This is a genomic window from Psychrobacter sp. JCM 18903, from assembly GCF_000586475.1.
GTDB lineage: Bacteria > Pseudomonadota > Gammaproteobacteria > Pseudomonadales > Moraxellaceae > Psychrobacter.
Window position 1 is genome coordinate 1 of the sequence record NZ_BAWJ01000014.1, and the last position, 57,671, is coordinate 57,671.

Here is a 57,671-nt window from a genome sequence, read left to right on the forward strand (position 1 = left end):
CCACCAATATTGGTACCAATACTGACAATATTGCTAAAGGCATCAAGTTTAACGTGAATGATGCAAGTAGCGGCGGCACTCTCAAAAAAACCTTCGCCTTGGGTGAAGAAATTAAGTTTGATACAGACAGCAATTTAACCACCACTGGCTTATCAACAGGCGATGGAATTGCTCTCGGTCTGTCTCCAACTTTAACGGGCCTCACTAGTGCAGATTTTGGTGGTGTTAGTATCTCTACTACTGGTATCAATGCCAACGACACCCAGATCAAGGGAGTAAAAAGCGGTGGTAATACAGTAAGCAATGCGGCGAATATTGGTGATGTACAAATGGCAGCCGCAGGAGCGAGAACCAAAGTAGTTAAAGGTACGAATGTTGCCAGTGTTGACTTTTCAACCGATAGCGATACTGGACAGGATGTCTATACTGTCAATGCCAATGGCGCCAGTGTTTCTACTGCAGATGCTAATGCACTAACAGTTAGCACTAGTGTCAAAGATCCTGATACCAATATCACCGACTATCAAGTTGATCTAAGCGAAGGTAGTAAGGCAAGCTTGGTAAAAGCCGATAGTGCGATGCAAACGGTAGTGACACAAATCAATGGTGCTGATGTCAAGACTTTGGATAAAGACAATAATACAGCCAACTTTATTACTGGTGACAATATTGTCTTGACCGCTGACAATGGCGGTATCAAAGTTGCTACTGCTGCCGACTTAGTCTCAACCAGCTTGACCACAGGAACTACAGTCGTCAACGCTGATGGTGTCACATTTATGGGTGGGACTAATCAAACGGTCAGACTCAGTAATAGTGGGCTGGACAATGGTGGCAATCAAATTACCAATGTCGCTAACGGTACAATAGCCAGCGATGCCGTAAACTTTGGTCAACTACAAGCCACGACCACGACCATCGATAAAGGTTTTGATTTCGATGGTGACACGGGTACTACCGTTAATCGTCAGCTTGGTGACAAGCTGACAATCAAAGGTGGCGCGACCGTGGCAAGTGACTTGTCAAATGGCAACAACATTGGCGTCGTTGCTGACGGTACCAGCACATTGACCGTGAAACTTGCGAAAGATTTAACTGGTCTTAACAGCGCAAACTTTGGTAGCGGTGTCAGCATCTCAGCCAATGGTCTGAACAATGGTGGCAATAAAATTACTAACGTTGCAGAAGCGACCACAGGTAAGGATGCGGTAAACTTCGACCAATTGTCAGCAACCAATAGTCTCGTGGCTAAAGGCATCAAAATCGGTGATGGCAATAGTGCCAACGACCAGCAGTTTGCTTTAGGTGATACCATCAACGTCACTGGTGATAGCAACATTACGACGATGGCCTCGGCAACGGGTGTTCAGGTGAAACTGAATAACCAGTTGAATTTAGGCAATGAGGGTAGCATGCAGATTGGTAATAGCATTATGAATAGTAATGGCTTTACCTTTACCGATAATGGTCCCGGTAGAACGGTTAGACTGAGCAGTAGTGGTCTTGACAATGGTTTTAACAGAATCACCAATGTAGCTGCTGGTATTGCAGATACAGATGCGGCGACTGTCGGACAGTTGAACGCCACGACGTTTGCCCTTGATCAAGGTTGGGGACTAACGGCTCAGGGTGATGTTGCCACTATGATCAAACAAGGCAGCGCCATCGATTTGAACAGTACAGATGGTAATATTAAAGTATCTAGATCAGCGGACAATAATGTTAGCCCTGGCCTACTTGCTACTGCACCATTGGCAGGCGTCAATGACATTAGCTTCGATTTAAATCCAGACCTGAATTTAGATAGCGTAACGACGGGTGATACCATTATGAATAATAATGGGCTGACTATTACAGGTGGACCTAGTGTCACCAAAGCGGGTATCAATGCTGCTGACACTAAGATTACAAACGTTGTGAATGGCGATGTCTCTGAAGGCAGCAAAGATGCTATCAATGGTGGTCAGCTCTATGCACAAGGTAGTGGCATCAGTAGTATCATTGGCGGTGAGACAGTCTACAATCCTGTAGATGGTACCTTTACCAATAGTAATATTGGTGGTACTGGTCAAAATAGTATCGACGGTGCGATTGCTTCTATTAAGCAAGGAGAAGTCGTTATCAATAAAAACATCCAAGCCAACACTACCAATATCCAAACCAATACCACGAATATTGCCACGAATAAAACAAACATCGACACTAATACGACCAATATCAAAGTGAACAAGGATAAAATAGATGCGGGTCTCAATTTTGGTGCTGATAGCGGTGCTACCATCAACAAACCAGTAGGCGATGGCAGTGTCCTCACCTTCACAGGTGGTAATAACATCACCACAACAGCAGCAGGCAGTAGTATTAAGTTTGATCTAAACGGTGATATTAATATCGATAGCGTCAAAACTGGCAATACGACAATTAATAATAATGGCGTCAGCATTGTCGGTGGTCCTAGTATGACTGCAAGCGGTATCAACGCCGCTGGCAACAAGATCACTGATGTGGCTGATGGCATGGCACCCAGAGACGCTGTAAATATGGGTCAATTAGATGCTGTTAGTCAAAGACTTGGCAACAACATGAATGAGCTAGGTTATAAAATTGGTGAAGTCGAAGAGATGCAAATGCTGGTATCTCAGCCGCCATGGCAATGTCTTCACTACCGCAAGCTTACATCGCTGGTAAATCCTTAATCGGTGGCGGTATAGGAACGTACAATGGGGAAAGTGCAGTTGCTATTGGCTTCTCGAAGTTATCCAATGATGGTCGTTGGGTCATGAAGGTAAACGGCACCGCTGATACCCAAGGTAACGCTGGCGGCTCGATTGGTGCAGGCTTCCATTTTGATTAAAGCAATCAAGCTACTATCAAGTAAAGTGATTTGTTAGTTATAAAAATTAGTCATAAAAAAGCAAGGCATCTGATGCCTTGCTTTTTTGCGACATGAGCATGAAGACGTTTTCAGCGTGATGATTTGGTAGTCACTATTTGGTAGTCACTATTTGGTAGTCACTATTTGGTAGTCACTATTTGGTAGTCACTATTTGGTAGTCACTATTTGGTAGTCACTATTTGGTAGTCACTATTTGATAATCACTATTTGGTAGTCACTATATGATTTTTAACAATGATTTGTTTTTCTTTAGCTCAATAGCCAAGCGATAATAAGCCTCATTCTATGAGCTTATTTATTTTTATAAAAGCAATTCTATACTCTGAACATGGCTGCATTTGGGGTCAATCCGACATAAGCCATGCCAGCTTGCTCCATCCAATGTGGCTGCACGATACCATGTTGTAAAATAGCATGAATGTCTCGATGCGCTCTTTCTATTCTATGTTTTTTATATAGCGAGACCGTACCAGCGACCGCATAAATCTCCGATACCATGGCTCTGGCTTCTCTCGCTGCCTCACAGGCTGCTGCCCACACATCAGCCAGCTGTATATCGGTAAAGGCATACTGTTGCTGTGCTTCGTTCCATAATACCTCGACACTATTGTGTAGTTGTGCGCGCCTAGACGCTAATAGTGTTTTGCTTTTAGCAATAGTCGCTTGTACTGCTGCACGATCACGCAAATCTGGGCTTTTACCGGGCGTTACTTTCTCAAGGCAAATTTGGATTAACTCATCTGTCGCTGCTTTTAAGACACCCAGTGCCATCGCTGCACAGCCAGCGGCATTAATACAGCCGATTGGTAGGCGGCTATACGCATTATCGATGGCGACAGGGCTATCAAAATCGACCGCATAACGTTCCTGCACAAACGCGTCTTTGATGACGATGTCATGACTGCCTGTACCATTTAGTCCACCAACATGCCAAGTATCAATCACTTCCACATCTTCTTTTGGAATAAAGAACAACTTTAGATTTGCACCCGGTCCAAGGGTCGTAGGCGAGCCTTCAGATATTACCAAGCAGCGCAGCACAAACCAGTCTGCCAATTCACAACCTGATACTAATGTCCATTGACCTGAGACCGTATATCCTTCAGCGGTTTGTTTAGCAATCCCTTCAGGGCGTGCAGAGTTCGCATAGACATGAGAGGGGTCACTGTATATTTCCTTCATGCTAGGCTCGTCTAAAAACCGTCCAAATGTGCAGGCCAAATGATTGTTCCAAACGATCCAAGCAACTGAGGCTTCAGCACTGGCTAGCGTCTCATAAACTTTTAATGTTTCCACAGGATTGCCTTGCCATCCTCCCAACGATTTTGGCAGTCCCATCCTAAATAGCGACAACTCTGACAGTTTTTTGACCACTGTCGGTGCAATTTTTCTACAGGTTTCTGTTTCTTCTCTACCGATAGGGCTAAATCATAAATATCTTGAGCGGCATGGGATGGTAGAGCGTCTTTGTTATTTGATAAAGGTGTATAACTCATAATATCCAACCTTATTTTAATGTATAAAACAGTATGTTTATCTAAAATCAATTCTAAATTTGAGATATAACAACGCCTATACCAAGAATAGCCAACAGTTGACTGCTATACAACCAATAATTTGAATATATGGAATATTATATTGAGATGAAAAGTAGAGGTGATGATTCGATGAAATATTGAATACTATGTTTGGCTTAAGAGTATCAATGCTTTGCCTGTTTTCAGGCAGTCATTCGCTTTGATTGCTTTGTCTGAGCTCTGAGTCCAGAAATTATAAGGGCGTTTTGTTATTAAATTCTCTAGTCATTTAATAGCAAAACACCCTTACTGAAAGCACCCTGTTTGATTATTTATTGAGACTTGGGCGCATCAGGCTGCATGCTAGGATCAGCGTCGGCAAATGCTTTGAGCGTACGGCAATGCGTGTCAATTTCGACGATATTGGGATAGGTACTTAAATCCACGTTAAAACGTCGCGCCGAAGAGACCTGAGGAATCAAATAGCAATCTGCAAAAGTAGGGCTGTCACCGTAGCAAAATTTTCCACGGCTTTTGTCTTTTGCTAGTATTTTTTCTAACGCCGCAAAGCCCTCACTCATCCAACGGTTGCACCACGCCATGACTTTTTCTTCGTCTACCGCCAGCTCATTGCGTAGATATTGTAAGATACGGCGATTATTAATAGGATGAATATCACAACCAATCATAGCGCTAATGGCACGTACTTGCATACGTCCAGCCGCGTCTTTAGGCAATAGCGGGTTTTCAGAATGAACCTCTTCTAACCATTCTAAAATGGCTGGGCTTTGATATAGTAATAAATCATCGGTCTGTAAAACAGGCACCAATCCTTGTGGGTTGAGTGATTTAAACGCATCTGCTAACTGCTCATCTTTTGCTAAATTGACCGAAATATAGTCATAGTCTAAGCCTTTGAGATTCATCGCTATGCGAGTACGATACGAGGTGCTGCTGCGAAAGTAGCCATAAAGTGTCATCATTGTGAATTCCTTTTATTATGGTAGGTTGTGAATGAGATAAGCAGTTATAATTAATAATACGAAATGTATGTTATACAATTAAATAACTCTTATGACGTTACCTCTTCATTTCAGTTTTTCATGAATATATTAGATTAATATGCCAAGTAAATTACTCATTGAGCAAAACATGCCAGCAGCTGAAAACCCTTTAGAAAATCCCGTGACAACCAATAAAAGTCAAAGTGGCGTCCAGTCACTGGAGATTGGATTGTCGGTGTTAGACGTTCTTATCGATCATAATGAGCCGATGATGCTAAAAGATATTGCGCAAGTGATGCAAATGCATCCAGCAAAGTGTCACCGTTATTTGGTCAGCCTCATACGTAAAAACTATGCGCGTAAGCTTGATGATGGTCGCTACGGGCTAGGCGATAGGGTTAACACATTGGCAGCATTGTGGCACTCTGGATTTAGTCAAAACAATATTTTAGAGCGGCTGACGCACATCGCTAATGAAATCAAAGACACCCTGAATTGCGGTGTGCAGATTGCCAAATGGTTTAGCGAAGGTCCTATTATTATTCAGTCCGTTGAACCAGATAGCCCGATTAGTATTATCACTCGTATCGGTTCACGTATGCCGCTGACGACATCGGCGACGGGGCAATTATTTGCCAGTTATCAGCCAGATGCCGTCATTCAGCCATTGGTAACAGCTGAATGGCAGACAGACAATGAAGCAATAATCACAGAAAAATGGCAGAATTTCAGTCATTTGCAAGCCAAGATTCGTACCCAAGGCTATGCGACGGTCACGGGTGATATGCTCATGGGGATTAATGCCATCACCATTCCTGTCATAGTGCCGTCGTTTGCTAATGGCGCTGTTAATTTATCTGCTGTTAGTGACAAAACTGCTAGCAAAGGACTACCACTAGAATACGCCATCACTATCATTGGAACGACAGAGCAATTGCCCATGAGTGAGCAACACAACGTGGTTGAGCAAATTCTAGCGATAGCGCAGCGTTATCAAATTGCGTAGCTGGTGCTTTTGCTACATAATTTTCACCATATAAACCGACTGTTTTTTGGTAGAAAACCACTGCGTAATTATTTTACTTCTTTAAACGAGACAGGCGCTACTTGCTGCTTTAGCTTTTTCGTATACATTATTAGCATCTAGACCAGTGGCATTCACTTCGTCAAGGTAATGCTGCGAGCCTTCCATTAATGGACCTTTCCAGTCTGGGTCATTGAGTGGATCAGGGATATCGATCATGATATCGCCTTTTTCTTTAGCGGCAGCCATTGCTTTGGCGTTACTGACGTCAAATACTTTGGAGACACGTGCTGCCATCTCGGCACCTGAATTGTCATCAATTACTTTCTTGAGATCATCGGGCAAATTATCATATTTATCTTTGTTCATACTGATAACAAAAGTAGAATTATAAAAAGGTATGTTGGTATGTGTATTGATGAGCTCATCAAGACGAAAAGCTTGAATGGGCTGCCAAGTAAAGCTGAGTCCGTCAATGACACCGCGCTGAAGCGAGGTATAAGTATCACTGGCAGGCATGCCAACGGGTGCGGCACCAGTCGCCTCGATAATGTGGCTAGCAACGGCCGAAGGTTGGCGAATACGCAAACCTTTCATATCGGCTGGCGTGCGAATGGGTTTATCAACCGTATGAAGAGCGCCTTGTCCAGTGCCTATCAGCGCTAGCAGGTGAGTATCTTCGTACTCATTTTTAATGACACCATCATCATACAGTTTATGAAGTATGCAGCTCTGCTGCTGTGCAGTATTGGTGATACCTGGCAGCTCTACAATTTGAGTCAAAGGAAATCGCCCTGCTGTATATCCTTGCGCTTGCATACCAATATCAACGATACCTTTTACGGTAGCATCATAAGTAGCCCCCGGTTTGCTAAGAGTAGCAGAAGGGTAGATCTCAATCTTTAAGCGGCCTTTTGATTCTTCTTCAATTTTCTTTGCCCATGGCTGCAATGCTTCGGTGTTTATGTTGTCATTGGCAGTCATAAAGTGTGAGAATCTTAGAGTAGTCACATCGCCTGTATCTACATCAGCGTTTATTGCTGGGTCGTTATTAGAACAACCAGTCATCGCGAGCGAGGTCGCTAAGAGTATTCCTAAAGGGGGTCTTATTTTCATCATTGAATCCTTTCATGATGGTTAGATATTGTTCGCTACCTAGGGCGTGTCATCAATTAGTATATTGATGCATTTAGTGGTCTTAAAATGATGGCACGCCCTAATTAGTCATATAAAAAGAGATAACGAACACAATAACAGGTCAATCACTCACCGACAGGCGCGCCTTCTCTTGCTTCAGCCAGTTCCTCTGCATGTAAAAACTGGGTATGAGCTGGTGCGCGTTTGGTAAGTGACCATTCTTCTAACATCTCATACTTCATGGCTTCAGTAATCATCGAGACTTTTTCTTCTGAGGTAATATCATCGTAGGTGAGTTCCATACGATGGCCGTTAGGATCAAAGAAATAGATAGAATGGAAGATACCGTGATTGGTCACGCCGACCACATCAATACCATTTTCTTCTAAATGCTTTTTTGCTGCCATTAAGGCATCACGGTCTTTTACCTTCATGGCTAAGTGTTGCACCCAATTTGGGGTATTCGGATCAAAACCCATTTCAGGCTGATTGGGCACTTCAAAAAACGCCAATACGTTGCCATTACCAGCATCTAAAAACACATGCATATAAGGATCAAAGGCTTTGGTCGAAGGCACGTGGTCTTCAGCAAATGCAAGGATGAAATCCATGTTTAGGTATTTTTGATACCATTCAACGGTTTCTTTGGCGTCTTTGCAGCGATAAGCCACATGATGGATTTTTTCAATTTTTAAAGCTCATATCAAACTCCTTTTGATAGGGAATGCAGTGAGTAATAGGCTGCCAGTACCGATTGACTATAGGTCGATGGTTGCTTGGCAGCTCAAAACAATAGTGCTCACATTTTTTCTAGACTATTTGTCAAAATCAAAGTTAAGCGCGGGCAGTACTTTGCCGCGTACTTCACCAAAGCCGACACGAATGCCGTCTTTTTCGCTATAGCCTTTCATGATTACTGTGTCGCCATCTTCAATAAAACTGCGGGTCTCGCCGCCTTTTAAAGTGACAGGTTTGGTCGCATTCCAAGCAATCTCTAACATTGAGCCATAAGAATCTGGCGTTGGTCCTGAAATCGTACCTGAGCCATCATATCGCCAACTTCCACTTTACAGCCAGTGATGGTGTGGTGGGTTAGCTGCTGCGCCATTGACCAATACATATGTTTGAAGTTGGTCTCACAAACCACAGTGGCGCTATCTGAGTTTTCAGGCAATAACTCAACTGATAGATGAATGTCATAGCTATTATTGCTGTCTTTTTCGTTTAGATATGCCAATGGTTTTGGCTCTTGAATCGGGCATGCCGTTTTAAAAGGTGCCAACGCATCCATAGTCACAATCCAAGGCGAGACTTCAGAAGCAAAGGTCTTAGCATTAAATGGACCTAAAGGCACATATTCCCATTTTTGAATGTCACGGGCTGACCAGTCGTTGAGCAAAACCATGCCAAAAATATGCTCAGAGGCATTGTCTACTGCAATTGGTTGACCAATGCTATTACCTTTACCAACTACAAAAGCAGTCTCAAGCTCAAAATCTAAACGCTTGCAGGCTGAGAAAATAGGGCGGTCGTCAGCGTTTGGCTTTAATTGACCAGAGGGGCGTATCACATCAGTGCCACTGACGATGACGGTGCTGGCGCGTCCGTTATAGCGACTGGCATTTCAGTCCAGTTAGGTAGTAGGGCGTTGTTTGGATCACGGAACATAGTGCCGACGTTGGTAGCGTGCTCTTTAGACGAATAGAAATCGGTAAAACCTGGGACGTGAACAGGCAGATGCATGGTGACGTCTGCTTGATTAAATAGCGCTTTTTTCTGCAAGTCTTGATTATCACACAAGGCGTCGCTAGCACTAGATAGGAGGGTTTGGATGGTTGAGCGTGCTTGAGTCCAATTGTCTCGACCTGAGTCAATAAAAGCATTTAGCGTTGGTTGATCAAAATATGGACCGCCCTCTAAGCTCAGTAAACCTTCTGCTTCGAGCACAGCCAAATCCAATACGTACTTACCGATAGCCACACCAGCGCGGCGCTTGTTATTACCAGCAGCGTCTTTGGCATTACTAAAAATACCATAAGGCAGGTTATGAATGGAGAAGTCAGAATCAGCGGCGATATCGATAAAGGATGTGAGGGTGTTGTCAATCTTTGACATAGGTTGCTCCTTGCTAAAGCATATAATGAATTACGTTATAATTAACTACTTACGCATAATGTAATTTATCAAAGTGGAGATTGCAAGGGTTTTTGTGCAGTGTTTTCTTAAAAGAGACGTGATACTAGGGACATTGATGTTCTTTGGTAAAATAAATAGGAAAACGCAGGACATAAAAAAGGCTGAGCACTCGCTCAACCTTCTTATGAATCGCTATTACTGACTACCGCACCGCTTTAATGCGTGCTCACTCAGTCTTTCAAGACGTCTGCCATGGCATTGGCCACATAGTCGATGTTGCTGGTGTTCAGTCCAGCCACACACATACGTGAGTTGGAAACCATGTAAATGCCAAACTCGCTTTGTAAGCGTTCGACTTGCTCAGGCGTCAGACCAGTAAAGCTAAACATGCCGTTTTGACGGGTAATATAGTCAAAGTTGCGGTTCGGGATTTTGGCCTCTAACACTGATCTTAGCTGTAAACGCATGGCTTTGATACGGTCACGCATCGCATAAACTTCGCCAACCCATTGCTTATGTAGTGCTTCGTCGTTCATAACGATATCGACCACACGACCACCATGTGATGGCGGGCTTGAGTAAATACGGCGTACGGTAGCATTCAGCTGACCGAAGACGCGCTCTGTCTCGTCAACCGTTGGACAAACAACTGATAGACCGCCGACACGCTCACCATATAGCGATAAGTTTTTAGAGAATGAGTTGCTGACAAACAATGGCAAGCCCATATCGACAGCTTTACGAATCGCATAAGCATCGCTGTCCATGTTTTCGCCAAAGCCTTGGTAGGCAATATCCATAAATGGAATCAGTTCGCGCGCTTGAACGACGTTCAGCACGGTATCCCATTGCTCACGGTCAAATCTAGACCTGTTGGATTGTGGCAACAAGGATGCAGCAAGATCACATCATTTTTGTTCAACGTCTCAAAAAACGCAATCATTTCATCGAACTTGATGCTGCTGTTGGCTTTGTCGTAGTACGGGTATTTACCCACTTCGACATCAGAGCCTTCAAAAATAGCAATGTGGTTGCCCCATGTTGGATCACTCACATAGCATTTAGATTGTGGGAACCATTCATGGATGAACTCAGCGCCGACTTTTAACGCGCCAGAACCGCCAATCGTAGCGATAGTGGCGACCAAACCATCTTTTAAAATCTGTGCGTCTTTACCGAACAGTAATTCCTGACAGCCTTTACGATGTCCTGGTAAGCCTGCCATCGGTAGATATGGACGCGGCGCAATAGGATCGGCAATGCGTTCTTCGGCTGTTTTTACACAGTCAAGTACAGGCAATACACCATTTTCATCATAATAAATACCAATGCCTAAATTGACCTTTTTAGGATTGTTATCTGCTGTATATTTTTCCATCAGCCCTAGAATTGGATCACCAGCGTAATAGTCGATACGTTCAAACATGTTGTTTCCTTATGAAATATAAATCAAGCCGCCAAAAATCATAGAGCAAATTGACGGTTAACTCAATATGAGATTCAATTATCTTGCATAATTAATAAAATAGTTGATTGCGACCATTGTGTTTCAAGGCTCTTTAAGCACCGATCATGTCTGTATCAGCGATACTTAAGTATGCTGTAAGTCATTAAAATGACTGGAAAAATAGCTCTGCAAGAAGCCTTTAAAAGCAATGGTAGCAGGCGATAACGCACGAGAAGAACGCTGATAGATAAAAAACTGCCGCATTTTAACGGGTTGTGCCAGCGGCTCATTTGTAAACCATTGGCGCTAACCCAGTCAATGACTTCGGGCATATAGGGCAAACATAAGGTAATGCCGAAGCCTTGACGGGTCATCTCAAGCGCGGTGGACATAAAATTGACCTTGTAACGCGCCTGTTGAATATGACTGGCGATACGGTCGTCCAATTCGGCTGTCACTTGTTCAATGAAAGGACCTTGCAGCGTGATGAGCGGAATGTCTAATAAATCCTGCCACATTATTTCATATTTTTGTGCCAGCGCATGGTTGTCAGGCATCACCACACAAAATGGCAGCTGATATAACAAATCAGCATTGATGTCGTCCTCAGCCTCCATAAAACCAAGCTCAGTACCGACACCCAAATCTACTTCAATGTCCTGAATATGTCTGAGTAAGTTTTCTGCCGAACAATCTAATAACGACACGCCAATCTCGGGATGTTGTTTGGAAAACTGGGCGATGACCGCTGGCATAGAGGAGGCGGCAAACTGCGAAACAGCAAGCCGTACTTGACCCTGCGCCAAGCTTGTTAAGCTGCTCGCCTCATTTTCAAACAGCTGCATCTCATTCAAGATACGCCGTGCTTGCGGCAATAAATGACGTCCTACTACCGACAAAGACAGCTGGCGGGTAGTACGGTCGAACAGCACAATGCCAAGGCTGGACTCTAGCTCCTTAATCAAGCCGCTAACGGCAGATTGGGTCAAATGCATCTGATCGCTGGCACGGGTAAAACTGCCATTGTCAGCGACTTGAATGAAAGCGGTTAATTGGCGAATGCTGATATTCATAAGTAAACCTGATAAATAAATCATAAAAAACAATTAGTCTTATAAATAAACCTAATCTAATATAAATACATCGTCAATAAGAATTATTGATTGAAGACATTTTTTATCGCATTTTTACCACCAATTGAAATTAAGGATGATTACAATGGCAGATTTATTTGACAACCCAATGAGCCTGAATGGGTTTGATTTTGTTGAATTCGCCTCACCTCAACCGGATGCGGTCGACGCATTGTTCAAACAGCTTGGCTTTGCCCATGTCGCCAACCATCGCTCAAAAGATGTGGCGCTATACCGTCAAGGTGACATCAATCTTATTCTAAATCGTGAACCAAAAAGCGAAGCCAGCTATTTCGTTGAAGAGCATGGTGCTGGCGCTTGTAGCATGGGCTTTCGTGTGCAGAATTCCAAAAAAGCTTATGAGCGTGCCATCGAAATGGGCGCGCAGCCAGTAGACGTACCCACTGGTGTGATGGAGCTGCGCCTGCCTGCTATCAAGGGTATCGGTGGCTCACTGATTTATCTCATCGATCGTTATAAAGATGGTGAGTCTATTTATGACGTCGATTTTGAATTTTTTGCTGATGTAGACCGTCGTCCTGTTGGGCATGGTTTTAAAGTTATCGACCATTTAACCCATAACGTCTACCGTGGTCGTATGGCCTATTGGGCAAACTTTTATGAGCGCATCTTTAATTTCCGCGAAATCCGCTTTTTTGACATCAAAGGTGAATATACGGGTTTGACCAGTAAAGCCATGACAGCGCCTGATGGCAAAATCCGTATTCCATTGAACGAAGAGTCAAAGCAGGGCGGCGGTCAAATTGAAGAATACTTGATGCACTTCAACGGTGAAGGTATTCAGCACATTGCTTTAGCCAGCGATGATTTGTTTGCCAGCATTGATAAATTAAAAGCAGCGGGTATCCCGCTTATGACCGCTCCAACCGCGACTTACTATGAAATGCTGAGTGAGCGTCTACCAAATCATGGCGAAAATGTCTCTGAGCTACAGATGCGCGGTATCTTGTTAGATGGCACCACTGAAGGCGGAACACCGCGTCTGCTGCTACAAATTTTCTCTGAAACTATCTTAGGTAGCCCTGTTTTCTTCGAGTTTATCCAGCGTAAAGGTGATTACGAAGATGGCTTTGGCGAAGGTAATTTCAAAGCCCTATTTGAATCCATCGAGCGCGATCAAGTCCGTCGTGGCACGGTTGGTCAGCCAGAAACTGAAACACCGTAAGCGCCTCTACATTTAGGGAAAAATCCATAAAATAAACGGGCAGGGCAAAAGGAGTTTGTCTTGTCCCTAATAACCACTGCGCTCTGTAATACCATGTGTTCAATGCGATGACTGAGCTATGATTCAGTCATGATTGAAAACGACTAGCAAAAATTCAGAGCGCTAATGGCAATAAAAGGAATACAGGCATGGAACGCCTACCACATACGAATTCTGTTAATAAAGCTATCGGTGCCAACAGCGTTGCTTGCAAAACGCTAGGCACTGATGCCAGTCACGATGATTCTGCTCATAAAAAGCAGGATTCTATGCCTAAAAAACAACCTTACGTGTCGCATCAGCCAGATAGCCATGGTCATATTCATTATAGTGATGATGAAAATGGTATGTGGCAGGCATTACTTGAGCGTCAAGCCGAGCAAATACCCAATCGCGCCTGCCCAGCCTATCTAGACGGTTTAAAAAAACTGAATTTGCCCGCTACGCGTATTCCGCAGCTGCAAGATATTGATGCAGTATTGCAAGCCACGACTGGCTGGCAAACTGCCGCTGTCCCTGCATTAATCAGTTTTGGTAAGTTTTTTAAATTGCTTGCCAATAAATCCTTTCCGGTGGCAACTTTTATCCGTCGATTTGATGATATGGACTATATCGAAGAGCCTGATATTTTTCATGAAATCGTTGGACATTGTCCGCTTTTGACCCATCCTGCCTTTGCGACGTTCAATGAAACTTATGGCAAGCTGGGTCTTAATGCCACTAAAGAAGAACGGTGGTTTTTGGCACGGCTCTATTGGTTTACCATCGAGTTTGGCTTGGTGGGACAAAATCAGAGCAGTCGCCGAATCTATGGCGGTGGCATTTTAAGCTCACCGTCTGAGACGGTTTATGCACTCAATGCTGGTTCTGAGCAGCAATCAGAACCTCAGCATCAACCGCAAAATCAACCAGAGCACCGAGCGTTTGACTTGCTTGATGTGTTACGTACCCCTTATCGTATCGATCATATCCAGCCGATTTATTATGTCATTGATGATTTGGATACATTATTTGATATCGTCAATAGCGATATCATGGGAATGGTCAAACAAGCCATGTCGCTAGGATTGTTTGAGCCTAGTTATGCATTAAAAAACGCCTAATGCATGGTTAAGAAACACGGCATCATTTGAATGATGTAGCCGTAAATGACAGCGTCAACATGGACGTAACTGTATTAAACGTAACAGTATTAAAAAAATGAATAGTTAACATAAAAGGACATTATAATGACGATATTATCACAAGCCAGCTGTGAGGCCTGCCGCATTGGCGCGCCAACGGTCAGCGACATCGAAGCACAAGAGCTATTACAGCAAATTCCAGATTGGTCATTGATCGAGGTTGATGGCATTAAGCAATTACAACGTCAATATAAATTCAAAAACTTCGTCAAGGCGATGGAGTTTGCCAATCAATTAGCAGACATCGCCGAAGCAGAAGGGCATCATCCTGGCATATTGGTAGAGTGGGGCAAGGTGACGGTTACGTGGTGGTCACACAGCATTAAAGGTCTGCATCGCAATGATTTTGTCATGGCAGCTAAGACCGATAGTCTGCTGGATCAATAATGAGGGTAGCAATCGCTATTGCAACTCATTAAACTTGTCCGACTCAAAGCCAACCCTAACGCCAGATTTGACTGGCAAGCTAAGGATGTGTGATGCCTCCAAAAATATTAACCCAAATTTCACCTCAACTGGCATTTATGATTTCTGCCATTGTCATCGCTATTATGGGCGTTACCATGATAGGTTTTGGCTGGGTACCGCATTTATCATTGATACTCGCTATTTGTGTCTTGCTAGGCATTGGTTTGTTTAAAGGCTTGACCTTTGATGACATGCAAGCGCAAATGGCATCGGGTGTCATGCGTGGTATCGGTGCGATCTATCTATTCTTCTTTATTGGTTTGATGGTCGCCGCTTTAATGATGTCTGGTGCTATTCCAACGCTGATGTATTTTGGTTTTCAGTTGATTTCACCAGAGTATTATTACATTTCAGCCTTTGTATTGACCTCTATTATTGGTATTGCCTTGGGCAGTAGTTTGACCACCGCGGCGACATTGGGTGTGGCTTTTATTGGTATGAGTAATGCCTTTGATGCCAACGTGGCGATTGCGGCTGGTGCGGTGGTCTCAGGGGCGTTTTTCGGTGATAAAATGTCGCCGTTATCAGACACCTGTACCATTGCTTCATCGGTGGTGGGTATTGATTTGTTTGAGCATATTCGCAATATGATGTATACCACGGTACCAGCGTGGATACTCACGGTCATTATTTTTTGGTTTTTCTCTGGCAGACCGCAGGCTCTGACTTGAGTCAAGTAACCGTATTGCAAGGTCAGTTGATTGAAAGTGGCTTGGTACATGGTTATGCGGTATTGCCATTTGTGGTACTGGTTGGGTTGGCGGTTTTTCGTGTCAATGCCATTTATACGATTATCTGTACCATTGTGGCAGCATTGATTATTACTTATTTGCACAGCTCGCCGAGCTTTGGACAATTAGGCGGCTATTTATTTGCAGGCTATGCACCGCTGAATCGTTAGAGCTGGGTGAAGTCGGTGGTATGCTATCGCGCGGCGGTGTGCAGAGTATGTTCTTCACTCAAGCGATTGTGATATTGGCACTCAGTCTTGGTGGCTTGCTCACAGCATTGGGTATTTTGCCAGCACTGTTATCAGGGATTAAAGACACATTAACCACATCAGGACGCGCCATATTTGCCGCTGCCATGTCTGCTCTGAGTATTAACGTGCTTATTGGCGAGCAGTATTTGAGTATTTTATTATCTGGTACTGCCTTTCGTCCGACGTTTGAGCGTTTGAATTTACATCCTAAGAATCTGTCTCGTACCATTGAAGATGCAGGTACGGTCATCAATCCTCTAGTGCCTTGGAGTGTGTGCGGCGTGTTTATCAGCCAAGCATTAGGCGTGCCCGTGCTTGATTATCTGCCTTATGCGTTCTTCTGTTATTTATCGCTACTACTAACGATATTGTTTGGTTTTACGGGAATTACCATCAGCAGACTCAAGAGTCAGTGACCCGAAAAACTTTTGTCTTTAAATTCTGCATTAAAACGCTAGGGCTTGTGTCTTCTAAGACAACATAACAAGCCCTAGTTTTTATTTATACCCTTGCAATAATTTCAGACAAGCTGATAGGTGTTGAGTACGATATACCAGATTTGCAGCTCGCTAAGTTGAGTAGTACGTGCTGTACAGGGGAGTAAAAACGTTTGTTCAAGAGAGTGAGCAGACGTTTTTTTGTGTCTTTCAATAATACTTGTACAATCATCGTTTCGGCATAGATAGCCGTTACTGACGTTGGTATTTGACAGCTCTTCGGTGGTTAAAGAAATAAAAGAGACTAAAAACCCAATCAGCTTATCTCAACTTATTGAAGTGTTCTTCATTGATATGAGTAATGGTTTGTGCGAGTTCAAAAATGATAAAGGGGATAAAGCAGTCCGCTTGTATTTAAGGGTTACGTGTCACAGATAAAAGAAAATCGGTCGTATAGATACTTACAAGTAACAGCGAGCGGGAACAAAAAGAATAATATTTTAAGTTAATGATAATTGTTTTTATTATCGTTTACGAGTAAAATCGGTTTTTATTGGCTGTCCAATATAAATACAACGATTTAAATTAATGATGAGTACAGATATGTTACGTGCAAACCAATTGACCATCAGTCGCCAAGGTAATACCTTACTAGACAATGTAAGCTGTGAGATTGATAGCAACCAATTGGTCGCTTTGGTTGGACATAATGGTTCAGGAAAATCGACTTTAATCAAAGCGCTGGCAGGCGAGATGATAAGTAATGGCGGTAGTATCAGCTTGGATGAGCGCCGTATCAGTGATTACAGTAGCAAAGCGCTGGCGCGACAAATGGCATATTTGCCACAGCAACTACCAGAAGCCGCTGGGTTTTCAGTACGTGAGCTGGTCATGTTAGGACGTTATCCGCATCAAAAATGGCTGCAAAAGCCCAACCAAATAGACAAAGATAAAGTAATAGAAGCCATGCGCATCACCCAAACAGAGGCGTTCGCTGACCGCATTACGGCCACGCTTTCAGGTGGCGAGCGCGCTCGCGTTTGGCTTGCTATGTGTCTGGCACAAGACACCAGATATTTATTACTTGATGAGCCATTAGCCGCGCTTGATATGCACTATCAGCTTGAAGTTATCCAGCTTATACGTCGTTTGGTGGATGAGCAGGGCTTGAGTGTGGTTATTATTTTGCATGATATTAATTTGGCCGCGCAGTATGCGGATCGAGTTATCGCCTTAAAAAACGGCTGTATTTGCCATAACGGTGATATCGGCAGCACCATGCAACCGACAGTATTGCACAAGATTTTTAACGTCGATATGCAGCTGCTTAGTCATCCTACAACGGGGCAGCCAGTCGCTGTTGCCTAATAGGGCATATCATAAATCTGAACGAAAATGAATAAGTAGGCTAAAAATGGTTAAATTTCTATAACCATTTTTAAAATGAGGCATGCCCTAGTATTTGCCTCATCTTTTTCATTTATTTTCTCTTATTCGCGCAAAAGATAGGCCGCCATGTTTCCTGCTCTTTATAAATCTCTGTTCTCTTTAATAGCCATAAAATCTTTCATAAAACCTTGTATAAAAGCTGGCTCAAATCTCACTATCAGTAAATATAAGTGTTTGCCGCTCATAGCAAGCTTAACACTGACCACTATGCTGACGGCCTGTCACCAACCAATAACGGCACAAAAAGACGCTCAAGTGGGCAATACAGATAACGCTAACATCAATATAGTCTCACCTGATTGGGGCAATGCGGCAACCTTGACCGCCATGGGTTACCCCCCGATAGCTACGGGTGATGTGAGGGTGTGGGACAGATGGGTAGGTACGCCTGAACTGCCAACCTCAATCATTGATTTGGGCATTCGCTATCAGCCTAATGCGGAATTGGTTGCCCAATTGCCTGTCGATTTGGTCATCGATAACTTTTTTTATGAGCATGCCCGCAATCTCTATGGAGATGTGCCCTCTGAGTCGGTCATGTTCGCCGCTAAAGGTGATACTGCAACTTGGGCAGATTATACTGAGCCGACTCGTCAGTTGGGACAGCTAATTGATGAACCAGCCTTGGCTGAAAGCTATATTACAAAAAAGTCAGACAGATATCAAACTGGCAAGTGAGCGTCTGCAGCAGCGCTATCCAAAAGTAAAGAGATTTGCCGTTGTACAGTTTGCTGATGCCAATAACATGCGCATGTATGTCAAAAATAGTTTGTTTCAGCCGTGCTAAAAGAGATGGGCAAAGGGCTTGATGTATTGGGCAAAGGCAATCAATGGGGGTTTGTCCCCATTCGAATGGGCGACTTGGCTCAATTGGATAATGAGACCTGCCTATTAATCATCGATCCTTTAAGTCCGATAACCCGAGCTGAGATTAAAGACAGTTTGGTTTGGCAGCGTCTAGGCTATGGCGACGAGCGCTGCGTGGGTGAGCTGCCACCCATATGGATTTATGGTGGCATGTCGTCACTGGTCGGCTTGGCAAATAATTTATCAACAGTGACATTAAAAGGTGGGGCAGCATCATGACTATTAATACTGCCGCACAGACTCATCACTCTCATACCAATAATACTACTGATTATGTCAAACCTATGACTTCACTTGCAGCGTCTCAGTCGCCCACATTGAAAACACCATCAGAGCAACACTCCAAGCTTATGCAAAAACCTCCCAATCCAGCACCAAAATTACCTAGGAAACTACCTTCGGTATTTGAGGATACATGGCGCATCTGGGCAGTAATGATTATCCTTGTAATATTGTCAGTATGGAGCACGTGGGCATTAATCGCTCAGGAGTGGACACGCCCAATCAGTGATTTGTTTATTCCAAGCTCGCAATTGGACATTATCAGTCTTGCGACGCAGCTGCATATAGTGGCGACTAGCATAGTGGCGCTATTGGCAGGTGGTCTGCTTGGGGTTGTCAGTATTTTGCTACAGCAGCTGGTCAAAAACCCATTAGCGTCAGACACCACATTGGGCGTCGGCGTTGGTGCACAATTGGCCATGCTCATTGTGACCTTGTTTTTGCCAAGCTTAGCGATTTATGGCGGACTTTATGTGGCCTTTGTCGGCGCGCTTATTAGTATGGGACTGGTCTTTGTATTGTCAGCACCCAGTCGTTTTAATCCGCTCATTTTAATATTGGCAGGCTTGGTGGTAAACATTCTACTTGCCGCCGTTGCCAATGTTTTGGTGTTGTTTTTTGCTGAACGTAGTAATGGTATGCTGTCGTGGGCGGCGGGATTTTTGGCACAGAATAGCTGGTATACCAGTACGATGCTAGCGATAACAGCCGTCGTGATGGCGGTTGTCTGTCTACCCTTGTTAAAACCATTAACCTTGATGAGTCTCGATGACTCACAAGCAAGCGCTTGGGCGTGCCGATTAACGGTATTCGTGCATTGGTAGTGCTTATTGTGGCGGTCGTTACCGCTTTGGTGGTTAGCGAAGTTGGTCTAATCGGTTTTATCGGTCTTGGCGCTGCCAGTCTGGTCAATGCACTGGGAGTCGCTTCTATTAGCAAACGTCTGCTTGCAGCCTTTGTCTTAGGGGCGTTGCTTTTATGGCTGACTAGCAATGTTGCTTTATTACTTGAACCCATACTAAATATGCAAATTCCAGCAGGGGCGATGACGGGTATTCTTGGTGCACCACTGATTATTTGGCTGATTTTGCGTCAGCGCCGCGAGCGGATAGAAACAGTAACCCCGATGCTAACGGGCAAGCATGCACCTGTGGCATGGTGGCGCTGGACTCTTGGCGTGGTAATGATAATCATACTTGCCTGTTTTTTTGTCCAAGACGTCAGTGGCTGGGGACTAAGTACCGATTGGGCGATCACCCAGCAGTATCGGCTACCGCGCAGTTTGAGCGCTGCGGCAACAGGTCTGATGTTGGCCATCGCTGGTGTGTTATTGCAAACACTCACCCGCAATCCGATGGCAAGTCCAGAAGTATTGGGTGTGAGCTCGGGCGCGGCGCTTGGGGTTATCTTAGGATTTTTACTGCTACCAAGCTTAGGGCTATCTGCCGGAGCTGGTACTTTATTAATCTCAGGATTATCAGGAGCGATGGCTGTGTTATTGCTGGTTATTTGGCTGGCACGTAAGGTAAGTTCTGGCTATCTATTACTGGTCGGTATCGGTATTGCCGCGATGATGGATGGGGTGATGCACATGGTCAAGCTGTCTGGCGATCCACGCTAGAAGCGATGCTTAGCTGGCTATCGGGAACGACTTATAGCGCTCAGCCTAGCACCGTGTGGTATCTTATCGGCATTGCCCTCATTTTATTTGCCCTCAGCTTATTGCTTATCAAACCCTTAAGAGTGCTTGGTTTGGGTACAGGGGTCGCTCGTAATTTAGGGGTGGCAGTGACACCAGTGACACTCGCGTTATTGGTGTTGGTGGCGGCGCTAAGTACTGCCAGTACGCTTGCGGTTGGGCCATTGAGTTTCATTGGTCTAATGGTGCCACATTTGGCGACGTCACTCGGTGCGGTAAGGCTTGAGCGCCAATTGCCATTAGCGGCTTTGTTAGGCACAGGGGTGATGGTAATAGCAGACTGGATTGGGCGTTATATCATTTTCCCTTATGAGCTGCCTGCGGGTACTATTGCGGCTATCATTGGTGGGGCGTACTTTTTATGGCTGATTCGTAAAGTGCCAGTCGCAGTAAGTGGATAGTTTTTATGGGAAATTAATGACTGACGAATAATCATGATCAGTCATTAATACATACCGTCCAGCGCTTGAATAGCGCTATATCTTAAAATCACCAATGTTCGTCATATTCAGTAAGTCATTTGACATTACTTTTAAGGGGCTTTAAGCTTTTTTATTCAAGCTCTTTTTTAATAAATGATCGAATATAAATGGACCAAGGGGTAAAAAGGATCCGAGTACCCCTGCTGGCATCGCCCAAAGCGGCATTTTGATTTTGGTGATGGCTATCAACAGCATTAAAATATACGCGATGAACAATCCGCCATGAGCCATCCCTATGTAGGTGACCGCTTCTGCAATACCCATCATGTACTTTAGCGGCATGGCGATGCAAAGTAATAATAAAAAGGACGTACCTTCTAAATAACCCATGATCGTAAGAATCTTTAATACAGAGTTCTGATCTTTTGTGAGATTAGGTGTTTCTGTGATAGTTGTCTGAGCCTGCGACACTATATCTTCCTTTTGTTTATAATAAATAAGGTAAGGGTTTTTCAATGCCGCTATGATACTGGCTTTGTTCAATGCTTTGAAGTATTAATTTTACCAACCCTTAATAGAGATCAGTAACGAAACTAAATGACTCTTGATGTCAGTAACTCTAAGGCTACTGATCTCGTTTTAACTGTGAAAAAAAATATGACTGCTTACTCCCTTTCTTGTCTTTACTCTTTTCGTCGCTGTCCTTATGCCATGCGCGCGCGTCTTGGCCTGTTGTTTGCCGAGTTGCCAGTAGAGCTACGGGAGATCACCTTAAAAAACAAACCTGCCAAAATGCTAGCGATTAGCCCAAAAGGCACCGTGCCCGTTTTACAGCTCGCTGATGGTGTTGTGATTGAAGAGAGTCGGGAAATAATGGAGTGGGCGCTTGAACAGCAAGACCCACAAGAGCTGATGAACCCTAAGACTTTGCATCAAGGTAATACGTTAATTGAGCAAAACGATCAGGAGTTTAAGCATTGGCTAGATCGCTATAAATATGCTGACCGTCATCTTGAAATTACCCAAACAGAATATCGGAAAAAAGGAGAAGCATTTCTACAGATTTTAGAAGAGTTGCTTACTAAAAATACTTATTTGCTAGGAGACAGTGTGACCATTGCCGATATCGGCATTATGCCATTTGTCCGCCAATTTGCTCATGTAGATCGCGACGTTTTTTACAGTTTGCCTTATCCTAAACTGCAAATATGGCTAAAAAACTGGCTTGCACATCCATTATTTATACAAGCCATGACCAAGTTTCAACCTTGGCAAGATGGCGATGAGCCAGTGATTTTTCCTTCTTAGCAAAAGTAGCTCACTCATTTCTTTGTAAATATTTCATCAATCTATTTTAGATATGTCTAGCAAGAATCCACGCGTCATTAAACTATTCCTAATAGTGAGGGAGTTGTTTAACCTCATCATTTTGATAGACCTCAACAGTACTATTCTCAAAATAAATATCAATCTATGGCAGTTTGATAGCCGCTTTTCATAACCTTTGTATTAAAAGGGTTGAATGCCTATTGTGTACACTTGTACTCTTAGGTTAGAATGAACATAAGTGTATCAATATATAAATATTCTTGAGTGACCTCTATTACGAATTGATTGGCATGGTTGTTAAAGTAACTTTTATACGAGTGTGAATATAAGAGTGCGCAAACAACGAATCCACGTGCCAATTATAGTGACGCCGATGGCTTTGCTTTTTATACGCGATAACCACTTAATTCAACCCTAATCCCAACATTTACGAAGGACTGTTTGAAATGTTAAAAAGTGCCATTAAAGAGACTGAATTAGAAAAAATCGATATCATATTAGTAAAAAATATTTTAGAGATTGGTATTCAAGATGATTATGCTGACAAGATAGCGGCTGATTATATCGAGACGTTAGCCCGCGCAAAAAGTGATAAAAACAGTCTCTTATATAAATCATCTAAGGTAAAAGAGTGCTATAGACAGTCGGATCTGCATAAATCTATCAACCGTATTATTTATAAGATCGAGCCTTTAAGGGTTTCTATTATGCGTGAAGGCCTAGCATTGCAGCAGGCAGTGGCTGAAGGCAATAAAGAGATAGCTGATGAGATTATTAAGGTTGTCGTTAGAATGAAGCTAGAAAAAAGTAAGCTTGAGAAAAATCTTAGCGCACTTATGGGTAACGTAAAAAAGCTTCAGCTCGCTAGCTAATAAAATAATAACAAAGCAAGGCCATGCTTGAAAGTGGCGTCAGCTTTTTGAGCTACGTAGCCAAGCTGCGTCTGGTGCACCCGCTGACATCTAGGAGCGTTCAGATCGTCAAAAGCCAGTCTTCACGCGAAAACCTTTGCGGTAGATGGAAAGCGCATTTTTATTGGCTCGTTCAATTTTGACCTCCGTTCGACTGCGCTCAATACCGAAATGGGTTTAATGATTAACAGTGAACAGATGGCACAGAAACTGCACAAAGCATTTGACGAGGGCATGGTTGGCCTTACTTGGCGAGTAGAGCAGCGTAATGGAAGGCTCGTCTGGATCGATGAGCGTCTCGGAGCCTGGACAAAGTACCCTGCTTAACATTATCTTGACGATAATAGGGTGGTTACCAGTTGAGTGGCTTTTGTAGCTATAGAGAATAGTACTATATATGATGAACAGTGCTATATGGGATTATGAGCTATAATATCCAAAATCTGACACATTCATTCAGCAATGTGATAAATATAAAAAATTAGCTAATGCTATGTCTGTCATAATGCTTGGAATGTTTTTACGTTCTTTTAATTAAAAAAAGCAGCGATGCTACAACTATTAATCATTATTTTTACTATTTTTTAAGATGATTTGTTAGCGTCTCTATCCTGCTTGTTTTTAATCGTTTATGCTCAAGTATTTTACAGATACTCACTAAGATATCTAAAAAACAATTAAGGAAAATTTATGCATATCACTGCTAATTTCGATGCTGGTAATATTGAGGTTATTAATTTAGAAGATAAAAAAAATGTCCAATTGGCTATTCGTCCGGACGTCGGTGGCGAGTTTTTTCAGTGGTTTAATTTTCGCCTGACAGGTCAGGTTGGCGAGCAATATGTGCTCAATATTCTGAATGCAGGGGATGCAGCATTCCCTGCAGGGTGGGAGAATTACCAAGCGGTGGCGTCGTACGATCGCGACTATTGGTTTCGTCTTCCCACCTCTTATAAAGACGGAAAGTTAACCATAACGGCAGAGTTGGAATGTGAAACCATTCAAATTGCGTTTTTTGCCCCTTACAGTGATGAGCGTCATCAAGATTTATTAGCAGCGGTGCAAATGCATCCATTAGTGACGTTAGAGCATTTGGGAGAAACCCTTGATAATCGCGATTTAACCTTAGTCAAAATTAGTGATGGCGCTAGCAATAATGATGCGCCTAAACGCAATATTTGGATTACGGCACGTCAACATCCTGGTGAAACGATGGCTGAATGGTTGGTCGATGGTCTACTGCATAGCCTGTTAGATGGTGATAATGCCACGGGTAAATTATTATTAGATAAAGCTAACTTTTACATCGTGCCCAATATGAACCCAGATGGCAGCGTGAGAGGTCATCTGCGTACAACGCAGTTGGGACTAACCTAAACCGTGCTTGGTCAAATCCAAATTTGGAAACCAGCCCTGAAGTCTTTCATGTCATTAATAAAATGGAAGAAACGGGTGTTGATCTATTTTATGATGTACACGGTGATGAAGAAATACCTTTTGTATTCCTTGCTGGCTCGCAGGGTACGCCAAATTATAGCGACCGCCTCGCGCGTCTACGTGATAGATTCTCAGAAGTGTTAAAGATTGCCAGTGCTGACTTTCAGACGGAAGAGGGCTATGACGTTGATGCACCGGGTACAGCGAATATGACGCTTGCGACTCACTGGGTTGCCGAACGTTTTGACTGCCTTGCCAATACCTTGGAGATGCCATTTATAGATAACAATAATGTCCCCGATGCGGATACAGGTTGGTCACCAGAGCGCTCTATGAAATTAGGGGAAGCCTCATTAGTGGCTATGTTGGCAGTCGTGGATGATTTACGTGAGTGAATCATTTAGGTAGATTGTTTGGGTTATGAAATCAGTCCATCTACTCAATGGTTACTTGTTCAACATTCTCTATGCCATGCCAAATTTCCTTAGATACGCCATCAGGTTGATCTGCTGCCAGACCTTGCGAGTGCCATAACGGCACTTGCAATCCTACCGGACGCGCTCACTCTTACCGATATAACAATCGTTGTGCTAACTGTGCTGTGAGCGTTTGGGTAGGCGAATCTTACTCATAATGCTATTTCTCCATAAAACTATCCCAGATTATTTTGCTTATCTAAGACAGCTCTGAAGATTAAATATCCTTTAATGTAAATATACAGGTATGTTAGCTTTGTGCTTTAATAAGTGACAGCTGTCATTTACGAGCATGGTTAATGTAAGTGACATAGATAGCCTTGATTTTATCAACGAGTAGTTTTTGGACTTATGGAGCGAGCTATGAATAAAGTATTTAAAAAGATTTGGAGTCAATCACTAGGTTGTATAGTGGTGGTGTCTGAAAATACCAAGAGCGTTGGTAAGACCAGCGGCACGACTGGCACTATCGCCCTGATAGCTCGCTCAAATAACTATAAGATGTTGACTGTGAAAGGGCTTGCCTTCAGTATTGCAGCGATCAGTGGCTCTACAGTGTGGGCAGGCGTGGTATGCGTAACGGATCCTGTCTCTGGAGGAAGTACAGCAACAGGTGTAATTGCACTAGCCTGTGGAATAAATAATGCAGCAGACGGTCTCAATAGCAGTGCTTTAGGTATTGATAATGAAGCATTGAGTGAAGCTACTGCGCTAGGCTATGCAAATAAAGCAAAGGGCAGTTATAGCAGCGCAACAGGTATTTCTAATGAGTCTTCGGGTATTTATAGCAGTGCGGTAGGCTCTAATAATATCGCATCAGAGGGTTATAGTAGTGCATTTGGTTATAACAACACGGCATCGAACATAAATAGCAGTGCAATTGGCTATAAAAACACCGCCTCGAATGTAAATAGCAGTGCCGTCGGTTATAATAATACAGCATCAGGTGAGGACAGTAGTGCCGTCGGTTTTGAAAATACATCAGAGGGTGACTATAGTATTACAGTTGGTTATCAGAATACCGCATCAGGTACAGACAGCAGCGTGTTTGGCAGTAATAGCCAAGCCACTGCGACAGGCGCAACCGCCATCGGTAGTTTCTCCATTGCAGATGAAAGGGATACGATTTCAGTTGGTAGCAAGGGTTTCGAAAAACGTATCACTAACGTGGCAGATGCAATAAATGATACAGATGCGGTAAATAAACGATATACCGACGACAAAGCGACTGAAACTTTAACCGCCTCAAAAGGTTATACCGACGGCAAAGCAACCGAGACTTTGACTGCATCAAAAGGCTACACCGACGACAAAGCAACTGAAACTTTAACCGCATCAAAAGGTTACACCGACGACAAAGCAACTGAAACTTTAACCGCATCGAAAGGCTACACCGATGGCAAAGCCACCGAGACTCTAGCATCGTCACAAATTTATACGAATGATCAGGTATTGAGCGTTAAACAGGACATTGCTGCACAGCATAAATACCTAAGCATCAATGGTGGTACGTCTGCAGAAGCGATTGCTAGTGGAGACAACGCAATGGCTTTAGGCGCTAATGCGGCGGCGCAGGGCAAGCAATCTATTGCAATGGGAGATGGTGCTCAAGCAATCGGCGAGCAAGCTATCAGCATTGGCACTGGTAATAAAGTGACTGGAAATCATTCAGGTGCGATTGGCGATCCAAGTACGGTCAGTGGCAATAACAGCTATAGTATGGGCAATAATAATACCGTGTCTGGCGACAATACTTTTGTGCTCGGTAATAATGTCAATACTACTGCAAAAAACGCCGTGGTACTCGGCAATGACTCTAGCTCTAACCGTGAAAACACAGTGTCGGTTGGTTCGGATCTTAACCAACGTCAGATTATCAATGTTGCTAATGGTACCGCTGATAATGACGCAGTCAATGTCAGTCAGTTACAAGACGCAAAAACAAGCGCTATCGAAACCTCGAACACTTATACTGATACTAAATTTAATGCTCTAAATGACTCTATTCAAAATTATCTGCAAGACAATGGACAGCGCTTTAAGGAAATTGATGATCGTTTTGATCGTCAAGGTGCGATGAGTGCTGCGATGTTAAACATGGCAACCAGCACGTCAGGTTTACAAGGTAAGAACCGTATAGGCGTGGGCGCAGGGTTTCAGGGCTCCGAGCAAGCGGTCTCATTGGGGTATCAGCGTGTCATTAATCCCAATACCAGCTTTAGTCTCGGTGGTGCTTTCACGAAAGATGAGAACTCTGGTGGCATGGGTATGGGCTTTAGCTGGTAAGCATTGAGTAAACCAAAAGCCAGAAAAAGGACATTAATTTGTCCTTTTTTCTGATGACCATTTCATACTTATTATCTAAAGCTTCTTATAGCCCAAACCTTTTTGAATGCTAATCCTGCTGTGAGCTAAGCGGTCGCTTGCGCGGCCTTATTTCTTTAAGAGTTTCTTTAAGAGCTGTCATAAGCTCAGGGGCATAAGGCAATGTCACAAGGCAATTTAGATAATGTCACCTGCGTGCATTACACTTCAACTTACTACCGTGTTAAATAACTCTGTGTATAAATTAACAAAGTTAACCTAACAGCACACCGCATAAACCGACAACAGCTATAACACGTTGAATAATCAAGCTGTCTTGCAGGTGAGTGTTTAGATAAGTGGCAAATCCTTTGCCGATAGTATATAGACCTAGCATGGCCACAATCATACCCGTAAAGAAGCCAGCGGTATTACTGTTTGCAGGCACTTCGATTGCATGAGCAGCACCGTGGAACATAGCAAGCGCACCAAAGCCAATGATTAAGAATTTATACACGGTTTTGACGGACATCTCGTGGTTTTGATTCAATGCTACATTAAAGTAGCGGCTCATAAGTGCCATGGTCAGGAGTACGATAGAGAGTAGAATACCGTATTCAATAAACAGGCTATTCAAGCTCACACTTAAACTCAGTAAAAATCCTGTTACTAGACCAATTAACAGTGCTACAAAGCCTTTTTTAAAGCTGTGCATTTGAGTAAATAGCATCCCCATGCCCAGCGCTAACATCAGATGGTCGAACCCAGTTAAAGGGTGCAACATACCAGACAATATTGAAAGGCCAAATGAGCCATCTGCTGCCATCAAGCCATGCCCAGGGTGAGCAAACGCGAGTGTTGGTAGTAACGATAACAGCGCTAAGCCACTGATTATGGTGGTTTTTTGGAAGAGGTTTTTGCGTGTCATCGTTTTGGCTGTGTCTGTTGTCATGATAAATCCTTAATAAATAAACAAATCGATATAAAAACTGACTCATAATCCACTGATCCATCAGCGGTTTGTAGAGCACTTATTAATGCCATTACCTAAGGCATTCTACGCCACACTTAACATGCCTTTATCTAAGATAAAAGCAACAATGTCATCAAGACCTTCGCCTGTTTTCATGTTGCTGAATACCACAGGCTTATCACCGCGCATTTTTTTGGCATCATGTGCCATTACCTCAAGTGACGCGCCTACGAAAGGGGCAAGGTCGGTTTTATTGATAATGAGCAAGTCCGATTTCATGATACCAGGGCCGCCTTTACGAGGAATTTTATCGCCTGCAGACACGTCAATGACATATAGTGTCAAGTCGGACAATTCAGGGCTAAAAGTTGCTGCCAAATTATCACCACCAGACTCGATGATAATGAGCTCAAGACCTGCAAATTGCTGCTGTAATTCGGCGATGGCAGATAAGTTAATTGAGGCATCTTCACGAATGGCAGTATGCGGGCAGCCACCGGTTTCAACACCGCGAATGCGCTCAGCTGGCATCGCCTCATTGCGGGTTAAGAATTCAGAGTCTTCTTTGGTATAAATATCATTGGTCACCACTGCCATATTGATGTCATCCCGCAGGCGTTGACATAGTCTCAGCGTCAATGCCGTTTTTCCTGAGCCTACAGGGCCACCAATGCCTAAACGTAGCGGAGAGAGCGTCGTTTCTAAATTTTTGTTTTCGACTTTGGGTGTTAGTGCCATAAATAAAGTTCCTTGATGAGAGTTGTGTTTATTAGCGATTAAGAGCGAAATAGGCGGCTGTATTGCCTTTCATGCTGGCAAGACAGTATGGCTAAATTTGGTAGGTTAGCGGACATATGTAGCTTTTGATAAAGTAGATTCAGCTTTACGTTAGCCTCTAAAGGCATATTTTGAACTTGCAAAAATCTTTGCTTGACGTTGGCAGCCAATGCCTGTATCTGCTGACTTAATAACTGTTGTAGCTGCCAAATAATGCGCTGTCCTGCCATTTGCCCAAGCGGTACGGTCTTGACCGCAGCCAACACCATATTTTCGATTTGACCAAAGGCGTAGGTGGTCAAGGCTTGTACAGGCTTAAGCTGCCAGTGCGAGCTGATATGGGCAAAGAGGGGTAAAAATCCATGGGCAAGTAAGCTGTCAGGCACGTCGAGCTCAAGGACATCACCAAGCCATGCTGATAAAGAAAGAGCCAATTGGCTTGACTCATAGACAAACTCTTTACTTTCACGGCTGGCATGGTAATCTGTACCTAAAGCGTCAGCAAGCGCAACGTCATCAACCATAAGTGCTTCAATCATAAGCGCCAGTAGCGGTAGCTCATACCGACATAATGCCAGCTCCAGATAATCACTCATAAACGCTAAACTACTGCTTTCATTATGAATCAGCCCTGCCTCAATAGCGGGTTCGATGCCTTGCGAGTAGGTATAACTGCCAATAGGTAGGTTACTTGACGCCAGAATGAACAAAAGTCCAGTTACTTCTGTATTATTCAGATCATTTATACCTTGTGCGGTACAGGTAGTCTGCTGTGAGTGTGTGGCGTGATTAGTCATGAGAGTTGCCGTGGGTATGTGAATGGTCATGGTCGTGACCATGATGACTATGACCATGAGAGTGAGAATGTCCGCCTTGATTGCCTTTATAGGCACCCGTTTCTGGCTCAAACGGCGCTTGTACGGCTTGGGTATGTAGTCCAAGTTGATTTAACATCGCTTCTAAAACATGATCAGGCTCAAAGTACAGGGCCTTAGTTGTAATCATTAATGGCACATGACGATTACCTAAATGGTAAGCGCCTTTCATAAGGTCAAAACCATTATCAGCAGTCACTTCGATTAAGGCTTGATTAGCGGCCATAATCTGTATCAAGTTGCCTTGATGGTCTGCCAGTACACTGCCATTCTTAATAGTTTCCGTACGTGGTAAATCAACACCAATGATTGCGTGGTGCTGTGTTTCTGCTTTAAAACGGCTACGCTGACGGGTATCGAAATCTAAATATAAAAAGTTTTCTGCCTGTTTTTGCCTATCAATAATCGCCTGTTGTTCAGCGCTAAGTTGATAGATCAAGACGTTGCGTATAAATGTTCATAATTATGTTTATAGTCCGTTAAAGTAGATGGTTGACAGCTGATGGTGGATTATCAGCACGACAATAAAAAGCAGCTAGAATAAAAAATAGCGCTGTGCCATCGGTAGATAGTCGGCAGGCTCACAGGTCAACAGCTCACCATCGGCGTACACTTCATAAGTCTCAGGGTTAACCTCCATCTTAGGACAGTAGCTGTTGAATTTCATGTCTTGTTTGCGTACCTTGCGAATGTTATGTACTGCTTTGATGACCTTTTCTAACCCTAATTGCCTATCAACACCTTTGTCTATCGCAGCACTTGACATAAAGGTGATACAAGTCTGCGCCACTGTTTTGGGGAAGCTACCAAACATGCTGCGATAGTGCACAGGCTGCGGGGTTGAAATGGAAGCATTGAGGTCGCCCATGGACGCTGCCGCAATCAAGCCGCCTTTAATGATAAGGTCAGGCTTTACGCCAAAAAATGCAGGCGACCATAAAATTAAATCCGCCCATTTATCTACTTCAATGGATCCCACTTCGTCACTAATGCCATGAGTGATGGCAGGATTGATGGTGTATTTTGCGAGGTAGCGTTTGATACGAAAATTATCATTGCTGCTATTAGAGTCAGTGGGATTTAGCATGATATTTTCTAAGGACTGCTCCGTTTTAGCTGATTGATCAGGAGCCAGATGACCGCGTTGGGCTTTCATTTTATCAGCCGTTTGCCACGTGCGAATAATGACTTCTCCCACGCGTCCCATCGCTTGCGAGTCACTACTCATCATGGAGATGGCACCCATGTCTTGTAAAATATCTTCGGCGGCAATGGTTTCTTTACGAATACGACTCTCGGCAAAAGCGACATCTTCAGCAATGGCTGGGCTTAAGTGATGACAAACCATGAGCATGTCGAGATGCTCGTCAATGGTATTAATGGTGAAAGGGCGCGTCGGGTTGGTTGATGAGGGTAAGACGTTGGTTTCGCCAATAGCTTTTAAGATATCTGGGGCATGACCGCCGCCAGCGCCTTCGGTATGGAAGGTATGAATACAGCGGTCTTTAAACGCGCCGAGAGTGCTATCTAAATAGCCGCTTTCATTTAACGTATCAGTATGAATAGCCACTTGCACATCATATTCTTCAGCCACGCTAAGGCAGTTATCAATGGCTTTGGGCGTGGAGCCCCAGTCTTCATGAAGCTTAAGCCCGATAGCACCCGCTTCAATCTGCTCAACAATGGGAGCAGGTAAACTGACGTTGCCTTTACCCAAGAATCCGATATTCATCGGAATAGAGTCGGTGGCTTTTAGCATGCTGTGAATATGATAGGCACCAGGCGTACAAGTAGTGGCAAGAGTACCTTCAGCAGGTCCCGTACCACCGCCTAACATCGTAGTCACACCAGACATTAGCGCCGTTTCACATTGCTGAGGTGCAATGAAGTGAATATGGCTATCGATTCCGCCAGCAGTCAAAATTTTACCTTCTCCTGCGATAATTTCGGTAGCCGCGCCAATAGGTAACGTCACATTAGGCTGAATATCAGGGTTGCCAGCTTTACCAATGCCGCTAATGCGACCGCCCTTAATAGCGACATCTGCCTTATAGATACCGCTGTAGTCCACAATCAAAGCATTGGTAATAATAGTATCGGCAATTTGCTCACCCAGCAGCTGTGATTGACCCATCCCATCGCGGATTACCTTGCCGCCACCAAATTTGACCTCTTCACCAATGCTGACGCTATCAATATCAGGCTGGTGGTCAATATGACTGGTCAAATCATACTCAACCTCAAGCCATAAATTCGTATCGGCTAAGCGTACCTTATCCCCTGTGGTAGGGCCAAAATGCTCGGCATAGATACGTCGGTCAATGCGTTTTTTCGAGGTGTTTTGAGAGGTTTTAGGGTCTACAACGCCCATAACCTCGCCTGAAAAACCATAAATGTGCTGTCTACCTGAGATGGCAACCAGTTCCACTTCGCGCGCTTGTCCTGGCTCAAAACGTACCGCAGTGCCAGATAGGATATTGAGTCGATAGCCAAGCGTCGACTCTCGATCAAAGCTCAGTGCTGCATTGACTTCATAGAAGTGATAGTGAGAACCGATTTGAATAGGGCGGTCGCCAGTATTGATTACCGTTATGGTTTGAACATATCGACCAGCATTCAAAGCCATATCGCCTGCTTTAATATTATATTCGCCTGCTTTTATCGTCATTTTTATTATCCTTAATCGTCTTATGGCAATGGCTCTAGTTCAATATCGTTTTATACGGCTTTACAACAAGCAAGCTATACGATGGGGTTATGTACCGTCACCAGCTTAGTGCCATCGGGGAAAGTGGCTTCAACTTGGACATCGTGTATCATCTCTGCAATGCCTTCCATGACGTCATCGGCAGAGAGATAAGTGGATCCTTCACTCATTAGTTGCGCCACGGTTTTGCCATCACGCGCGCCTTCCATTAGTAACATGCTAATGTAAGCGATAGACTCAGGATAATTGAGCTTTACACCGCGATTTTTACGACGTTCCGCCACCATGCCTGCGGTAAATAGTAAGAGTTTATCTTTCTCTGTAGGATTTAATTGCATAAAGCTTCCTTAATAATTATTGTGCTTTAAAGACTATGAACCGTTTTTAATCTTCATAAAGTAAAGGTGCTAAGTTAAATGTACTAAGTAGAGTCATTCTGGTTTGATTCAGCATTGTTCAGGGATGAGAGTATGCAGGAGCACATGGTATTAGGTGTCCCAAATTCTCGGTCGATGAGGCTCAAGCTTGTACCATTTAGACCTGATAAGCTCGCGGACTTGGTAAAAAGCCTCAAAGCAGGCACGCACATCTACCCCTAAATAACGGCAATTAATACCTTGAAAATTGTGAGTACAGTGAATAGGTAGTGACTGCGTATCAATGAGATGGCGTATCTCGGTAATAGTGGCATCTAAATACTGACCAAGCTTGAGCGGATTATTCTGTAACTCAGGTGCAATGATCTCTGTGCTAGGTATTGCCCAAAAAGAGCCATGCACATGTTGATTATTCAGTCCTAATGGTGAGGTAAACCAGCGCGTATTTGCTGGCTGGGAGGTGCATTCGCTGACCAATAAATTACTCTCACGCCATATCTCTAAGCGGTTGGCATAATGACCATTAGCAAACGTCTCTTGATACGCTTGACGTCCAAATACCGCAATATCCCAAGTCAATAAACTTGCTGTCTTAGCTAAATAAAAGCGGCTATTGGCATTAGAGTTGGAATAATCGTAATAAATGCTTTCTTGAGGTAGCCATTCAAGGACAGCGTGATCATCGAGGCGGGCGTCGATATGCTGTTCTGCGCTGACAACATCATTAAAACAGTCGTTAGAAGTGTTGCTGTTTGCCGATTGAGTACCGTTGTTAAATTTTGATGAGTCGCTGGGTCTAGAGGATCGCAACGATTTGCGTTGCCCGTACCATTTTCCGGCTCCAGGGGTGGTAATCACCGCATGGCTATTAGAGTGTAGGTTAAACTCCAATGTTAAGCGGTCATCATCGGCGATACCAGCAGGAGGATACAACACATAAATATGGCAAATCCCTGCTTGGCTGTTATCAGTACTATCAGGCTCAGGATACAGCGCGCGCTGCACCATGAGTGCGCCAGTATGGGCACGATGACACAGCCGAGTTTTTGCAGCAGTAGAGGCGCAGTCGAAATGGAGCTGTAGTGAGGATTGCCAAGTCAAAATTGTATTCCCTTTTATAAAGTGTCTTTTTATAAAGTTTCCTTTTAGATTGCCACCAACTCTTGAATATTGTTTTTTGCCATGTCACATCCAGCCCCCTGAGCTACGACTTGTCCTCTAGAAAGCACGGTATAGTTATCGGCAAGCTCTTCTGCAAACTCATAAAACTGCTCGACTAAAACAATTGCCATATCGCCTTTATTAGCAAGACTACGAATGACTCTACCAATGTCTTTAATAATGGACGGTTGGATACCTTCAGTCGGCTCATCAAGTACTAGTACTCGAGGCTCTGATGCAAGCGCACGAGCAATAGCGAGTTGCTGCTGCTGACCGCCAGATAGATCGCCACCACGGCGATGCTTCATCTCGTCCAGCACTGGAAATATATCATACAAGTGTTTGGGTACTTTACTTGCTTTTCGTTGAGAATTTCGCCATTCCAATCAGAATGTTTTCTTCAACGGTCAAAGTAGAAAATATATCACGTCCTTGCGGCACATAAGCGAGTCCTGCGCGCACACGTTGCTCAGGTGTCATCTGACTAATATCCTTACCGTCCAATAAAATCTCACCTGATTTGATTGGTAGGATGCCCATCAAGCATTTAAGCAAGGTGGTTTTACCGACGCCATTACGACCCAGTACCACGCTACATTCTCCTACAGGGGCGGCGAGGGTGACATCACGTAAAATGTGACTGCCACCGTAATATTGATTTATGGCATTGATTTCTAACATATAGCACCTCTATTTTTTAGGTCTATTTCTAAGTGTTACTATTTGTTATCGACCTGAGCTTATTACCGACCCAAATAGGTCTCAATAACGGCCTCATTATTCTGTACTTCACTCAACGTGCCTTCAGCCAAAATAGCGCCATTTGCCAAAACCGTTACTTTCTCACTTATGGCATCAATAAAGGTCATGTCATGCTCAACCACGATCAAGGTGTGATTCTTTTTAAGGCGTAGACATAACTCAGCGGTATGTTCAGTTTCGGCATCGGTCATGCCTGCTACTGGTTCATCAAGTAAGATAAGTTTTGGTCTTTGCATCAGTAACATTCCAATCTCTAGCCACTGCTTTTGACCATGAGACAATAATCCTGCTGGCTTGTTAATCAGCTCTTTTAGGCGTATTTGATCAAGCGTTGAGTCAAGGGTATCTTGGATTTCTGTGTCAATACGAGTAAACCAGCTCTTTGATACCCGTTTGTCCTTTGGCGCAGCCAGCATTAAGTTATCAAGTACGGTAAATTTCTCAAATACGGTAGGTTTTTGAAACTTACGGCCAATGCCTGCTTCCGCTATTTCTTCGGTAGATAGTTTGGCTAAATTATGTACTTGACCGAAAAATGCACTGCCTTTAGTGGGGCGCGTTTTACCCGTAATAACATCCATTAAAGTTGTTTTGCCTGCGCCATTAGGGCCGATGATGCAGCGTAGCTCGCCTGCCTCAATGTATAAAGATAAATCATTGAGTGCGCGGAACGAGTCAAACCACACGCTAACGTCTTCTAAATACAGCGCAATACCATGTCTCATATCTGGCCCTGATTTGGGAACAGGATGCGCTAAGCCTCCGCTATCTCCGTAATCTTCAGCCAAAGTAGTGACTGGTCGGGTAGGCATGTTTTCTGCGACCGTTATGTGTGGTGTATTTTTAGATTTTTTCATTGGATTATTGATACTAGGATTGTTTTTAACAAGCGTATCGTTAGTAACTTTTTGGGAAGTAGCAGCATTAGTTATTAACATTATTCTTTTTCCTTTTTAAAACGATCAAGTACGCCAATGATGCCGTTAGGGAGAAATAAAGTAACCACCACAAATAATCCACCTAGAATAAGTAACCAAAACTCCGGATAGGCGACGGTAAAATACGTTTTAATCACATTAATTGTACCAGCGCCTACAATGGCACCGATTAATGAACCTCTACCTCCAGCAGCCACCCATACTGCCATCTCGATAGAGTTGACGGGGTTCATCTCACCTGGATTAATGATGCCAACTTGCGGTACATATAGAGCACCAGCGATACCAGCTATTATTGCAGACAATACCCAAGCTGAAAGCTTGTACCAAAGCGTGCGATAGCCTAAATACTGCAAGCGATTTTCACTATCACGAATGGCACCGAGCACGCGCCCATAAGGCTGGCTCATCAGATAGCGTAGTCCAAGATATGACAGTAGCAGCGCCAAAGCAGTCGTAAAACACAGTACAGCCCTCGTTGAAGAGGCAGTGATGTCATAACCTAGTAGCGTAGTAAAACCTGTGAAACCATTGTTACCACCAAAGCCTGTTTCGTTACGGAAGAATAATAAGGCTGCCGCGTAAGTCATGGCCTGAGTAATAATCGAAAAATAAACCCCTTTAATCTTTGAGCGAAAAGCAAAATAGCCAAAGATAAAAGCGACTAGACCGGGAACTAGCACCACTAGAGCCATCGCCCACCAGAAATGTTGAGTGCCTGCCCAATACCACGGTAGCTCTGTCCAACTTAAGAAACGCATAAAGTCTGGCAAGTCTGTGCCAGCAGTTTCACGCGTCAAATACATACCAAAAGCATAACCTCCTAGCGCAAAATAAAGACCATGACCTAAGCTTAGAATGCCGGCATAGCCCCAGACCAAGTCTAAAGCCAGTGCTACCATGGCGAGCGCCATTATTTTACCAATCAAAGTTATCCAATAAGCAGACAGGTGAAAACTAGAGGTTTCAGGTAATAAATGGAGCCAAGGCAATATCAGTAGCACTAAAAACACAAACCAATCAGAATGGCATTACGTGGGGAATCAGATAATAATTGAGTCAAACGCATGAGGTTCTCCTTAATCCACAAAACGGCCTTTGAGGGCGAATAAACCTTGTGGACGTTTTTGAATAAACAAAATCACAAGAACCAGTAACACAATCTTAGCCATCACAGCACCAATGCCAATCTCAAGCACCGTACCACTGACACCAAGACCTAAAGATGCCAATACCGCGCCCCATACTTGCCCAACACCGCCAACCACGACGACTAAGAACGCATCAATAATATAAGTTTGACCTAAGTCGGGTCCGACGTTGCCCACTTGTGCTAGAGCGCAGCCAGCGAGACCGGCCAACCCTGAACCAAGCCGAATGCCAACATGTCGATGCGAGCAGAGGAGATACCAACTGCACGTGCCATTTGCCGGTTTTGAGTCACAGCGCGCACAAATAGCCCGAAACGAGTCTTGTTAAGTAAATACACCAGTAGCATAAGAATAATGATGGTAAAGCCGATAATAGCGATGCGGTTGAAGGGAAGTACAAGGCTCGAGGAGACTTGATAGGCACCGCTCAACCAGTCGACATTGCTGACTTCGACATTTTGCGCGCCAAATATCATCCGAACTAACTGCATGAGAATCAGACTGACACCGAAAGTTGCCAGTAAGGTTTCAAGCTCACGACCGTAAAGCGGGCGAATAATGATTCGTTCGATAATCATGCCTATAATGGCACTGACTAAGAAAGCAACGGGTATAGCAGCAACCAGATACCATCCAGTCATACTAGGAAAATACGCTTGAAAGAGATTTTGCACCATATAAGTGGCGTAAGCACCAATCATAATGAGCTCACCATGAGCCATATTGATGACACCCAGTAGCCCAAAAGTAATGGCCAGCCTAATGCCGCCAGTAGTAAGATACTTGCCGTACTAAGCCCCGTGAACAGATGACCTATCCAAGTACTGAGGGTAATGCGCTGCTCAATACTTTCTTCAGCGTCTAACAGCGTGGATTTGAGTACAGGATCGATATCATCTGCCGCCAATGCTTTTTTGACATCAACTAAGACTTGCGGGCTATCGCTATCAGCAAGCACGGTAAGTGCGGCAATTTGGGTAGTAACGTCGCCATCTCTAAAATCAATCCTCGCTTGTAAAGTACTCAACGCCGTTTTGACGTCGTCGTCTTGCTCATTAGTGGCAGCAGTACTTATGAGTGCTGGATCTAGCTGTTCGATATTGTCCGCTAAGATGGCAACTGCCTGCATACGTTGCGTAGGATCGTTTGACTCAAGCTTAACCTTGGCTTGTCCAAACACTAGGCTGAGCGTAGCGTATTGGTTAAAGCCACTTGCGCCAAGTCACTCGGCCACTCGGTGGTCAGCTGCTTAGCAGGATAAGTAAATAGCTCATCTTCGCTGTTAAGTAGGTAGGTTTGCCCACCATTGCTTGATATAACTCATCGTTCTTTATCAGCTCAACTAAAGTATCCAAACTCTCAACTGACCCCGGCCACTGGTTGAGCATGGTTTGGCGCTTGGTGAAGTCAGCAGCAACGAACTGCTCGATAGCATCCCCTTTACTTATCGCAAGATTAGCAGGCGTAGTAAGAGACTGCTTGTTTTGAGCAAGTAAGGTCTCTTCACTTACAGCAGTGGATGTCACTGCCACAGTATTAGTCGATAGTTTCTCGCCATGGCTGTGTACTACTGGCGTCTCGTGAGCATGAGCAGCTGATGTGATAGAGATGAGGATGAGTGCTAAAGATAGTAAGGCGATGATAAAAATCTTATTAGAATAATTGGCTTGCGCGTCACTTTTATAATAGGAAGAGTAATGTGACATGATGGTTCCTTTTTTGCAGTCAACACTCCTTTAACCTCCACTGAAAACTGTTTTATCAGTAGAGGAGCTAAAGGGTTGCTGGTTTTGATACCATTAAGGGGCTAAGGATTATGGACTGAGGCTTGGGTGACCATAAACTTATTTAGGGATGTACTGACTCCATGGCTCAGCACGAATGACTTTTGGCGTTTTGCTGATCACATCGAACTGACCATCGGCACGGATTTGACCGATCATGACAGGCTTCCATAAATGATGGTTTTCCTCATCCATTTTCAATGTATACCCTGATGGAGCGTCAAAAGTCTGACCTCCCATACTAATACGCACTTTATCGACATTAGTAGTACCAGCTTTTTCGACTGCTTGTTTCCACATATTGATACCCACGTAGGTGGCTTCCATAGGATCATTTGTCACGACTTTATCAGCATTGGGTAGCTTATGATCCAGCGCATATTTCTTATACTTTTTAGTGAAGTCGCTGTTGACAGGATTTTTAACCGACATAAAGTAGTTCCATGACGCTAAATGCCCTTGCAATAAGCTGGTATCGATACCGCGAAGCTCTTCTTCTCCTACTGAGAATGCCATGACTGGGATATCAGAGGCTTTAATACCCTGATTGGCAAGCTCACGATAAAAGGGTACGTTTGAGTCCCCATTAATGGTAGAGATAACCGCCGTCTTTTTACCAGTAGAGAAGCTTTTAATATTGCCAACGATGGTCTGATAGTTGCTAAAACCGAAAGGGGTGTACTCTTCCATGATATCTGTTTCAGCGACGCCTTTAGATTTTAAGAAAGCCCGCAGTATCTGGTTAGTAGTCCGAGGATAAACATAGTCTGTCCCAAGTAAGACAAAGCGTTCTGCACTACCACCCTCCGGACTCATTAAATATTCAACGGCAGGAATGGCTTGTTGGTTCGGTGCAGCACCAGTGTAGAAAATGTTTTCTGACTGCTCTTGACCCTCGTACTGCACCGGATAAAACATGAGTCCATTTAACTCTTCAACGACAGGCAGCACGGACTTACGTGACACCGATGTCCAACCTCCAAATATCACATCAACTTTATCTTGGGTTAACAGCTGACGTGCTTTTTCAGCGAATAACGGCCAATCAGAAGCGGGATCTACGACGATTGGCTCTAGCTGCTTGCCCAACACACCGCCATTGGCATTAATTTCATCAATGGTCATGAGCGCAGTATCTTTTAATGATGTTTCAGAGATGGCCATCGTTCCAGATAAAGAATGCAAGATACCAACTTTGATGGTGTCACCATCTGCCGCAGGGGTAGCAGCCGTCTCAGAGGTTTCCGTTTTTGTGGCGGTAGAATTGGTTTCTGCACTGGTTTCCGCAGGTTTTTGACAACCTATAAGACTTAAGCTGCCGACAACAGCTACTGCTAGCAGAGACAAACGTGACGTCAATTTTGAGTCGATACGATGGTTTGTATTAATAGGAGTAGCAGTGATAAGCGTTGGCAATAAAGACATATATTTCTCCAGAAAGATAAAGTAGCAGCTTGGTAGGCCGAGTGAACGAGCCATTCCTAACTATGATTAATACTTCAATATCTATGCCAATATAAAATACGAGACAAATGCACCAATATCGGTCTTTATCAGGAGCTAGGGCACTTCTTTGCACCATAATTGGTTTTTATGATTTTCTATGCACCATTTATGTCTGGTTAAGGAATGCTAAAGCGGTATAAAAAATGACGACATCAGAAGCGATGTTTTTTTGAGTTCAGAAAGTGTGAACAGAAGGAAATTAAGAAGCAAACGTACTAAATGATGTCAACTCAACTAAAGGTAGGTTTTTTTAGCTAAAGCACGTTAGCCATTACGCTTGGTAGCTAGCTTGGGGTGAGGTCGGACATTTAGTTTTATAATAGGGTGCTGATCTATGCTGAAGAAACCGTAAATTTACCCTGCATAAGTAAAATATTTATTCGCTTATTTGTATCAGTACCAGTAAAATGCGAGACTGTTTTCTACACGAGTTTATGAGTAACCAATGATACGTTTAACTGAAATTAAATTGCCATTAAATCATGCGCCTGAAGATCTAACGACTGCTATAACGACAAAACTTAAAATCTCTGCTGAGCAAATGGCGTCATTTGTGATGTTTAAACGTGGTTATGATGCTCGTAATAAAAGAAATATTCAATTAATTTATACGCTAGACATCACCCTGACCGACTCGGATTTGACCAATGATTTACTGGTTCAGTTTGAGTCAGACAACCATGTCAAAGCAACGCCAGATACCAGCTACAAATATGTAGGTGAAGCGCCAAAAGATTTAACTGAGCGTCCTGTTGTTATTGGTTTTGGACCTTGTGGTTTGTTAGCAGCACTGACCCTTGCTCAAATGGGTTTTAAACCTATTATCATTGAACGTGGTAATGAAGTCAGACAACGCACCAAAGACACCTTTGTTTTTGGCGTCAGCGTAAATTAAACACAGAATCTAACGTACAATTCGGTGAAGGCGGAGCAGGTACCTTCTCTGACGGTAAATTATATAGCCAAGTGAAAGATCCCAATCATTATGGTCGTAAAGTCATGACCGAGTTTGTAAAAGCTGGCGCACCAGAGGAGATTTTATTTGTCAGTAAACCGCACATAGGTACTTATAAGTTAGTCACCATGGTAGAAAAAATGCGTGCCGAGATCATAGAACTCGGTGGGGAAGTCCGTTTTGCGACTCGCGTAGACGACTTGCATATCACAGACTCAAAAGTAACTGGCGTGACACTTAATACTGGCGAAATCTTAAAAACCAATCATGTTATTTTTGCTGTTGGTCATAGCGCCCGAGACACTTTTGAGATGATCCATGATAAAGGCGTGTATATTGAAGCAAAACCTTTCTCAATTGGCTTTAGGATTGAACATAAACAGTCAACCATAGATCAAGCACGCTTTGGTGACAATGCTGGGAACGAGATACTTGGCGCTGCGGATTATAAACTGGTTCATCATTGCAAAAATGGTCGTTCTGTTTATAGCTTCTGTATGTGTCCAGGCGGAACCGTGGTTGCCGCCGCATCAGAAGAAGGCCGTGTGGTCACTAACGGCATGAGCCAATATTCAAGGAACGAGCGTAATGCCAACAGTGCTATTGTGGTAGGTATCGACCCAGAGCGAGATTACCCAAACCATCCTCTTGCTGGTATCGAATTACAAAGACAACTAGAAACCTTAGCGTTTGAATTAGGCGGAAAAGACTACAGTGCACCAGCGCAAACCATTGGCGATTTCTTAAAAGGAAAACCAGACTCAGAATTGGGCGATGTAAAACCGTCTTATACTCCCGGCATTACCTTAACTGACTTAAGCAAAGCGTTACCTGACTTTGCCGTGGATGCCATACGTGAAGCCATTCCAGCGTTTAATAGAAAAATCAAAGGATTTTCATCTGATGATGGCTTATTAACTGGCGTAGAAACCAGAACATCGTCACCAATCAGTATTAAACGTAATAAAGAATTCCAAAGCATTAACACCAAAGGCTTATTCCCAGCAGGCGAGGGTGCTGGCTACGCAGGTGGCATATTATCAGCAGGAATTGATGGCATTAAAGTGGCAGAAGCGTGGCAAAATCGATGTTGAACCTAGAGTAAGAGCGGCTCTAAACGGTAAGCAAATCCTAATATTAAAACGCTTACCTAGATAAAAATATGCGATCGAAAAAGCCTTTCAAGCTATTAAGTATAAAGCTTGAAAGGCTTTTTTGTGTTTTGCAGGTATGCTGTATGAAAATGTATCGTAAGTTATGCAATGTTATGATGCGATATGCTAATACATTAAAAAACCCCGCAACTGGTAGGTTGTGAGGTCTTTTGATTACTTTTGACAATGTTTGTTGGTGCGCCCACAGGGACTCGAACCCCGATCGATCGCTTAGGAGGCAACTGCTCTATCCTGTTGAGCTATAGGCGCATTTTGGAATAACATTGTAGGAAAAATCGCTCATAAAAGCAATCAACAAAATATAAAGATTTTATCATTACTTGCCATTACTCAAGGCGTCAGCGACATTCACAGTGTTGGCATTTGCTGCTTCTTGTGCACGTGATGTTGGATTAAACAAGTCATTTACACTGTTTTTATAACCTTCGATATTATAATAATCGTACTTTTCTAATATATCTTGTCCGGTACTCGAAAGTAAAAAATTACGGAAGTTAATAGCAGCAGTATTCTCTGTCAAAATAATCCCTTCAAGCGCTTGCTTGTCTCTCAGTGCATAGCTGAAAGAATTTAGGGTACGTGCCTCTGCATTGTCAGTTTCAATGGCACCAGTCTCAGCAGTCTCTACTTTTTTATCATCAGTATTGCTGATATTTTCTTTGTCTAGGTTTATTTTATCTTGAGCCGCTTTTAGCTCTGCTTGTAACGGTGTCAGACGGTCTGCAGATAGGCTGTCGTTAGCGATGATCATGTCTATATCAGCGCCTAATTCTGAGCGTTTATCATGGCTAGGATTGGCGTTTGATAATGTTAAGAGGTCGCTGGCAGGTACATAACTTGGCATAACCTGCACATGAGGATAACGAGATTCGAAGTTAACGATGATATCGTCCAAGGGTGCTTGTAAATCCTCTTCAGCCTTTATATACAGCGTACTGTCGGTGAGGGTATTTACCTCGTCTTGAGTGGTGGCTGACGGCTCATTTGCATTTGCCATGATCGGTAGGGGGTCTATATTTTTACGGTTACTGCTCCATAACCACGTAAAGATTGCAATAAAGATTATCAGCAGCAGTAAAATTAGTCCAGCCAGTAGCAGCTTGTAGTCTCTCATATGTTACTGCTCTTCTCTTAATGGGTTTGTGTCAAGTTTACATAAAATGCGGTGAGTGACGTATTATTTTTAAAGCTGTTGGTGTAACACTTCATCTGCTAAGTCCGCCAGCATATCTGCAAAAACATCGGTTTCTGAATCAGGTAAAAGTTTTTTCTCGCTATTATTCTTATGACTAATTTTACTATTTTGATTGGATAGCACAGGTTGATCGTTTGAAGGGGAGGTAACATCGTTGTCAATGGCTTTTATTTGGTGTGCAGCCAATGGCGATTCGCCCATCGTAAGCTTGTCTTTAAGCCATTCAAAACCATGGGCTTCCCACCATGCTTCAAAGCGTGGCAGTGTGCTCCCACGCACCGCGACAGGCAGATTCAATGTTCGCAGTTTTTGTGCAAGTATGGGGTCATTAATGGCTTGATGGATGCTCAAATAAAGCGAGCGACTATCATCAGTATAGGGCTGTCTGTTTTGCCACGATCTGTCGTCAATTTTCATACGTGGCAATTGCCACAATTCACCGCGATAGTATACAACATATAGACGTCGTTTAGGATGAACGAAAATGGCATCAATGGGACGCAAGGGCATAGTATTAAGTTATTCCGTTAAAAAAGGGTTATGGACATAAAAATTACAGCAATTGATCTGACAGCAGCACTGACTTCTCTATTCATAAATATGAGACTTATCAATGCGACACTATCTGTCGTAAGATATTATAATAGTGGCACATATACTAGTAAACGATAGCTATCGATGGCACACTAATCAGCAGCCTATTTTATGATTGTTATAAATAATCACTGATGATGCAATGATAGTTAATTATTGTTGTCATTTGCATCATGTTTATGACAGCCATGCTAGCAGAAATACATTGTAGTAACGACCGCGAAACATAGATTGGTGAGTATCCTTCGTGGTATTCCTTAGCATCCACCAATATGTATTAGAAAGCTAACGCAAATGTTATTCCATTTCGGGCATTCACGACCGTCTACATCACACTATCACTCATATTATAACTTCAATCAGACTATCCTCTATGTTTACCATTATTCAGTCGCACCGCACCGAAAACCTTGTTGATCAACTGCTTGTGCAATATCAGTTTAAGGATCAGCCTGTCTTTGAGCCTTTTATTGTCATTGTACCCTCAATGGTATTGGGCGATTGGTTGGACAAGACCATTGCCAGTCGTGCTGGTATTAGTACCTTGGTGCGTACTAAGTTCTGGGGACAGTATCAATGGACGCTGATGCAAGATGTGTTAACCCGCCATAATGCTTTTTTACTAGCGCAAAATCCTGAAGCGGAAACTCTGAATGTGCCTGAAGTGGCGGTGTTGTCACCGACGGTAATGCAGTGGCGATTGTTTGGATATTTGACTTACTACCAAGAGGCGATTGTTGCAGATGAAAAACATCCGGTTCATCCATTGCTGGCGTCTTTGATTGATGAACCGCAGGCAGATGCTCATCAAGATAATGTGCGACAGGACATTATAAAGGACAAGTCACAACAAGACGCCCGTATTTGGCAGCTGGCAAGCGATTTGGCAAGAGTGTTTAACCGCTACTTAACACACCGTGAGGATTGGCTAGATTTATGGTCGTACAACAAACCGCTAAATGTAGATGAATTGATCGCAGAGAAAGATGCATTGTCACTGCGTTTTGATAAGTATGCACGCGGCACGCCTGAATGGTTGGTTGAGCATTATGTTGAGTTAGAGGCTGCGCAACGATTTTTGTGGTCGCATTTGTTTGCTGACGTTCATCTACACCGTGTGGCACTTGAAGATGTCTTCTGGTCGGCTTTGAAAGATAATAAGGCGAATGAGCGTGCTCAGTTGCCCAAAGTACTGCGCATTTTTACCATTCAACAGTTGCCACAGACCGAGCTTGATTTTTTACAGCGCTTGTCAAAATACATGAATATCACGCTATTGCATTACAACCCATCGAAGCTGTTTTGGGCAGATATTGTTGATAAATCATGGTTACAGCGCCAACAGATTATTAACCCTGAGAGTGTGTTTTTGCGTGATTATGGTCATAGCTTGCTATCACGTTTGGGCAAACAGTCGCGCGATACCTTTGCCATGCTCGCTAATTTATCGGGTAATGAGCAATACGACGATGCGCTGGTGGAATGGCAAGATAATTTTGATGATACGCTGAGCATTGGTTTTAATAATGAGGTTGCTACTGAGTATATTGATAATGCTAGTAGCGCTCAAAACAGTCAAAACAATCCAAGTCTGTTAAAGCGTTTGCAGAATGATGTGCTGATGCTTGATGAGCAATCGACCCAGCAAGCAACGGCTGCTAAAGTCTCGCAAGCAGTAAGTAAGCAGATAGAGTCAAGCTTTGATGAAGATAAGCCAGCAACGGCTTGGTATGAAGATGAAGCGTTAGAGAATAAGCGTTTTGAGGTAGACCGTTTTTGGGCAATATCTTCTCAAGATAATAGCTAAGCATTCATTCGTGTCATAGTTTGCAGCGCCAGCTTGAAGTGTTACGTATCATGATTGGCCGTTGGTTAAATGAACCTATCAAATCTGGTGAGAAAAAACGCCACATATCCGATATTGTTGTGTTGCTACCCGATGTTGAGCGTCATCATGCACTGATTGGCTCTATCTTTGTCAGTGGCAGAGGTCAAGATGGTCTGACTTTGCCTGCTAAGGTAACTGGTGTTGTCGATGCCGATATTCGTCAGTTATGGGAAGCGATTATTGGTTTTTATAAATTATTAGGCAGCCATAGCGCCCGTTTTGAGGCGGCTGAAGTCTTAGACTGGCTAATGTTGCCACCTTTGTTTGAAAGTTTTGGACTGACTCATGAGCAGATGAGCCGTGGCTGTGACTTGTTGGTAGAGGCAGGATTTATTCGTGGTTTTGATGAGCTGCACCTTAAGCAAACGTTGGATAGTAATGATTACGACTATCGCTTTAGCTTTGCGCAAGCGTTAGACAGATTGACCCTAGGTCTGGTCATGCCAGAGGCTGAGTTGAGCGACTGCTTGTATCCTTTAGATAAGGATGAATGGCCAAGCACTGCGTTGCCAGAAATGACCTTGCCATTACCACAAGTGAGCCTAAATGATGCGTTGATTGTTGAAGCGCTTTGCCGCATTTATACCGGTTTGGTCGCACGACGATGATCATATACAAAAAATGAAAGCGGAAGATTGGCTCGATCAGATTGAGAGACAAGTGATTCATCGTTACTTTGGTGATGTGGATCAAACACGTACCATGCGAGCCATCTACAATGCGATGAATGGCTTTAAATCAAGTCTGCGAGCCAATCGTCACTATAGACAGTACGCTAGTGGTGATAGCGCCAACAGAGAAGTAGAGCAGAGGCTGGCAGGTGTGGAGCAGTTGCCGCTCAAGCTGAGCTTTATGCTAGACAGTATCGAAGCGGAGCTTGAAAGTCAGCAGGTCAGTGCGGAGCCAACTGGGGTAATTACCTTTGGGCGCTTTGGTGCATTAAGAAACGTGCCGTTTGAGTTGGTGGTTATGCTCAATATGGATCTCTCAGAGTTTCCTGGGCGTGATCGTGACAACCGCTATGATTTGATGAAAGCGACCAATGCACGCCGCGGTGACAGAGTTAGTGAAGATGATGACAATGGCGCATTTTTAGATGCACTACTGTGCGCGCGCAGTGCTTGCTGGATGTTCTATAACGGTCAAAGCTTGATGGACACCCATGAGCATCTACCAGCCAACCCAGTGAGTGAGCTATTACAGTTTTTGCAAGGCGAGGTGCAATGGCAGGTGAACTCGCTTGAGACATTGCCTGAGAATATTGATCCCACCACCGAAAGCCTCAAGCGTTACTTACCTAAATTGATTAAGCAGTGGCTAGTGACTGAGCATCCTGCACTACCTTTTCATGAGAGTCTGTTTGAAACAGAAATTGAAGGTACGAATGTTTCTGAGCAAGCGTCTTCTGATATTGATGACAATGCCAACGTTAATATCAATGCTCAGGATTCCAGCCCTGTTGAGATGATTGATGAGCTGGACATTCTCTTAAGTAAAGCCATGCGCAAAACCAAATTGGCGCAAAAAAAGCAATTTCCGCCTGCGCCGCTTTGGCAAGCTGTATTTGATACACTAAAGGGCAGAGTGTCTAGTGAGCAGGTACAGTTGGTTGGCTTGCCCACAAAGACACAGTACGAAGCAATCGCTAAGATGCTTGGTCAAGGCTTGGGTCAGTTAGGTCGAGTAGACAACCAAACCTTGTCTGCATTGGTCGAACTATTGGCGCTAGATACAGCTGTTGATGCTAGCGATGTCAATAGCATGACAGAGGTGCTCATCCAAGATTTATCTGATAGCGTATTTAACATCGGAGAGATAGATATTGAAGGGGTGTTGGCTTACCAAGTACGCCATCCTGCCAAAGCGTTCTTACGGGCTCAAAAGGTGCATGTGTACAAGGTGAAGAAGCACTGTCGCATCAAGAGCCATTATTTCTAAACAGTTTGACTACCTATCAAATCAAAGAGCACTTGATTAAACAGTTGGTTACTGATGAGAGTAAGAATAATAGTAATGCAGCGGCTGAAACCACTACTCCAATCCTGATGTATCAAAAAATCATGCCAGCAGGTGTGGCTCGCCAAACCACGCTACCCAATCAACAACAAAAACTGCAACAGCAATGTTGGAATTTAAAGAGCAGTTAATAGCTAATGGTTTTGGCGAAAATATTGTACCCAATGAAGATGGGATAGAGGGTACGACAGGTTTGCAGCTACTAACGCCAACCGCCGAGCATCCTGTCCAGATAGAACTGGCAGTTTTGCTTAATCGTGTTAATAACGAGTCAAGCAATGAGACGGACATGATGGGTATGGGCGCACTGCTTATCTTGTTGCCTAAAGCCATCAAGATAAAAGGCTCAGTACCAATATTAACATCCATATCAGTTATTCAGGCGGGCGTGCCTTATGCTCAGCAATCACCCAAGCAGTGGTTAAACATATTGCCCAATTCTGCCAGTCCTAGGCATTTACTCAAGTTTTGGTTGTCACATTTGTATTGGCAAGTAGCCAGACGTACCACTGCTGAGCAAGTGGCACTAAATGATGGCGTGAGTATTTGGCGCTTTAATAAGCCGAGCTCACAAGTTAAAAAATACGACAAAACAATCGCATTTAAACTAAGCCCCATTGTCTATGAAGACGCTGTGATTGAGCTGATAAAATGGGCTGTTTTTGGCAAGTTAACGGGTCAAGTGCCTATTACATTACTCCCAGAATATGCACTCAATTACCTTGATCAGTGCTCAAAATCTGAAGATAGTGAAGGCGGCAGTTATTGGCCAAAACGAGCAGACTTTTCAGACTGGTTAAGATCTAGTTATCACTCGGACACAGTCTACGATACTTGCTCGCAGCATGCCATTTGGCAGTACGTACTGCGTGATCAAGATGCATTTAAGGCTTTGTCAAGGGCGTTGACCACCTTGGCGCGACCATTGTACGAGCCGATGTTTACTGTGTTAATTGACTTAGATGGCTAGCCCATTATCTAGAACAGCCTCTAATTAATTTTTGCTATCTTGTTTTAATAAATAATAATTAAAAGTATGCGCCCATATGACAGACTTGACTGATCTAACCAATATCATTGAACTTTCTACACAGCCACATTTATTCGATGAGCACTCAGATGCGCCTCACTCAGATCCTATGAGTGAGCGTAAGGCTGATGTGATACCAGCAGTTGATGTTGACCTAACGGGCAAGCACCTGATTGAAGCGTCTGCTGGTACTGGTAAAACTTGGACGCTAACAGGCATTGTATTGCGCCTGCTAATTGAAGCACGACGTGCGCCAGAGCAAATTATTGCTACTACCTTTACGCGAGCCGCTGCCGCTGAGATGCGTCAGCGTATTCATGATCGTTTGGTGGATTTTTATCAATTATTGCAGTGGGTCAACAGTTTAAGTGCTGACATCAGTAATAAGGAGGCTTTGTATCCCAATATATTGCAGGTGATGCCTGAAAGCGATAAGGATAAACAAGAGGGCAAACAATCAAGTACGGATTTAAATACTGAGATAGGCGCTGATGAGTTAAACCAAGACCTTGCTACTGATAAGCAAGCTGCTGCCACAAAGCGTGTACAAGCAAAAAAAGACCGTGAAGACTGGTTGGTAGCACAGGCTAAATATGTGCGCTTAGATGGCATCATGCAAGATCCCATTAACCTGCATCTCGTCGGTTATTTGCTGGATCACGTGTACAGCTATCCAATGACGGAAGCTATCAGCGTACCGCACTGGTTTTAACCACGTTGGATAAACTGTTTGTGGGTACGCTCGATAGCTTGGCGCAAAAATGGTTGACGGAGTACAGCAGCGAGACGGGTCACCAGCAGGGCATGGCTATTATCGAAGAGAGCAGTATCGAGCAGGTGACCGATAGTATTATTCATGATGAGCTGCGTCAGTTTCAAAGCCGCTTGCATCATGAGCAGCCTAAACTGTATGCCCTTATGGATCAGCAAGGCAAGCTGACTGCCGTGAGTGATCATAAAAAATATGTGACTCGCTCGCTGAACTTTATTTCAGCACCGATTGATGAGATTGTAGTAAATGACTTTTCGTTTGAGGGCTATGAGCGGCTTATAAATACTATCATTGAGCGAAGCGATGAGCTTGATATCTTTTTTAAACCTGACGGCGAGTATTATGACGTTCCCAAAGGACAGCTACAAAATAATAGAGACTCTTGGCCGAAAATCATTCAAGCATTAAAAAATTTTGGTCCAGCCGCTTACAAATTTATATCAGACGCAAAAACTTATACAGGAAAGTTAATACAAGCTTTTCAGAAAACTGATGACGTAGGTAAGCAATTCTATAAACCGAAAGATGGTGAAAGAGTTAATCTGATATTTAATGAGTTGCAGGTCGTTCGTGACTTTAAACGCTATGTCGAAGAAAGCAAAAAGCTAGACGAATACATAGTGACTGTTTTGGCCAATCTTAACCGTCATATCGTGCTGGCGGTACGTGACAGGCTACCCATTATTTTGGAAGAGCGTGGTGAGACGACCTTTAGCCTGCAAATGGTACGTTTAAACCAAGCATTAACGGGTCGGCAAGGAGAGAAGCTGGCACGTTATATTCGTCACCATTATCCTGTGGCATTGATTGATGAGTCGCAAGATATCAATGGCGCGCAAGCCATTATGATTGAAAGCATCTATTTGCCAAAGAAAAAGGGCAAGGTTGCTGATAATGATAAACAGTCAGCTACTAAAAAAGCCAGCCATGAATTTTTATTATTGGTTGGTGACCCCAAGCAGGCTATTTATGGGTTTCGTGGTGGCGATGTGGCCAACTATAACTACATGAAAGCTCAATTTGATAAAAGCACGCTTTGGACGCTCGATATTAATCGACGCTCAAATGCTGGCGTGATTAATGCCCTAAACTGTTGGTTCGGCATGGCTGATGTAACCACTGGTGAGAATAAGTTAGCTCAATTAGGCGCAGGTATTTATTACCAGCATATTAAAGCGGCAAAACCAGAAAATCAGCTGTCTTGGTTTAATGAACCAGACATACTAACCAGTGACCTAAATAGCGATTTAGTGAGTGACGTACTCTCTGCTCAGCCAGTGAGTGTATTGCACTTGCCTTATGATAAAGACAAAGAGCTTGAGTACGATGAGCATGAAATCACGGCGCGTCATATTGCGACTTTGCTTAGTAGTGGTCAGACCTTAAAAGGCAAGCCGATTCAGCCCAGTGATATCGGCTTGCTGGCACGTACCAAAAAAGATCTAAAACGGGTTGAGGATGAGTTGGTTAAGCTTAATGTGCCGACTTTGACCACCAGTGACGTCAGTATCTTTGAGACTATCATGGCAGAAGATGTGGCGGCGCTGCTGAGTGCCATGCTATATCCGTATCGTCATGACATGATTAATCGGGTGTTGACCAGTCATTTATATGGCTTAAGTATCAAAAACATCAAAGCATGATGACGGATCATGAGTCAGGAGTTACTGATAGCAGCAGTACCACAAGCGCCCATTCACACAACTCTAATTCGAAAGACCTCCCAGCCAATGAAGTTACTGATAATAAAAAGAGCTATCAAGACTTTATTACCTATCTAAAAGAGGGTACACAGCGTTGGCAGCATTTTGGCATCTTGTCAGCATTGCATTACTTGTTAGATAAAAATCCCATACAGCCGCAAGGCGTTTGGCAAGCGCTAGCGGCTCATCCAGAAGGCGATCGTCATATCATGGATTTGCGTCATGTAATGGATGTTTTGGCGCAATATGGCTTAGGTATGGGTGAGCATGAACTATTGGCTTGGTTTAGACAAAATATAGATGCCGCGCCCAATAGCGATTGGGCTAAGCAATATCCGCTACCGACAGAGTCTGGCGTACAGCTGATGACCATTCATAAGTCAAAAGGGCTTGAGTTCCCCATTGTCTATGTACTGGGAATGGGTGATGCCAGTAGGAAGTCAGGCAATAAGGAAGACTATGGATTGTACTTGTACAATGCCCAACAAGCGCCTTCAGCTCTAGTGATAAAGTCGACAGAAGTTCATCATTCGATAGATAGTGAATCAACGGGAAACCAGCGCCGCTTCTCATCCTTAAAAGGCTCAGCGACTACAGAGGACTATTACACCAATATCGAAACTCAAGAAGACTTTGATGAGCTGCGACGGCTTGGTTATGTGGCATTTACTCGTGCCAGTGAGCAGCTTTATGTCGTGCTGCGAGATCCTAACAATAAAACAGGGTTTGAGTTAAAACCGGTATTTTATTGGTTTGAATCGCCAGAACCAAAGTTCGAACTACCAGATAGACTTAAAGGTACGATAGGCATGCTCAGAGGGCATAAGGTTAATGAGTTCTATGACAATAACTACGTAAGCAATGCTGCTAAATCAGCAGGCGTAAATGACAATGTTCAGCTCGCTGTTACCAAGTCAAATGCTCATAAGCCTGCCACAGAGACTATTGAGTATGCGCCTTTTGCAGAGGTTATGAAAACCAATTATTTTTATGGTTGGGCTAAGACCAGCTTTACCGCTTTGGCACGTCAGCTCGATGAATCTACACAAGCAATGGCGATAGTGGATGAGCGTATTGATGATGCTATAGACATTGATATGGCAGAAATTTTAACGTCAAACTCAGCATCACCCAGCAGTAAAAAATCTCTGGAAGCACTTGGTGAATTAAGCCTGAAGTTAGAAGATGATATCCGCTTTACCTTTGTGAAAGGTGCTAATGCGGGTACGTTCTTGCATGAGATATTTGAAAAAATTGATTTCAGCAATAAAGCGCAGTGGTCTCAGGTGATTGATCGAGCCATCAGCAGCTATCAATTGCCACTGGCATATAGCAGTGCTGAGCAGCAAGGCCGTCGATCGCAAGCGAAGAAGCAAGAGCAAGGCGATGACGGTTCAATCAATACTAGTTCACTTGATCTTGCTTCAATAGATGCTACCAAGCATGAGGCATTAATCAATTGGATTGAAGAGGTACTACATGCGCCGCTATTGGCCTCCAATCAAGCATTAAACTCTCTTAATGCAGGTCAGCGATTTTCTGAGTTAGAGTTCAATATGGGGTTGTCAGAGAACTTTAAAGCACAGGATATCAGTAAACTCTTCCAACAGTATCTCCCTAATGAGATGGACAAGCACGTCACTCTTATTCCGCAAAACAAAGCACATTTGTATCGTTATCTGCGCGGCGAAATTGACTTAGTGTACGAACATGCTGGCAAGTATTATGTTGTCGATTATAAAAGCAACTTTCTAGGAAATAGCCTAAGCGATTATAATGAAGGTACACTTAAGCAAGCAATGTCCAAAGCAGGGTACTGGTTACAAGCAGCGATTTATCAAGTAGCGTTACATCGATTCCTTTCAATGAGAATACCTGATTATGCAGACAATGAAGATAAGTATTTAGGCGCTGTGGAGTATGTTTTTTTACGAGGTGTGTATGATCCCAATTCTCAAATAGCTGATGATCTATCACAAGATGTTAAAGAGGCTGATAATAGCCACTCAATGCACAACGACCGCTATGGACTAGTGACTTGGGATATTCCAATCGATTTTATTAAAGGTTTAGATGCGTTGTTTGGTATGCCCGATTAGTAGGCTATAAGTAATGATTAAATGCTAAAAAACATGATATCGATTAACTATTTAAACATAGAGACAAGCATACTATGAGTAATAATAAAAAAGAGAGCAAGGCAGTAATTGGGCTACAACAAAGTTGGGCTAGCAACATCAGTGATTATATCTTGCTACGCCGCGAGCAAACGTATTTAGCCTATAACGCAACAGAGGCAAAAGCTAATACTGATAGCAAGCAAGTCGCTAAAACAGAAGAAAGTAATTTATTCACCGCTCTATTCGTTATGTTAGCGACTCATTTGGAAGAGGGGCATACCGTATTAACCATTGAGTCCTCTGAGCATGAAGAAGCATTGCAAGGTCAAATCAATGATGAAGTAGTTACGCTATATGCTTGGCAGCAACAGTTATTAGAGATGCTAGCAATGCCAATCTTTGCGCTGATAGATAGCAAACTAAATACGCAATCAGAAGATGACTCTATAACTGAAAGGTCGCTATTCGTATGGCTAGACACGCTATTTGATAAGAGAGATCAGCTGTGGATGCAATTGGCGCTTAGCAACCATGAAAAAGAGGTGATAACCAAGCGTTTTGACATGATTGCTACGCTATACCAATTATTGAAAAATACAGACTTAAGTTTTTTTATAAGCCTAGTTAACGAACATGATTTGTTTGCTGAAGTTAACAGTAGCATTAATAATAACGATAAAGTAAATAGCCTAAGCAAAAATAAGCCTATCATATATAAAATTCAAGAAAATCAGACTAATAATGAAACAGAGCTAGCACTAACTTTTTGGCTACATCGTTCTTGGCAAGCAGAATTTAACTTAGCACAGCACATTAATACTATTTTGCATCAACAGATAACCCCTCTAAATATATCAATACCAAAAAATTTAAACGATCAGCAGATAGCAGCTATTAATGTGGCTAATAATAATGCATTTAGCATCATCACTGGTGGCCCAGGTACAGGTAAAACCTATACCGTTGCTCAGTTAGTCATTGCGCTCCAACAAGCGACAGAGAGTGGGGAAGGTGCGTCTAAAAGTATTAGGTTCAGCACTGACAGTGCTAGCTTGGCATTAGCAGCACCAACGGGTAAAGCTGCACAGCGCATGCAAGAGTCTCTGCAGGCAGCGTTAGACGCAGCGAATGTTGAGCTACAGTTGCAAGAAGCTAAAACCATCCATCGCTTGTTAGGTATTGGTCGGACGGGCAGACCGCGCTACGATACTAACAATCCACTTGGCGAAGATATCATCATCGTTGATGAGGCATCGATGCTCGGGGTCGAGTTGGCTAATTATCTCGTAAGTGCAGTAAAACCAGGTGCCAGACTGATACTATTGGGCGATGCAAACCAGCTAGCAGCGGTAGATGCAGGAGCAGTGTTGGCTGACTTGTGCCGTATTCCACTGTTACAACCCATTCATGAAGAGTTAACCGAAAGCCGCAGATTCAGCGCAGAATCAGGTATTGGCAAACTTGCCTACCAAATTAATCAGGCAGAGGTAAATACTCAAGCCATCTGGCAGCTGTTAAGGCAGGATGAAGCCTTGAGTTTTCAATATGTAAATACGCTGCAAACAAATGAGTTTAAAGATAATAAGACAATAAATAGCCTAAGTAATAAAGAAATTGTTTCAGAGATATCGCTAAAATATATTAAATATGTGCATAAAATAAAAGAACTCCTAAAAGATCCAATAGAAAAATCCATGCCAGAATCAGTAAAAAATACGATTACATCACTAATGGAGACATTTAATGAGTTTAGAATCCTCAGTGCTGGTCATAATGGTGAATGGGGCGATCACTACATTAATAACTATCTCACTCAGTGGCACCTAACTGAATTAAAGCTGCCACTGGGCCAAAATACATGGTTCCATGGTCGTCCTGTGATGGTTTTACAAAATAACTATGAGTTAGGATTATTTAATGGTGACATTGGTTTTTGCTTACAAACATCGGATGAAAGAAGTCGATTAGAAGTGTTTTTCGAGAATAAAACACAGGGTATTCCTGTCAATCTGCTAAATGAAGAGGTGATTGCCACCGCATATGCGATGACCATTCATAAATCACAAGGATCTGAGTTTGAGCACGTTGCCATTACTTTTGATAATAGTCATGCTAGATTGCTAAGCAAAGAGCTTATTTATACGGCGGTGACCCGTGCTAAGAAACAGGTAACCATATATAGTACAAAATCTGCTTTTGAAAAGGCTGTTCAAACACCTACTGAGCGCCATACAGGTTTGGCATTACAGTTTTCTAAGCGTTAATAGATAAATGCTCAGAAATATAAAAAGAGGACTAGAGTTGTATACCTTTGATACTGTGCTAGAGCATATTAATGAAATTATTTATAAACCCAACCAGTTGATTATTGCTTCAACTCAAGAAGAGCCACAAAATCTAGAATATGCTGTTGGTACATTTGAATCAATGAACAGACTGACTGTCAAAACAGTTAGATTCAGAGTAGCTAAACAAACACCTACCAAAGTAGGGCAGTTTGTTACCTTTTGGGAAAAAGATTCCAAAGGTATTAATCAACCTTTTCAATATGATTGGTCACCAGACTTGTTGGTAATCACCACATTTAAAGATAACCATACATTTGGGCAGTTTGTTTTTCCAAAAAATGTCTTGCTTAGACATCATATTCTTCAGTCTCATTTTACAAAAGGTAAGACGGCTATCAGGGTGTATCCTAGCTGGGATAAGCCAACCAGTAATACTGCTAAGAAGACACAGAATTGGCAACTCGATTATTTCTTCGTGGTGACTGGTACAAACATACTGCCTACAGAAAAAATACGGGCATTGTATAAGTAGCAAAATTAACAGTAAGTGCAAAATCCAAGCAATAAAAAAGCATCCAAATTGGATGCTTTTTTTGAACTCAAATGTAGAACTTAAACTTTGTCTTCTTTGATGGCATAGATGCCAGGCAGATGACGCAAGTAACCATGGAAATCCATACCACAGCCATAGACATAACGATCTGCAACATTGATACCGACAAAATCAACATCAAAATCTTCAACTTTACGATCATGCTCTTTATTAAGCAACACACAACACTCAAGTGATAAAGGTTTTTCTTTGCTTAATTCTTCGACAACTGTTTTTAGCGTGATACCTTCATCAAAAATATCATCAATCAGCAATACATGCTCACCTTCGATACTAACATCAGGTTTGAATTTCCAATCTAACTCGTTGGTGCCTGCATTATCACGATAGCGTGATGCATGAATATAATGCATGCGATGATAGAACGTCAAATGAGTCAATAGTTGACCAGCTGGAATAAGTCCACCATTCATAACAACCATAACGATTGGGTTTAAACCAGCATAATGTAGGTTGAGCTGGGCGGCAAGGCGCTCATAAGCAGCGGCTACTTCGATGCTACTGATAAGGCACTCTGAGTTGCGTAATGTTTTTTCAATTTCTTG

The 57,671-nt window shown here is 43.3% G+C and carries 38 protein-coding genes, 1 tRNA gene and 11 pseudogenes (1 of these 50 running past the window's edge); 25 read left to right on the plus strand and 25 right to left on the minus strand.

The genetic code is table 11. The annotated features are described in order from the left end of the window. Together TT12_RS10400 and TT12_RS15595 are read left to right on the plus strand one after the other, a co-directional pair. Positions 1-2,696: pseudogene (locus tag TT12_RS10400) on the plus strand (hypothetical protein); the annotation flags it as partial. Continuing rightward, on the plus strand, positions 2,654-2,854 hold the full coding sequence (locus TT12_RS15595; protein ID WP_207804051.1) for a YadA C-terminal domain-containing protein: 201 nt from the start codon (positions 2,654-2,656) through the stop codon (positions 2,852-2,854). The pseudogene TT12_RS10400 and the gene TT12_RS15595, both read left to right, overlap by 43 nt. Positions 2,855-3,211: 357 nt before the next feature. Here TT12_RS15595 and TT12_RS10405 read toward each other — a convergent pair whose 3' ends face one another. From TT12_RS10405 to maiA, 3 genes are all read right to left on the minus strand, one after another. Beyond that, a complete protein-coding gene (locus TT12_RS10405) occupies positions 3,212-4,234 on the minus strand; it encodes an acyl-CoA dehydrogenase family protein (RefSeq protein ID WP_353511625.1) in 1,023 nt (340 codons plus the stop codon). Next, on the minus strand, positions 4,180-4,392 hold the full coding sequence (locus tag TT12_RS10410) for a hypothetical protein (protein ID WP_045454621.1): 213 nt from the start codon (positions 4,390-4,392) through the stop codon (positions 4,180-4,182). The genes TT12_RS10405 and TT12_RS10410 overlap by 55 nt, the downstream gene beginning before the upstream one ends. Before the next feature lie 353 nt (positions 4,393-4,745). Further along, entirely contained in the window at positions 4,746-5,393 is a 648-nt protein-coding gene (maiA, locus tag TT12_RS10415) for a maleylacetoacetate isomerase (RefSeq protein ID WP_201604597.1), read from the minus strand. Between the two features lie 142 nt (positions 5,394-5,535). Between maiA and TT12_RS10420 the strand changes: the two genes are divergently transcribed. Continuing rightward, positions 5,536-6,423 carry an IclR family transcriptional regulator gene (locus tag TT12_RS10420; protein WP_227679040.1) on the plus strand — a complete coding sequence of 296 codons (888 nt, stop codon included), beginning with the start codon at positions 5,536-5,538 and terminating at the stop codon, positions 6,421-6,423. Between the two features lie 81 nt (positions 6,424-6,504). On the opposite strand, the gene TT12_RS10425 is transcribed toward TT12_RS10420, so the two are convergent. The 5 genes and pseudogenes from TT12_RS10425 to TT12_RS10445 form a co-directional block, all read right to left on the minus strand. Continuing rightward, on the minus strand, positions 6,505-7,557 hold the full coding sequence (locus TT12_RS10425) for a TRAP transporter substrate-binding protein (RefSeq protein ID WP_045454627.1): 1,053 nt from the start codon (positions 7,555-7,557) through the stop codon (positions 6,505-6,507). A gap of 146 nt (positions 7,558-7,703) precedes the next feature. Then, positions 7,704-8,258, minus strand: a complete 555-nt coding sequence (locus tag TT12_RS10430; RefSeq protein ID WP_243443605.1) for a VOC family protein — start codon at positions 8,256-8,258, stop codon at positions 7,704-7,706. 135 nt (positions 8,259-8,393) lie between these two features. Further along, positions 8,394-9,693 (minus strand): annotated as a pseudogene (gene fahA / locus TT12_RS10435) (fumarylacetoacetase). 251 nt (positions 9,694-9,944) lie between these two features. After that, positions 9,945-11,140: pseudogene (locus tag TT12_RS10440) on the minus strand (amino acid aminotransferase). A gap of 155 nt (positions 11,141-11,295) precedes the next feature. Beyond that, on the minus strand, positions 11,296-12,234 hold the full coding sequence (locus TT12_RS10445) for a LysR family transcriptional regulator (RefSeq protein ID WP_243443589.1): 939 nt from the start codon (positions 12,232-12,234) through the stop codon (positions 11,296-11,298). Between the two features lie 145 nt (positions 12,235-12,379). Between TT12_RS10445 and hppD the strand changes: the two genes are divergently transcribed. The 10 genes and pseudogenes from hppD (at position 12,380) to TT12_RS18530 (ending at position 21,288) form a co-directional block, all read left to right on the plus strand. After that, complete coding sequence (hppD, locus tag TT12_RS10450) at positions 12,380-13,480, plus strand: 4-hydroxyphenylpyruvate dioxygenase (protein ID WP_045447873.1); 1,101 nt, start codon at positions 12,380-12,382, stop codon at positions 13,478-13,480. Positions 13,481-13,668: 188 nt separating this feature from the next. Then, a complete protein-coding gene (gene phhA / locus TT12_RS10455; RefSeq protein ID WP_045454634.1) occupies positions 13,669-14,622 on the plus strand; it encodes a phenylalanine 4-monooxygenase in 954 nt (317 codons plus the stop codon). A 126-nt stretch (positions 14,623-14,748) separates the two neighbouring features. Beyond that, the gene (locus TT12_RS10460; RefSeq protein ID WP_045454638.1) at positions 14,749-15,090 is read left to right on the plus strand and encodes a 4a-hydroxytetrahydrobiopterin dehydratase; all 342 of its coding nucleotides are present in this window, start codon (positions 14,749-14,751) and stop codon (positions 15,088-15,090) included. A 92-nt stretch (positions 15,091-15,182) separates the two neighbouring features. After that, positions 15,183-16,569 (plus strand): annotated as a pseudogene (locus TT12_RS10465) (Na+/H+ antiporter NhaC family protein). Between the two features lie 624 nt (positions 16,570-17,193). Next, complete coding sequence (locus TT12_RS10470) at positions 17,194-17,958, plus strand: ABC transporter ATP-binding protein (protein ID WP_045454744.1); 765 nt, start codon at positions 17,194-17,196, stop codon at positions 17,956-17,958. A gap of 255 nt (positions 17,959-18,213) precedes the next feature. Continuing rightward, complete coding sequence (locus TT12_RS17415) at positions 18,214-18,717, plus strand: TroA family protein (RefSeq protein WP_243443590.1); 504 nt, start codon at positions 18,214-18,216, stop codon at positions 18,715-18,717. A gap of 102 nt (positions 18,718-18,819) precedes the next feature. Further along, positions 18,820-19,125 carry a hypothetical protein gene (locus TT12_RS17420; protein ID WP_243443591.1) on the plus strand — a complete coding sequence of 102 codons (306 nt, stop codon included), beginning with the start codon at positions 18,820-18,822 and terminating at the stop codon, positions 19,123-19,125. A 215-nt stretch (positions 19,126-19,340) separates the two neighbouring features. After that, a pseudogene (locus TT12_RS18520) lies at positions 19,341-20,221 on the plus strand (iron chelate uptake ABC transporter family permease subunit); the annotation flags it as partial. A gap of 150 nt (positions 20,222-20,371) precedes the next feature. Then, entirely contained in the window at positions 20,372-20,809 is a 438-nt protein-coding gene (locus TT12_RS18525) for an iron chelate uptake ABC transporter family permease subunit (RefSeq protein WP_279378883.1), read from the plus strand. A 5-nt stretch (positions 20,810-20,814) separates the two neighbouring features. After that, the gene (locus TT12_RS18530; RefSeq protein ID WP_279378875.1) at positions 20,815-21,288 is read left to right on the plus strand and encodes an iron chelate uptake ABC transporter family permease subunit; all 474 of its coding nucleotides are present in this window, start codon (positions 20,815-20,817) and stop codon (positions 21,286-21,288) included. Between the two features lie 141 nt (positions 21,289-21,429). Here TT12_RS18530 and TT12_RS10490 read toward each other — a convergent pair whose 3' ends face one another. Beyond that, positions 21,430-21,759, minus strand: a complete 330-nt coding sequence (locus TT12_RS10490) for a DUF3817 domain-containing protein (RefSeq protein ID WP_201581784.1) — start codon at positions 21,757-21,759, stop codon at positions 21,430-21,432. A gap of 207 nt (positions 21,760-21,966) precedes the next feature. On the opposite strand from TT12_RS10490, the gene TT12_RS10495 reads away from it, so the two are divergent. From TT12_RS10495 to TT12_RS15610, 6 genes and pseudogenes are all read left to right on the plus strand, one after another. Beyond that, the gene (locus TT12_RS10495; RefSeq protein ID WP_201581301.1) at positions 21,967-22,617 is read left to right on the plus strand and encodes a glutathione S-transferase; all 651 of its coding nucleotides are present in this window, start codon (positions 21,967-21,969) and stop codon (positions 22,615-22,617) included. Between the two features lie 467 nt (positions 22,618-23,084). Then, on the plus strand, positions 23,085-23,510 hold the full coding sequence (locus tag TT12_RS10500) for a hypothetical protein (protein ID WP_045454644.1): 426 nt from the start codon (positions 23,085-23,087) through the stop codon (positions 23,508-23,510). Between the two features lie 108 nt (positions 23,511-23,618). Further along, positions 23,619-23,748: pseudogene (locus TT12_RS19415) on the plus strand (phospholipase D-like domain-containing protein); the annotation flags it as partial. 491 nt (positions 23,749-24,239) lie between these two features. Beyond that, positions 24,240-24,926, plus strand: coding sequence for a M14-type cytosolic carboxypeptidase (locus TT12_RS17430; protein ID WP_243443592.1), 687 nt, complete (start codon positions 24,240-24,242; stop codon positions 24,924-24,926). A 23-nt stretch (positions 24,927-24,949) separates the two neighbouring features. Next, positions 24,950-25,381, plus strand: coding sequence for a M14 family metallopeptidase (locus TT12_RS17435; protein WP_243443593.1), 432 nt, complete (start codon positions 24,950-24,952; stop codon positions 25,379-25,381). A 444-nt stretch (positions 25,382-25,825) separates the two neighbouring features. After that, positions 25,826-27,748, plus strand: a complete 1,923-nt coding sequence (locus tag TT12_RS15610) for an ESPR-type extended signal peptide-containing protein (protein ID WP_207804052.1) — start codon at positions 25,826-25,828, stop codon at positions 27,746-27,748. Positions 27,749-28,040: 292 nt separating this feature from the next. Here the strand turns inward: TT12_RS15610 and TT12_RS10515 are convergent, their stop codons facing one another. From TT12_RS10515 to urtA, 12 genes and pseudogenes are all read right to left on the minus strand, one after another. After that, complete coding sequence (locus TT12_RS10515) at positions 28,041-28,718, minus strand: HupE/UreJ family protein (protein WP_045454647.1); 678 nt, start codon at positions 28,716-28,718, stop codon at positions 28,041-28,043. A gap of 105 nt (positions 28,719-28,823) precedes the next feature. After that, a complete protein-coding gene (gene ureG / locus TT12_RS10520) occupies positions 28,824-29,477 on the minus strand; it encodes an urease accessory protein UreG (RefSeq protein WP_045454649.1) in 654 nt (217 codons plus the stop codon). Positions 29,478-29,515: 38 nt separating this feature from the next. After that, positions 29,516-30,313, minus strand: coding sequence for an urease accessory protein UreF (locus TT12_RS10525; RefSeq protein ID WP_045454652.1), 798 nt, complete (start codon positions 30,311-30,313; stop codon positions 29,516-29,518). Beyond that, positions 30,306-30,830, minus strand: coding sequence for an urease accessory protein UreE (gene ureE, locus TT12_RS10530; protein WP_243443594.1), 525 nt, complete (start codon positions 30,828-30,830; stop codon positions 30,306-30,308). Before ureE ends, TT12_RS10525 begins: the two co-directional genes overlap by 8 nt. 96 nt (positions 30,831-30,926) lie before the next feature. Then, positions 30,927-33,059 (minus strand): urease subunit alpha, encoded by a 2,133-nt coding sequence (gene ureC / locus TT12_RS10535; RefSeq protein ID WP_201581304.1) that lies wholly within the window; start codon positions 33,057-33,059, stop codon positions 30,927-30,929. Between the two features lie 74 nt (positions 33,060-33,133). Beyond that, entirely contained in the window at positions 33,134-33,436 is a 303-nt protein-coding gene (gene ureA / locus TT12_RS10540; protein ID WP_045454654.1) for an urease subunit gamma, read from the minus strand. Positions 33,437-33,586: 150 nt separating this feature from the next. Further along, on the minus strand, positions 33,587-34,576 hold the full coding sequence (locus TT12_RS10545; RefSeq protein WP_045454657.1) for an urease accessory protein UreD: 990 nt from the start codon (positions 34,574-34,576) through the stop codon (positions 33,587-33,589). A gap of 44 nt (positions 34,577-34,620) precedes the next feature. After that, positions 34,621-35,317, minus strand: a pseudogene (urtE, locus tag TT12_RS10550) (urea ABC transporter ATP-binding subunit UrtE). Between the two features lie 62 nt (positions 35,318-35,379). Next, on the minus strand, positions 35,380-36,336 hold the full coding sequence (urtD, locus tag TT12_RS10555) for an urea ABC transporter ATP-binding protein UrtD (RefSeq protein WP_201501300.1): 957 nt from the start codon (positions 36,334-36,336) through the stop codon (positions 35,380-35,382). Next, positions 36,336-37,405, minus strand: a pseudogene (gene urtC, locus TT12_RS10560) (urea ABC transporter permease subunit UrtC). The gene urtD and the pseudogene urtC overlap by 1 nt, the downstream one beginning before the upstream one ends. A gap of 10 nt (positions 37,406-37,415) precedes the next feature. Beyond that, positions 37,416-39,193: pseudogene (urtB, locus tag TT12_RS10565) on the minus strand (urea ABC transporter permease subunit UrtB). Positions 39,194-39,331: 138 nt separating this feature from the next. After that, positions 39,332-40,642 (minus strand): urea ABC transporter substrate-binding protein, encoded by a 1,311-nt coding sequence (gene urtA / locus TT12_RS10570; RefSeq protein ID WP_045454767.1) that lies wholly within the window; start codon positions 40,640-40,642, stop codon positions 39,332-39,334. A 580-nt stretch (positions 40,643-41,222) separates the two neighbouring features. Between urtA and TT12_RS17440 the strand changes: the two genes are divergently transcribed. Both TT12_RS17440 and TT12_RS10575 read left to right on the plus strand, forming a co-directional pair. Next, on the plus strand, positions 41,223-41,672 hold the full coding sequence (locus TT12_RS17440; protein WP_243443595.1) for a hypothetical protein: 450 nt from the start codon (positions 41,223-41,225) through the stop codon (positions 41,670-41,672). 71 nt (positions 41,673-41,743) lie between these two features. Continuing rightward, positions 41,744-42,826 carry an NAD(P)/FAD-dependent oxidoreductase gene (locus TT12_RS10575; RefSeq protein ID WP_243443596.1) on the plus strand — a complete coding sequence of 361 codons (1,083 nt, stop codon included), beginning with the start codon at positions 41,744-41,746 and terminating at the stop codon, positions 42,824-42,826. Positions 42,827-43,080: 254 nt separating this feature from the next. On the opposite strand, the gene TT12_RS10580 is transcribed toward TT12_RS10575, so the two are convergent. The 3 genes from TT12_RS10580 to TT12_RS10590 form a co-directional block, all read right to left on the minus strand. Further along, a tRNA-Arg gene (locus TT12_RS10580) sits at positions 43,081-43,156 on the minus strand. Positions 43,157-43,223: 67 nt separating this feature from the next. After that, positions 43,224-44,021 carry a hypothetical protein gene (locus tag TT12_RS10585; protein ID WP_045454660.1) on the minus strand — a complete coding sequence of 266 codons (798 nt, stop codon included), beginning with the start codon at positions 44,019-44,021 and terminating at the stop codon, positions 43,224-43,226. Positions 44,022-44,090: 69 nt separating this feature from the next. Then, entirely contained in the window at positions 44,091-44,612 is a 522-nt protein-coding gene (locus TT12_RS10590) for a hypothetical protein (RefSeq protein ID WP_045454663.1), read from the minus strand. Positions 44,613-45,069: 457 nt separating this feature from the next. On the opposite strand from TT12_RS10590, the pseudogene TT12_RS19420 reads away from it, so the two are divergent. The 4 genes and pseudogenes from TT12_RS19420 to TT12_RS10620 all read left to right on the plus strand — a co-directional run bounded on the left by TT12_RS19420 (position 45,070) and on the right by TT12_RS10620 (position 57,045). Further along, positions 45,070-49,570: pseudogene (locus TT12_RS19420) on the plus strand (exodeoxyribonuclease V subunit gamma). 76 nt (positions 49,571-49,646) lie between these two features. After that, positions 49,647-54,204 (plus strand): annotated as a pseudogene (locus TT12_RS19425) (UvrD-helicase domain-containing protein). Between the two features lie 74 nt (positions 54,205-54,278). Further along, positions 54,279-56,489 (plus strand): exodeoxyribonuclease V subunit alpha, encoded by a 2,211-nt coding sequence (recD, locus tag TT12_RS10615; protein ID WP_045454669.1) that lies wholly within the window; start codon positions 54,279-54,281, stop codon positions 56,487-56,489. A gap of 37 nt (positions 56,490-56,526) precedes the next feature. Continuing rightward, a complete protein-coding gene (locus TT12_RS10620) occupies positions 56,527-57,045 on the plus strand; it encodes a MepB family protein (RefSeq protein ID WP_201606095.1) in 519 nt (172 codons plus the stop codon). Between the two features lie 80 nt (positions 57,046-57,125). Here TT12_RS10620 and TT12_RS10625 read toward each other — a convergent pair whose 3' ends face one another. Further along, positions 57,126-57,671: the 3' portion of a hypoxanthine-guanine phosphoribosyltransferase gene (locus TT12_RS10625; protein WP_045447249.1), read on the minus strand. Its footprint extends 18 nt past the window's final position; 546 of the gene's 564 nt are visible here — the last part of the coding sequence; its start codon lies beyond the right edge, outside the window; it ends in the stop codon at positions 57,126-57,128.

Bases quoted from the DNA above. Each gene is read 5' to 3' on its own strand.
- TT12_RS10410 (WP_045454621.1), bottom strand. From the start codon at position 4,392: ATGAGTTATACACCTTTATCAAATAACAAAGACGCTCTACCATCCCAT.
- maiA (WP_201604597.1), bottom strand. From the start codon at position 5,393: ATGACACTTTATGGCTACTTTCGCAGCAGCACCTCGTATCGTACTCGC.
- TT12_RS10500 (WP_045454644.1), top strand. From the start codon at position 23,085: ATGTTAAAAAGTGCCATTAAAGAGACTGAATTAGAAAAAATCGATATC.
- TT12_RS15595 (WP_207804051.1), top strand. From the start codon at position 2,654: ATGTCTTCACTACCGCAAGCTTACATCGCTGGTAAATCCTTAATCGGT.
- ureC (WP_201581304.1), bottom strand. From the start codon at position 33,059: ATGACGATAAAAGCAGGCGAATATAATATTAAAGCAGGCGATATGGCT.
- TT12_RS18525 (WP_279378883.1), top strand. From the start codon at position 20,372: ATGATAATCATACTTGCCTGTTTTTTTGTCCAAGACGTCAGTGGCTGG.
- TT12_RS15610 (WP_207804052.1), top strand. From the start codon at position 25,826: ATGAATAAAGTATTTAAAAAGATTTGGAGTCAATCACTAGGTTGTATA.
- TT12_RS10405 (WP_353511625.1), bottom strand. From the start codon at position 4,234: ATGGGACTGCCAAAATCGTTGGGAGGATGGCAAGGCAATCCTGTGGAA.
- TT12_RS10445 (WP_243443589.1), bottom strand. From the start codon at position 12,234: ATGAATATCAGCATTCGCCAATTAACCGCTTTCATTCAAGTCGCTGAC.
- ureA (WP_045454654.1), bottom strand. From the start codon at position 33,436: ATGCAATTAAATCCTACAGAGAAAGATAAACTCTTACTATTTACCGCA.
- urtD (WP_201501300.1), bottom strand. From the start codon at position 36,336: ATGTTAATAACTAATGCTGCTACTTCCCAAAAAGTTACTAACGATACG.
- phhA (WP_045454634.1), top strand. From the start codon at position 13,669: ATGGAACGCCTACCACATACGAATTCTGTTAATAAAGCTATCGGTGCC.
- ureG (WP_045454649.1), bottom strand. From the start codon at position 29,477: ATGGCACTAACACCCAAAGTCGAAAACAAAAATTTAGAAACGACGCTC.
- TT12_RS17440 (WP_243443595.1), top strand. From the start codon at position 41,223: ATGATACGTTTAACTGAAATTAAATTGCCATTAAATCATGCGCCTGAA.
- TT12_RS10470 (WP_045454744.1), top strand. From the start codon at position 17,194: ATGTTACGTGCAAACCAATTGACCATCAGTCGCCAAGGTAATACCTTA.
- recD (WP_045454669.1), top strand. From the start codon at position 54,279: ATGAGTAATAATAAAAAAGAGAGCAAGGCAGTAATTGGGCTACAACAA.
- TT12_RS10515 (WP_045454647.1), bottom strand. From the start codon at position 28,718: ATGACAACAGACACAGCCAAAACGATGACACGCAAAAACCTCTTCCAA.
- TT12_RS18530 (WP_279378875.1), top strand. From the start codon at position 20,815: ATGCTTAGCTGGCTATCGGGAACGACTTATAGCGCTCAGCCTAGCACC.
- TT12_RS10585 (WP_045454660.1), bottom strand. From the start codon at position 44,021: ATGAGAGACTACAAGCTGCTACTGGCTGGACTAATTTTACTGCTGCTG.
- TT12_RS17430 (WP_243443592.1), top strand. From the start codon at position 24,240: ATGCATATCACTGCTAATTTCGATGCTGGTAATATTGAGGTTATTAAT.
- TT12_RS10525 (WP_045454652.1), bottom strand. From the start codon at position 30,313: ATGACTAATCACGCCACACACTCACAGCAGACTACCTGTACCGCACAA.
- hppD (WP_045447873.1), top strand. From the start codon at position 12,380: ATGGCAGATTTATTTGACAACCCAATGAGCCTGAATGGGTTTGATTTT.
- TT12_RS10420 (WP_227679040.1), top strand. From the start codon at position 5,536: ATGCCAAGTAAATTACTCATTGAGCAAAACATGCCAGCAGCTGAAAAC.
- TT12_RS10495 (WP_201581301.1), top strand. From the start codon at position 21,967: ATGACTGCTTACTCCCTTTCTTGTCTTTACTCTTTTCGTCGCTGTCCT.
- TT12_RS10460 (WP_045454638.1), top strand. From the start codon at position 14,749: ATGACGATATTATCACAAGCCAGCTGTGAGGCCTGCCGCATTGGCGCG.
- TT12_RS10590 (WP_045454663.1), bottom strand. From the start codon at position 44,612: ATGCCCTTGCGTCCCATTGATGCCATTTTCGTTCATCCTAAACGACGT.
- TT12_RS10425 (WP_045454627.1), bottom strand. From the start codon at position 7,557: ATGAAAATAAGACCCCCTTTAGGAATACTCTTAGCGACCTCGCTCGCG.